At 68.7% G+C, this 57671-nt stretch carries 51 protein-coding genes and 4 pseudogenes (1 of these 55 cut by a window edge); 29 read left to right on the top strand and 26 right to left on the bottom strand.

The genetic code is table 11. From position 1 onward, the window contains the following. The first annotated feature begins 103 nt into the window (after positions 1-103). Positions 104-1216 carry an IS30 family transposase gene (locus tag OO70_RS03305; protein WP_199827233.1) on the top strand — a complete coding sequence of 371 codons (1113 nt, stop codon included), beginning with the start codon at positions 104-106 and terminating at the stop codon, positions 1214-1216. A 170-nt stretch (positions 1217-1386) separates the two neighbouring features. On the opposite strand, the gene OO70_RS03300 is transcribed toward OO70_RS03305, so the two are convergent. Then, positions 1387-2400 carry a LacI family DNA-binding transcriptional regulator gene (locus OO70_RS03300; RefSeq protein WP_043663301.1) on the bottom strand — a complete coding sequence of 338 codons (1014 nt, stop codon included), beginning with the start codon at positions 2398-2400 and terminating at the stop codon, positions 1387-1389. A 149-nt stretch (positions 2401-2549) separates the two neighbouring features. Here OO70_RS03300 and OO70_RS03295 point away from each other — a divergent pair, with 149 nt between their 5' ends. From OO70_RS03295 to OO70_RS03255, 9 genes are all read left to right on the top strand, one after another. Next, the gene (locus OO70_RS03295) at positions 2550-3794 is read left to right on the top strand and encodes an amino acid ABC transporter substrate-binding protein (protein ID WP_051740543.1); all 1245 of its coding nucleotides are present in this window, start codon (positions 2550-2552) and stop codon (positions 3792-3794) included. Between the two features lie 3 nt (positions 3795-3797). Further along, on the top strand, positions 3798-4676 hold the full coding sequence (locus OO70_RS03290) for a branched-chain amino acid ABC transporter permease (protein WP_043663299.1): 879 nt from the start codon (positions 3798-3800) through the stop codon (positions 4674-4676). Next, complete coding sequence (locus tag OO70_RS03285) at positions 4673-5656, top strand: branched-chain amino acid ABC transporter permease (protein ID WP_063749670.1); 984 nt, start codon at positions 4673-4675, stop codon at positions 5654-5656. The genes OO70_RS03290 and OO70_RS03285 overlap by 4 nt, the downstream gene beginning before the upstream one ends. Then, positions 5653-6390 (top strand): ABC transporter ATP-binding protein, encoded by a 738-nt coding sequence (locus OO70_RS03280; RefSeq protein WP_043663297.1) that lies wholly within the window; start codon positions 5653-5655, stop codon positions 6388-6390. The genes OO70_RS03285 and OO70_RS03280 overlap by 4 nt, the downstream gene beginning before the upstream one ends. Positions 6391-6395: 5 nt before the next feature. After that, positions 6396-7133, top strand: a complete 738-nt coding sequence (locus OO70_RS03275; RefSeq protein ID WP_199827232.1) for an ABC transporter ATP-binding protein — start codon at positions 6396-6398, stop codon at positions 7131-7133. A gap of 139 nt (positions 7134-7272) precedes the next feature. After that, positions 7273-8223, top strand: coding sequence for an NAD(P)-dependent oxidoreductase (locus OO70_RS03270; RefSeq protein WP_043663291.1), 951 nt, complete (start codon positions 7273-7275; stop codon positions 8221-8223). After that, positions 8220-9467, top strand: a complete 1248-nt coding sequence (locus OO70_RS03265; RefSeq protein ID WP_043663288.1) for a M24 family metallopeptidase — start codon at positions 8220-8222, stop codon at positions 9465-9467. Before OO70_RS03270 ends, OO70_RS03265 begins: the two co-directional genes overlap by 4 nt. A 10-nt stretch (positions 9468-9477) precedes the next feature. Continuing rightward, positions 9478-10458 carry a thiamine pyrophosphate-dependent dehydrogenase E1 component subunit alpha gene (locus OO70_RS03260; RefSeq protein ID WP_043663285.1) on the top strand — a complete coding sequence of 327 codons (981 nt, stop codon included), beginning with the start codon at positions 9478-9480 and terminating at the stop codon, positions 10456-10458. After that, a complete protein-coding gene (locus tag OO70_RS03255) occupies positions 10446-11420 on the top strand; it encodes an alpha-ketoacid dehydrogenase subunit beta (RefSeq protein WP_043663283.1) in 975 nt (324 codons plus the stop codon). The genes OO70_RS03260 and OO70_RS03255 overlap by 13 nt, the downstream gene beginning before the upstream one ends. 191 nt (positions 11421-11611) lie before the next feature. Here OO70_RS03255 and OO70_RS51740 read toward each other — a convergent pair whose 3' ends face one another. Continuing rightward, positions 11612-11773, bottom strand: coding sequence for a hypothetical protein (locus OO70_RS51740; RefSeq protein WP_234336681.1), 162 nt, complete (start codon positions 11771-11773; stop codon positions 11612-11614). A gap of 157 nt (positions 11774-11930) precedes the next feature. Between OO70_RS51740 and OO70_RS03245 the strand changes: the two genes are divergently transcribed. The 6 genes and pseudogenes from OO70_RS03245 to OO70_RS03225 all read left to right on the top strand — a co-directional run bounded on the left by OO70_RS03245 (position 11931) and on the right by OO70_RS03225 (position 18717). Next, positions 11931-12680: an IS5/IS1182 family transposase gene (locus OO70_RS03245; protein WP_043663281.1), complete on the top strand. Its 750-nt coding sequence runs from the start codon at positions 11931-11933 to the stop codon at positions 12678-12680. Positions 12681-12876: 196 nt separating this feature from the next. After that, a complete protein-coding gene (locus tag OO70_RS52040) occupies positions 12877-13425 on the top strand; it encodes a GNAT family N-acetyltransferase (protein ID WP_078651210.1) in 549 nt (182 codons plus the stop codon). 157 nt (positions 13426-13582) lie between these two features. Continuing rightward, on the top strand, positions 13583-15268 hold the full coding sequence (locus OO70_RS03240; protein ID WP_043663279.1) for an ISAzo13 family transposase: 1686 nt from the start codon (positions 13583-13585) through the stop codon (positions 15266-15268). A 229-nt stretch (positions 15269-15497) separates the two neighbouring features. Beyond that, positions 15498-15941: pseudogene (locus OO70_RS03235) on the top strand (transposase); the annotation flags it as partial. Positions 15942-16737: 796 nt separating this feature from the next. After that, the gene (locus OO70_RS03230) at positions 16738-18276 is read left to right on the top strand and encodes a hypothetical protein (RefSeq protein WP_043663715.1); all 1539 of its coding nucleotides are present in this window, start codon (positions 16738-16740) and stop codon (positions 18274-18276) included. A 147-nt stretch (positions 18277-18423) separates the two neighbouring features. After that, the gene (locus OO70_RS03225) at positions 18424-18717 is read left to right on the top strand and encodes a DUF6207 family protein (protein ID WP_324604830.1); all 294 of its coding nucleotides are present in this window, start codon (positions 18424-18426) and stop codon (positions 18715-18717) included. Between the two features lie 61 nt (positions 18718-18778). Here the strand turns inward: OO70_RS03225 and lexA are convergent, their stop codons facing one another. After that, on the bottom strand, positions 18779-19450 hold the full coding sequence (lexA, locus tag OO70_RS03220; RefSeq protein ID WP_063749669.1) for a transcriptional repressor LexA: 672 nt from the start codon (positions 19448-19450) through the stop codon (positions 18779-18781). A gap of 382 nt (positions 19451-19832) precedes the next feature. On the opposite strand from lexA, the gene OO70_RS03215 reads away from it, so the two are divergent. The 3 genes from OO70_RS03215 to OO70_RS03205 are packed head-to-tail and all read left to right on the top strand — an operon-like array spanning position 19833 to position 25374. Continuing rightward, complete coding sequence (locus OO70_RS03215) at positions 19833-23987, top strand: CHAT domain-containing tetratricopeptide repeat protein (RefSeq protein ID WP_043663274.1); 4155 nt, start codon at positions 19833-19835, stop codon at positions 23985-23987. 20 nt (positions 23988-24007) lie between these two features. Further along, a complete protein-coding gene (locus tag OO70_RS03210; protein WP_043663271.1) occupies positions 24008-24433 on the top strand; it encodes a hypothetical protein in 426 nt (141 codons plus the stop codon). Beyond that, on the top strand, positions 24427-25374 hold the full coding sequence (locus OO70_RS03205) for a hypothetical protein (RefSeq protein WP_043663269.1): 948 nt from the start codon (positions 24427-24429) through the stop codon (positions 25372-25374). The genes OO70_RS03210 and OO70_RS03205 overlap by 7 nt, the downstream gene beginning before the upstream one ends. Positions 25375-25718: 344 nt before the next feature. On the opposite strand, the gene OO70_RS03200 is transcribed toward OO70_RS03205, so the two are convergent. The 11 genes from OO70_RS03200 to OO70_RS03155 all read right to left on the bottom strand — a co-directional run bounded on the left by OO70_RS03200 (position 25719) and on the right by OO70_RS03155 (position 36575). Next, a complete protein-coding gene (locus tag OO70_RS03200; RefSeq protein WP_043663267.1) occupies positions 25719-26369 on the bottom strand; it encodes a PIG-L deacetylase family protein in 651 nt (216 codons plus the stop codon). Continuing rightward, positions 26366-27676, bottom strand: a complete 1311-nt coding sequence (locus tag OO70_RS03195; RefSeq protein WP_051740540.1) for a phosphodiester glycosidase family protein — start codon at positions 27674-27676, stop codon at positions 26366-26368. The genes OO70_RS03200 and OO70_RS03195 overlap by 4 nt, the downstream gene beginning before the upstream one ends. Next, a complete protein-coding gene (locus tag OO70_RS03190) occupies positions 27673-28695 on the bottom strand; it encodes a phosphotransferase (RefSeq protein WP_043663264.1) in 1023 nt (340 codons plus the stop codon). Before OO70_RS03190 ends, OO70_RS03195 begins: the two co-directional genes overlap by 4 nt. After that, positions 28692-30206 carry a Gfo/Idh/MocA family oxidoreductase gene (locus OO70_RS03185; protein ID WP_051740539.1) on the bottom strand — a complete coding sequence of 505 codons (1515 nt, stop codon included), beginning with the start codon at positions 30204-30206 and terminating at the stop codon, positions 28692-28694. The genes OO70_RS03190 and OO70_RS03185 overlap by 4 nt, the downstream gene beginning before the upstream one ends. Before the next feature lie 51 nt (positions 30207-30257). Continuing rightward, entirely contained in the window at positions 30258-31400 is a 1143-nt protein-coding gene (locus OO70_RS03180) for an LLM class flavin-dependent oxidoreductase (RefSeq protein ID WP_043663261.1), read from the bottom strand. Positions 31401-31433: 33 nt separating this feature from the next. Continuing rightward, on the bottom strand, positions 31434-32420 hold the full coding sequence (locus OO70_RS03175) for an Ldh family oxidoreductase (protein ID WP_234336679.1): 987 nt from the start codon (positions 32418-32420) through the stop codon (positions 31434-31436). 2 nt (positions 32421-32422) lie between these two features. Beyond that, positions 32423-32557, bottom strand: coding sequence for a hypothetical protein (locus OO70_RS56590; RefSeq protein WP_267881203.1), 135 nt, complete (start codon positions 32555-32557; stop codon positions 32423-32425). Between the two features lie 170 nt (positions 32558-32727). Continuing rightward, positions 32728-33615, bottom strand: coding sequence for a phosphotransferase family protein (locus OO70_RS03170; protein WP_043663259.1), 888 nt, complete (start codon positions 33613-33615; stop codon positions 32728-32730). Between the two features lie 315 nt (positions 33616-33930). Beyond that, on the bottom strand, positions 33931-35109 hold the full coding sequence (locus OO70_RS03165; RefSeq protein ID WP_043663257.1) for a GNAT family N-acetyltransferase: 1179 nt from the start codon (positions 35107-35109) through the stop codon (positions 33931-33933). A gap of 16 nt (positions 35110-35125) precedes the next feature. Then, positions 35126-35659, bottom strand: a complete 534-nt coding sequence (locus tag OO70_RS03160) for a MaoC family dehydratase (RefSeq protein WP_043663255.1) — start codon at positions 35657-35659, stop codon at positions 35126-35128. Then, the gene (locus OO70_RS03155) at positions 35652-36575 is read right to left on the bottom strand and encodes an HpcH/HpaI aldolase/citrate lyase family protein (RefSeq protein WP_051740538.1); all 924 of its coding nucleotides are present in this window, start codon (positions 36573-36575) and stop codon (positions 35652-35654) included. The genes OO70_RS03160 and OO70_RS03155 overlap by 8 nt, the downstream gene beginning before the upstream one ends. A 140-nt stretch (positions 36576-36715) precedes the next feature. Here OO70_RS03155 and OO70_RS03150 point away from each other — a divergent pair, with 140 nt between their 5' ends. Further along, positions 36716-38032 carry a hypothetical protein gene (locus OO70_RS03150; RefSeq protein WP_043663252.1) on the top strand — a complete coding sequence of 439 codons (1317 nt, stop codon included), beginning with the start codon at positions 36716-36718 and terminating at the stop codon, positions 38030-38032. An 85-nt stretch (positions 38033-38117) separates the two neighbouring features. Here the strand turns inward: OO70_RS03150 and OO70_RS03145 are convergent, their stop codons facing one another. Beyond that, entirely contained in the window at positions 38118-38357 is a 240-nt protein-coding gene (locus OO70_RS03145) for a hypothetical protein (protein WP_043663249.1), read from the bottom strand. Between the two features lie 462 nt (positions 38358-38819). Here OO70_RS03145 and OO70_RS55745 point away from each other — a divergent pair, with 462 nt between their 5' ends. Both OO70_RS55745 and OO70_RS55740 read left to right on the top strand, forming a co-directional pair. Beyond that, positions 38820-39635 carry a transposase gene (locus OO70_RS55745; RefSeq protein ID WP_234336678.1) on the top strand — a complete coding sequence of 272 codons (816 nt, stop codon included), beginning with the start codon at positions 38820-38822 and terminating at the stop codon, positions 39633-39635. A gap of 46 nt (positions 39636-39681) precedes the next feature. After that, the gene (locus OO70_RS55740) at positions 39682-40434 is read left to right on the top strand and encodes a transposase (protein ID WP_234336692.1); all 753 of its coding nucleotides are present in this window, start codon (positions 39682-39684) and stop codon (positions 40432-40434) included. 293 nt (positions 40435-40727) lie between these two features. Here OO70_RS55740 and OO70_RS03135 read toward each other — a convergent pair whose 3' ends face one another. Next, on the bottom strand, positions 40728-41084 hold the full coding sequence (locus OO70_RS03135) for a DoxX family protein (protein WP_043663247.1): 357 nt from the start codon (positions 41082-41084) through the stop codon (positions 40728-40730). A 185-nt stretch (positions 41085-41269) separates the two neighbouring features. Here OO70_RS03135 and OO70_RS52025 point away from each other — a divergent pair. Continuing rightward, positions 41270-42145, top strand: a pseudogene (locus tag OO70_RS52025) (IS5 family transposase). Between the two features lie 4 nt (positions 42146-42149). On the opposite strand, the gene OO70_RS03125 reads toward OO70_RS52025, so the two are convergent. Together OO70_RS03125 and OO70_RS03120 are read right to left on the bottom strand one after the other, a co-directional pair. After that, positions 42150-42650: a GNAT family N-acetyltransferase gene (locus tag OO70_RS03125; protein ID WP_043663245.1), complete on the bottom strand. Its 501-nt coding sequence runs from the start codon at positions 42648-42650 to the stop codon at positions 42150-42152. Positions 42651-42717: 67 nt separating this feature from the next. After that, positions 42718-43896 (bottom strand): preprotein translocase subunit SecD, encoded by a 1179-nt coding sequence (locus tag OO70_RS03120; RefSeq protein ID WP_158711405.1) that lies wholly within the window; start codon positions 43894-43896, stop codon positions 42718-42720. Positions 43897-44335: 439 nt separating this feature from the next. On the opposite strand from OO70_RS03120, the pseudogene OO70_RS53590 reads away from it, so the two are divergent. After that, positions 44336-44466: pseudogene (locus OO70_RS53590) on the top strand (helix-turn-helix domain-containing protein); the annotation flags it as partial. Positions 44467-44964: 498 nt separating this feature from the next. On the opposite strand, the gene OO70_RS03115 reads toward OO70_RS53590, so the two are convergent. Together OO70_RS03115 and OO70_RS03110 are read right to left on the bottom strand one after the other, a co-directional pair. Next, positions 44965-45504 carry a hypothetical protein gene (locus OO70_RS03115; RefSeq protein ID WP_043663243.1) on the bottom strand — a complete coding sequence of 180 codons (540 nt, stop codon included), beginning with the start codon at positions 45502-45504 and terminating at the stop codon, positions 44965-44967. Positions 45505-45561: 57 nt separating this feature from the next. After that, entirely contained in the window at positions 45562-46392 is an 831-nt protein-coding gene (locus OO70_RS03110) for an alpha/beta fold hydrolase (protein WP_043663240.1), read from the bottom strand. A 165-nt stretch (positions 46393-46557) separates the two neighbouring features. On the opposite strand from OO70_RS03110, the gene OO70_RS03105 reads away from it, so the two are divergent. Then, positions 46558-49335: a helix-turn-helix transcriptional regulator gene (locus OO70_RS03105; protein ID WP_043663237.1), complete on the top strand. Its 2778-nt coding sequence runs from the start codon at positions 46558-46560 to the stop codon at positions 49333-49335. Positions 49336-49354: 19 nt separating this feature from the next. On the opposite strand, the gene OO70_RS03100 is transcribed toward OO70_RS03105, so the two are convergent. The 5 genes from OO70_RS03100 to OO70_RS03080 all read right to left on the bottom strand — a co-directional run bounded on the left by OO70_RS03100 (position 49355) and on the right by OO70_RS03080 (position 53703). Further along, positions 49355-50500, bottom strand: a complete 1146-nt coding sequence (locus tag OO70_RS03100; RefSeq protein ID WP_199827231.1) for an FAD-dependent oxidoreductase — start codon at positions 50498-50500, stop codon at positions 49355-49357. A gap of 76 nt (positions 50501-50576) precedes the next feature. Continuing rightward, on the bottom strand, positions 50577-52103 hold the full coding sequence (locus tag OO70_RS03095) for an MDR family MFS transporter (protein WP_043663233.1): 1527 nt from the start codon (positions 52101-52103) through the stop codon (positions 50577-50579). Between the two features lie 110 nt (positions 52104-52213). Continuing rightward, on the bottom strand, positions 52214-52630 hold the full coding sequence (locus OO70_RS03090) for a TetR/AcrR family transcriptional regulator C-terminal domain-containing protein (protein ID WP_043663230.1): 417 nt from the start codon (positions 52628-52630) through the stop codon (positions 52214-52216). A gap of 86 nt (positions 52631-52716) precedes the next feature. Beyond that, positions 52717-52977, bottom strand: a complete 261-nt coding sequence (locus OO70_RS03085) for a hypothetical protein (RefSeq protein WP_158711404.1) — start codon at positions 52975-52977, stop codon at positions 52717-52719. A 42-nt stretch (positions 52978-53019) separates the two neighbouring features. Beyond that, positions 53020-53703, bottom strand: coding sequence for a TetR/AcrR family transcriptional regulator (locus OO70_RS03080; protein ID WP_043663225.1), 684 nt, complete (start codon positions 53701-53703; stop codon positions 53020-53022). Between the two features lie 139 nt (positions 53704-53842). Between OO70_RS03080 and OO70_RS57205 the strand changes: the two are divergent. After that, positions 53843-54153: pseudogene (locus OO70_RS57205) on the top strand (transposase); the annotation flags it as partial. Between the two features lie 106 nt (positions 54154-54259). Here the strand turns inward: OO70_RS57205 and OO70_RS03075 are convergent. Further along, entirely contained in the window at positions 54260-55204 is a 945-nt protein-coding gene (locus tag OO70_RS03075; protein ID WP_051740534.1) for an AraC family transcriptional regulator, read from the bottom strand. A 112-nt stretch (positions 55205-55316) separates the two neighbouring features. Between OO70_RS03075 and OO70_RS03070 the strand changes: the two genes are divergently transcribed. The 3 genes from OO70_RS03070 to OO70_RS03060 all read left to right on the top strand — a co-directional run. Continuing rightward, positions 55317-56171, top strand: a complete 855-nt coding sequence (locus OO70_RS03070) for an NmrA family NAD(P)-binding protein (protein ID WP_043663222.1) — start codon at positions 55317-55319, stop codon at positions 56169-56171. Beyond that, complete coding sequence (locus OO70_RS03065; protein WP_234336676.1) at positions 56168-56644, top strand: nuclear transport factor 2 family protein; 477 nt, start codon at positions 56168-56170, stop codon at positions 56642-56644. The genes OO70_RS03070 and OO70_RS03065 overlap by 4 nt, the downstream gene beginning before the upstream one ends. 435 nt (positions 56645-57079) lie before the next feature. Next, on the top strand, positions 57080-57671 hold the 5' portion of the coding sequence (locus OO70_RS03060) for an alcohol dehydrogenase catalytic domain-containing protein (protein WP_043663219.1). 425 nt of this gene lie beyond the right edge of the window; the window shows 592 of its 1017 coding nt (coding positions 1-592); it begins with the start codon at positions 57080-57082; its stop codon lies beyond the right edge, outside the window.

Raw genomic sequence — 57671 nt, 5'->3', positions numbered from 1 at the left:
AACGGTAGAAACCCGGAACCTTAGATTCAACCGGTCAGAGCAACAGTGCAGGTTGAGGGCAGTAGAAGTGGCGAGACTGGGACGGCCGGGGGTGTCGGACGAGATGAAGGCCGACCTGTGGCGGCGGTGGAGGTCCGGGGAGTCGATCAGCGTCATCTCGAGGGGAATCGGCAAGCCGCCCGGCTCGGTGTTCACCGTCCTCAAGCACCACGGAGGAATCGCTCCGCTGCCTCGCACGACGCGCGTCGGAAGTTTGACCCTGGTGGAGCGGGAGGAGATCTCCCGAAGGCTGTGTGCCGGCGATTCCTACCGGGCGATCGCCGGTCTGCTGGGGCGTGCCGTGTCAACGGTCAGCCGTGAAGTCAACAACAACGGCGGACGCGACGTCTACCGGGCAATCGCCGCGCAGGAGCGTGCACTTGACCGCGGTCGGCGTCCGAAAGAGTGCCTGCTCGCTCGCCGGCCCGCGTTGAGGCAGACGGTGCTGGACCTGCTGAGGGAGGAATGGTCACCGGAGCAGATCGTCGGGCATCTGCGTCTGCGTCACGGTGACGACCCGGGAATGCGGATCAGCCACGAGACGATCTACCGGTCGGTCTACATCACCCGATGGAAAGTGGTGCCTCGTGAGCTCTGCAAACGTCTGCGGACCGGCCGTCCGATCCGGAAGAACAAGCGTCACACGGTGAAGGGACAGTGGCGTTCCCAGATCCGGGATGCCCGGCCGATCGAGGAGCGGCCCCAGGCCGCGGAGGACCGCAGCGAGTCCGGGCACCTGGAAGGCGATCTGGTGATCGGCTCGAACAACAGCCAGGTCGCGACACTCGTCGACCGGAAGACGCGGTTTCTCCAGGTCGTGAAGCTCGCCAGCCGCCACACCGCCGTGGTCGTTCCCGCTCTGGCCGAGACCTACACACGCATGGATTCCCGCCTACGCGGCATGCTGACCTGGGATCGCGGCATGGAACTGGCAGCTCATAAGCGCCTCAGCGCCGACACCGGTATCAACGTGTTCTTCGCGGCGCCACGCAGCCCCTGGCAACGTGGCACCAACGAGAACACCAACAAGTTGCTCCGCCAGTACCTGCCCAAGGAGACAAACCTGTCGACCTTCAGCCAGGACGACCTCAACGCCATCGCGACGAAGCTCAACAACCGTCCGCGCAAGTGCCTGGGTTTCCGGACACCAGCAGAGAGCGTTGCCTTGACCGGTTGAATCTAAGGTCCCGCCCCTCACGAAGTCCTGAAACTGCGCGAGCGTGGCCCTGCCCCGCCAGGCACAGCCGCCGATCCCGACGCACTCGGCATCCAACAGACAGTGGACTCCGGGAACGTCCGCCCGGTCTCAGAGATCAAGCTCCAGGTATTTTGGGCCCGACGCGCGCATCACGTGGGACCGGGCCGGCGGCGGGCGGTCGAACCGCGGACGACCAGCCGGGCGGGCAGCAGGATGCTCCAGGGTGGCGCGGCGGCGCGCAGGTGGTCCAGGAGGAGCTGGGCGGCCTGCACGCCCATAAGGTGGTGCGGGACGTGGACCGTGGTCAGCGGCGGCCGGAAGCGGTCCGCGAACGGCATGTCGTTGAAGCCGACGACGGACACGTCCGCCGGGCAGCAGCGGCCCAGGCCCTCGATCGCGCGCAGGGTACCGAGGGCGATGAGGTCGTTGCCCGCGAGGACCGCGGTGGTGTGCGGGTGCCGTTCGAAAAGCAGCCGGGCGGCGTCGTACCCGGCGGCCTCCGTGTAACTCGCGCACTCCACGACGGCGGCACCAGGGGCGGCGGCGCGGAAAGCCCGCATCCGGACATGGCCGGTGGACAGGGTCTGGGGCCCGGCCAGGTGGGCGAGCCGGGTGTGGCCGAGGCCGCGCAGGTGGGCCACCGCCTGCGCGATGCCGTCCGCGTCGTCGCCCAGTACGGCGGGCACGTCGGGCAGTTCGGTGAAGCGGTTGACGGTGACGAAGGTGATCCGCTCCCGTACGGCCAGTTCGAGCAGGGGGTGGTGGCGGCGGGCGGTCGCGACGATGAATCCCTCGACCCGGCGGCTGCGCAGGGCGTCGAACTCGGCGCGCTCGCGGGCCTCGTCGGCGTCGGTGTTGACCAACAGGGCCGTGTAGCCCTGTTGTTCAAGGCGGTCCTGGATGCCGCGCACGATCGGCGGGAACAGCGGGTTGGTCAGGTCGGGGATGAGCACGCCGACGGCGGCGGTCCGGCTGGTACGCAGGCCCCGGGCCAGGGTGTTGGGCACATAGCCGAGCCGGGTGGCCTCCAGCGAGACGCGGTGCGCGGTCCGGGCGCTGACCTGGTGCCGGGTGGCCGGGTTGAGCGCCCGGGACGCGGTCGCCTTGTGCACGCCGGCCGCACGGGCCACGTCGTCGAGCGTGGGCGGTCGGCCGCTGGTCATGCGGCGAGGCTAGGGCGTGCCGGGCGGAGCCGCAATCCATTGCGGTCGCTTTGCTCCTGCGGCCGTTGACACCTCGGCCCGGCGGCAGCAGACTCCCCCGCAATCGATCGCATGGGTGAGAAAGTCCCTTCCACGAAGGGTGTCCGATCATGCGTCATCCGTACCGTCACGCCTCTTCGTCCCGCGCGCTGTTCGCGGCCGTCGCCGCCACCGCCGTGCTGGTCGCCTGCAGTTCCTCGGCGAAGCCCAGCTCCTCGGCGTCGTCGCACGCGCCTCTGAAGATCGGTATATCCCTGTCGCTGACCGGCGACTTCTCCGACCCGGGCAAGAGCGCCGAGCGGGGATACCGGCTGTGGGCCGACACTGTGAACGCCAAGGGCGGGATCCTCGGCCGCAAGGTGCAGCTCAGCATCGTCGACGACACCTCCAGCCCCACCCAGGTGGTCGGCAACTACCAGAACCTGATCACCAAGGACCATGTCGACCTGACCTTCGGCCCGTTCTCCAGCCTGCTCACGATCCCCGCCTCCCAGGTGGCCAAGCGCTACGGCTACGCGTTCCTCGAGCCGGCGGGCGGTGGACCGAAGGTCTTCGCCCAGCATCTGCACAACCTCTTCTTCGTGCAGCCGGCGCCCGTCGTCAAACAGGGTGACGTGTTCGCCGACTACATCCTCTCTCTCCCGGCGGCCCGGCGTCCGAAGACCGCCGCGTATCCGGCGCTCGACGACCCCTTCGCCTCGCCGATCGCCGACGAGGTACGCACCCGGCTCGAAGCCGCCGGGATCAAGACGGTCTACCAGCAGATCTACCCCGCCGAGATCACCGACCTGACCCCCGTCGTGTCCGCGATGGCCGCGAAGAAGCCCGACCTGGTCGTCGGCGGCACCCAGGCGGACGACGCCTACCGCATGGTCAAGGCCATGGTGCAGCTCAAGTGGGCGCCGAAGCTGCTCTATCTGTCCAACGGGGCGAACGACCCGCACAACTTCCCGGGCAACGTCGGCGCTTCGAACGTCGACGGGATCTTCTCCTCCGGCGACTGGTTCCCGAGCTCCAACACCTATGGCAACGCCGGCTTCCTCAGCGCGTACACCAGGAAGTACGGCGGCACCGCCGGCACGATCGACAGCACGTCCGCCGAGGCGTACTCCTGCGGGCAACTGCTTGAGGAAGTCGCTGCCAAGACCGGCAAGGTGGACAACGCGACCCTCATCTCCGCGCTGCACACGGGCAGTTGGCAGACCCTGGAGGGAAATCTGAGCTGGAATGCGGACGGGGCCGCCAACTCCTCGTACGTGTTGGTGCAGTGGATCAGCGGGAAGATGCTGCCGGTCTACCCGGCCGGCCGGGCGCAGCACGCGCCGGTGATCGCCGCTCTGCCGTGGGGTGGCTGAGCCATGCACGAGGCGGTTCAGGCGGTCATCCTCGGGGTCCTCACCGGGGGCGTGTACGCGTTGATGGCCAGCGGGCAGACGCTGATCTTCGGGGTGATGAAGGTGGTCAACCTCGCGCAGGGCGCGCTGGTGATCCTGGCAGCCTTCCTCAGCCACAGCCTGTTCACCGCGTGGGGCGTGGACCCCTTCCTGTCGGTGCTGATCATCGCGCCGCTGATGTTCGCGCTCGGCGCGGCGGTGCAGTGGCTGCTGCTGCGCCCGCTGCACCAGGACGACGCGGCGCTGCTGTCGCTGCTGGTCACCTTCGCCGTCGCGCTGGGCATCGAAGGGGCGCTGACGGTGGTCTACCACACCGACTACCGCACCACCCGGCCCGCATACGTCGACCGGTCGTGGCGGATCGCCGGATACCAGGTCGGCGAGGTGCGGCTGGCGGCCTTCGCCCTGTCGCTGATCACGCTGGGCGGGCTGTGGATGCTGCTGTCCCGGACCCGTTTCGGGCGGTCGGTGCGGGCGACCGTGCAGAACCCGGTCGCGGCCCGGCTGCTGGGCGTGGAGACGGCCCGGGTGGCAGCGCTGGGCTTCGGGCTGGGGGCTGCCACCGCGGCGGCGGCCGGGGCGGTGTACGGGATGGTGTACTCGTTCAACCCCAACAGCCACTACGACCTGATCTCACGGCTGTTGTCGGTGGTGATCCTAGGCGGGCTCGGCAGCCTGGGCGGCACGGTGGTCGCCGCGCTGGTCATGGGCGTCGCTTCGTCGCTGGTCGGGGCGCTGGCGTCGCCAGTGTGGTCGGACTTCAGCTTCTTCGTGGTGCTGCTGGCGGTGCTCCTGCTGCGTCCCCAGGGGCTGTTCGGTGCCAGGCTGCGGGGTGCGCTGTGAGGCGGCGGCTCGGACGTTATCGGCGTTACGGGCCCGGGCTGGCGGGGCTGGCGGGGCTCGCGGCTCTGGTCGTGTTCCCGCTGGCCGTGTCGGCGCCCTGGCTGGTCACCGTCGGGCTGTTCACCCTGATGTACGCGGCGCTGGCCAGCGCCTGGAACCTGGTCGGCGGCTACGCCGGGTATCCCTCGCTCGGGCACGCCGCCTTCTTCGGCATGGGCGCCTACGCGGAGGCGATCTGGTGGACGCACCGCACGGCGGGCTCGGGCTACGGACCGTTTTGGACACTGCCGCCGATCGGGCTGGCGGTGGCTGCCGTCGCGGTGCCGGTGGCGTGGATCGCGATGCGTACCCGCACGGATGTCTTCGCGATCGTCACCATCACCTTCCTCTTCGTCGTGCAGACCCTCGCCTTCAATCTGCGCGGGCTGACCGGCGGCGCCCAGGGCGTGGCCATGCCGGTCGCACCCTTCACCCCGGCGACCTTCGAACGCCCCTTCTACTACGCCATGCTGGCGCTGCTCCTGCTCGCTCTGGCCATGTCCTACGGCGTGCTACACAGCAGGCTCGGGCTGGCGCTGACCGCGGTGCGCGGCGACGAGGACAAGGCGCGGAGCGTCGGGGTGCCGGTCGGGGCGGCGAAGCTGACGGCGTTCGCGCTGTCGGTGGTGGTGACTGCGATGGCCGGGGGCGTGTGGGCGTACTACCTGTCCTTCATCTACCCGCAGTTCGCGATCGACCCGCTGCTGTCCATCGGCATGGTGCTGATGGTCTTCCTCGGCGGGCGGGGCACCCTGTGGGGCCCGGTGCTCGGCGCGTTCGTGGTGGCACCCGCGCAGCAGTACCTCGCCTACCGGTTCGGGGCCAGCCAGCTGTACCTGCTGGCGTACGCGGCGCTCTTCGTGGTCGTCATGCTCGTCATGCCGCGCGGCGCACTGCCCACCCTGCGGGACCGGATACGACGGGCCGAGGCGCGGGCATGAGCGGGCCGCCGCTGCTCGAAGTCCGCGCCCTGACCAAGCGGTTCGGCGGGGTGACCGCGGTGGACGGCTGCTCTTTCGCCGTCCGGCGCTCCACGATCACCGGGCTGATCGGCCCCAACGGGTCGGGGAAGACCACCGTGTTCAACCTCGTCACCGGCCATCTGCCCGCCGACTCCGGCCAGTTGGTCTTCGACGGCCGGCCGGTGACCCGGCCCGACCCCGGGCGGCTGTACCGGCGCGGACTGTCCCGCACCTTCCAGCAGCCCCGGGTCTTCGGGGAGTTGACCGTACTGGAGAACATGTCCGCCGCAGCCGGGCACGACTGGCGGGCGCTGGCCGGGCGGCGGCTGAGCGCCCGGGACGCGGCACGCGGCGACGCGCTGCTCGCGGAGTTCGGACTGAGCGGGCACCGGGACACGCCCGCCGCCGAACTGTCGTACGGACAGCGGAAGTTGCTGGAGTTCGCGGCCCTGCTGATGAGCGAGCCCGCGCTGGTACTGCTCGACGAGCCGACGGCCGGGGTCAGTCCGGCGATGGTCGCCACGATCGAACGGCATGTGCGCGCCCGGAACACGTCCGGCACCACGTTCCTTCTCGTCGAGCACGACATGGGCCTCGTCATGCGGCTGTGCGACCCCGTCATCGTGCTGGACGGCGGCACGGTGATCGCCGAGGGCCCGCCGGACGACGTACGGTCCCGGCCGCGCGTCCTCGACGCCTACCTCGGGGGGTGAACGGCGTGCCGGACCTGCTCGTCCTCGACCATGTCACCGCGGGATACGGGCTGGGCGACGTGCTGCACGGCGTCGACCTCACCGTGGCCGAGGGCGAGGTCGTCTGTCTCATCGGGCCCAACGGCGCCGGGAAGTCGACGGTCCTGCGCACGGTCAGCGGGCTGCTGCGGCCGGGCGGCGGTCAGGTCCGGCTGCGCGGCGAGCCGGTCGACCACCTGTCGCCGCGCGAACGACTGCTGCGCGGCATCGCCCACGTACCGCAGGAGCGCAGCCTCTTCCCGGCGATGAGCGTCTGGGACAACCTGCTGATGGGCGGCCACATCCTCGACCGCGGTCGGGCCGGGCGGGCGGCCGTGCGTGAGCGGGCGGACACCGTCGCCGAGCAGTTCCCGATCGTCGCCGCCCGCCGCCACGAGGCCGCCGGATCGCTGTCCGGCGGCGAGCAGAAACAGGTCGAACTCGCCCGCGCCCTGATGCTCGACCCGGCGCTCATGCTGCTCGACGAGCCGTCCATCGGCCTCGAACCCCGTGCCCGCCAGGCCGTCTTCGCCACCGTACGCGCCCTGGCCGACGCCGGCCGCTCGATCCTCCTCGTCGAACAGAACGCCCGCTCCGGCCTGGCCGTCGCCGACCGCGCCGCCGTCCTCGAATCCGGCCGCGTCCAGCTGAACGGCACCGGCCGGGCGCTGCTCGCCGACCCGCGGGTGGCCCGGCTCTACTTGGGCGCGAAGGAGGGGGTCTGATGGCCGGCCGCCTCCTGCCCACCCGAGCGACGGCCCGCGCACACGCACGGCGACCGCAGGTCCGGAACAGTCCCGCCCCGGCCACGCACACCGACCTGCGGGCGGCCCGCCCGCACCCCGGCGCGAGGGAGGAAGCCCGATGCCCGACGACTTTCCGCTGATCGGCTGGACCGGCACCGGCCGGATGGGTTTCGCGCTCGCCGGGCGGCTGCTCGACGCGGGAATACCACTGGCGCTGTACAACCGGACCCGGGCCAAGGCCGAGCCGCTGGCCGCGCGGGGCGCCGGGGCGCACGTCGTGCACGACGTGCGACAACTCGGCCCGTGTGACGTCGTGTTCACGATGGTGGCCGGGTCCGACGACTTCGCCGAGGTCACGACGGGCGAACGGGGCCTGCTGACCGCCGACGCGGCACCGGGCGTGATCGTGGACTGCTCGACAGTGGACGCGGAGGTGTCCGCTGCCGTACGGACCGCCGCGGCCAAGACCGGCACCGCGCTGCTGGCCGCACCGATCAGCGGCAACCCCAAGGTGGTCGCCGCGGGCCGGGCGAGCCTGGTGGTGTCCGGTCCCGAGGACACCTTCCGCCGGGTCCTGCCGCTGCTGACGGCGCTGGGCGGCTCGGTCACCTATGTCGGGACCGGCGAGGCGGCCCGGCTGGTCAAGCTGGCCCACAACATGGTGCTGGCCGTCGTGGCGCAGGCGCTCGCCGAGTCGGTCATCCTCGCGGAACGGCACGGCGTGTCCCGGGCGGCATATCTGGAGTTCCTCAACTCCTCGGTGCTGGGCTCGGCATTCAGCCGCTACAAATCGCCCGCGCTGGTGGGCCTCGACTTCACCCCGACCTTCACCACGACGATGCTGCGCAAGGACCTCGACCTGGGGTTGGCCGCCGCCCGCACCGCCGAGGTGCCGATGCCGCTCACAGCCGCAGTCCACCAGCTGGTCCAGGCGGCGGTCGGGGCCGGGCACGGCGGGTCGGACTTCGCCGCGCTGCTGCTGGAGCAGGCCCGCGCGGCTGGGCTGACGCTCACCTCGGAGGACGCCGAGGTGGACGACGGGCTGTCCGGCACGGGGGGCCCGCGATGACCACGGCACCACGGCTCACCCCCGCGCCAGGCCACACCGCGGTCGACTTCGAGCAGCGCGTCGACTTCGACCGCCTGCGCGGCTACCGGCTGGGCCGGGCCCGCGCGGCGCTGGAGGCCAGCGAGCTGGGCGCGCTGCTCGTCTTCGACACCAACAACATCCGCTACCTGACCTCGACGGTGATCGGCGAGTGGGCCCGCGACAAGTTCACCCGCTACGCCCTGCTGACCCGCACCGGCAACCCGTACGTCTGGGACTTCGGCTCCGCCGCCCGCCACCACGAGCTCCACGCCCCCTGGCTGGCCCCCGGCCACAGCCGGGCCGGGCTGCTCGGGCTGCGCGGCGCAATCGCGCCCGAGGCGGGGCTGTTCACCGCCGCCGTACGGGAGATCAAGGCGATCCTCGCCGAGGAGGGAGTCGCGGACCTGCTGGTCGGGGTGGACGCGGCCGAACCGCCGATGCTCTTCGAACTCGCCCGGCAGGGTGTGCGCGCAGCGGACGGCCAGCAGGTCATGCTGGACGCCCGGCAGCTCAAGTCCCCCGACGAGATCACCCTGTTGTCCATGGCCGCCGCGATGGTCGACGGCGTCTACCAGGACATCGCGGAGGCGTTGAAGCCCGGCGTTCGCGAGAACGAGATCGTGGCGCTCGCCAACAAGCGGCTGTACGAGATGGGTTCGGACGATGTCGAGGCGATCAACGCGGTGTCCGGGGAGCGTTGCAACCCGCATCCGCACAACTTCTCCGACCGGCTGATCCGCCCCGGTGACCAGGCGTTCTTCGACGTCATCCAGTCCTTCAACGGCTACCGCACCTGCTACTACCGCACCTTCGCCGTCGGTAGCGCCACCCCGGCCCAGTGCGACGCGTACACCAGGGCGCGCGAGTGGATCGACGCCGCGATCGACCTGGTGAAGCCCGGCGTGAGCACCGACCGGATCGCGCGGGTGTGGCCCGCCGCCACCGAGTTCGGGTTCCGCGACGAAATGGCCGCCTTCGGCCTGCAGTTCGGCCACGGGCTCGGCCTGGGGCTGCACGAGCGGCCCATCATCAGTCGCCTCAACTCCCTTGAGAACCCTAGGGAGATCACCGAGGGCATGATCTTCGCACTGGAGACCTACTGCCCGGCCGCCGACGGCTACTCGGCGGCCCGTATCGAGGAGGAGGTGCTGGTCACCACCGACGGACCGCGCATCCTCACCCGTTTCCCTGCCCAGGAACTGTTCATAGCCAACGCGTACTAAGGATGCACAGATGCCCACGGATGACGAACGGCTCGCGCTGTACGGCGCCCAGACCCGCATCCGGCTCTTCGAGAAGCGCGCCTACGACCTCTTCCTGCGGAACCTGGTCAAGGGCACCAGCCATCTCTCGCTCGGACAGGAGGCCATCGCCGCCGGGTTCGCCGTCGCCATGCGGCCCGATGACTACACCTTCGCCACCTACCGGGGGCACGCCCACGTCCTCGCCCGCGGCGCGCCGATGGCCGCCGTGATGGCCGAACTCCTGGGCCGGGACACCGGGTTGATGGCCGGCAAGGGCGGTTCCATGCACCTGACCAGCGTCCGGCACGGCGCGATGGGCTCGTACGCAATCGTGGGCGCCCATCTGCCGATCGCCGTGGGTGCGGCGTGGAGCGCCCAGTACCGGGGAAGCGGCCAGGTGGCGGTGTGCTTCTTCGGCGACGGGGCGACGAACATCGGTGCCTTCCACGAGGCGCTCAACCTGGCGGTGGTGTGGGAGCTGCCGGTGGTCTTCGTCTGCGAGAACAACCTCTACATGGAGTACACGCCGATCGCTGCCGTCACGGCCGTGCCCCGCCCCGCCGCCGACCGGGCGGCCGCGTACGGGCTGGACGCCGTCGTGGTGGACGGCAACGACGCGGACGCCGTGCACACGGTGGCAGCGGAGTCGCTCACCCGGGCCCGTGACGGCGGCGGCCCGAGCCTGATCGAGGCGCTGACCTACCGGCACGGCGGCCACTCCCGCGCCGACCCGGCGAAGTACCGGCCCCCGCAGGAGGTCGATGCTTGGCTGGCCCGGGACCCAGTGACGGCCTACCGGGAGCGGCTGCTGAAGCACGGCGTGCCGCCCGAGGTGCTCGACGGCCTCGAAGCCGAGGCGCGGCAGGCGGTCGACAAGGCGACCCAGTCCGCCGTGGCAGCACCCCCGCCGTCACCGGGGCGACTGCTCAGCCAGGTATGGGCGAACGGAGGTGCGTCATGGCGCGGTTGACCTACCGCGAGGCCGTACGGCGGGCGATCGCCCAGGAGATGCGGCGGGACGAGCGCGTGGTCTTCCTCGGCGAGGATGTGGCGGCGGCCGGCGGGGTGTTCAAGGCGACGCCGGGCCTGCTGGAGGAGTTCGGGCCGCGCAGGGTGCGGGACACTCCGATCAGCGAACAGGCCATCCTGGGCGCGGCGATGGGCGCGGCGATGACCGGACTGCGGCCGGTCGCCGAGATCATGTTCAGCGACTTCCTCGCCGTGTGCTGGGACATCGTCGCCAACGAGATCGCCAAGACCCGCTATATGACCGACGGTCAGATCTCGCTGCCGCTGGTGATCCGCACCGCGAACGGTGGCGGCCTGCGCTTCGGCGCCCAGCACTCGCAGAGCGTCGAGAACTGGGCGATGGCGGTGCCCGGCCTCAAGGTCGTGGCCCCCGCCGACCCCGCCGACCTGATCGGCCTCTTCGCCGCCGCCGTACGGGATCCGGACCCGGTGCTCTTCTTCGAGCAGAAATCCCTCTACCCGGTCCGGGGCGAGGTGCCGGACGGGGAACTGCTGGACACCCTCGGCACCGCCCGGGTTCTGCGCAACGGAGCCGACGCCACACTCGTCGCCCTCGCCGCGATGGTCCCGCGCGCCCTGGCGGCGGCCGAACTGCTCGCGGCGGACGGCATCGGCTGCACGGTGGTCGACCTGCGGTGCCTGGTGCCACTCGACGTGACAACGGTCCTGGACGCGGTGGCCATCACGGGCCGGCTCTTCACCGTCGAGGAGAACCCCCGGCTGTGCGGCTGGGGCGCCGAAGTCGCGTCGCTGGCCGCCGAGGAGGCCTACGGCGCGCTGACCGGGCCGATCGTCCGCATCACCACCCCGCACATCCCGCTGCCCGCCGCCAACATCTTGGAGGACCTCGCGATGCCGTCCGCCGCGCGGATCGCGGACACCGTGCGCAAATCGCTGGGCTGATGGCAGAAGCCATCCGCTTTCCGTTTCCGAACCTGATCCGTTGGTTCGGCTGTGGTGGGCATTGACTCCGGTCGGCGGCGGGAGAGATGAGCGTGTTCGTCCGCTCCTTCCACTCGTGGAGGTGGCTGGTGCCATCGGTGCTCGGTCGGCTGAAGGCCCGGGAGAAGAAGGTCCGGGAAGAGATCGCGCTGTCACGCGCCGACCCCATCGCGATCAGCCTTGAGCGAGACCTTGAACAACGCCGAGACGTCCTCGCGGTCCCGGCCCTCCACCAGCGCGGCCACCGCCCGGAGCCGCAACGCTTCCTGCGCCGACGGCGACAACTGCCGTGTGTCCCCCACCAGTTCACTCACGTAACATTCAACGACCCGGAACGCTTACCGTTTCGGATCAATGAGCTTCTTCGAGCGGGCCACCGATCGGGTGACGGTCCGTGAAGCGCAACGAGCGAGGCCCCCGGGCAGTTGATCGAGATGTCTGACGCCTCAACCACGCTGCTCAGGGGCCTCGTTGGTCATTTATCCTGCCGCACTCGACCTGCCACATGCGCTCGTGGAGTGGGTCACCATGCTCATCGTCACCCGTGAGGGTGACCGCCGCTGCAAGCTCCGTCCGTCCCAGCGCGCGATAGTGGCACTGGTGTACCTGCGCGAGCACACCACCCTGGCGCAGGTCGCTGCCGGGTTCGGGATCAGCGAGTCCACCGCCCACGCCTACACCAGCGCGGTCATCGACCTCCTCGCCGACCGTGCACCGGGCCTGCTGAAGGTCCTACGCGAGCAGGATCCGGACTTCGTCCTCCTGGACGGCACGCTCGCCGAGTGCGACCGGGTCGGCGACGGACGGGCCGACTACTCCCACAAGCACCGCCGGCACGGGGGGAACGTGCAGGTAGTCACCGATCCGGACGGCCGGCTGCTGTGGCTCTCGCCCGCGCTGCCGGGCCGCTCCCACGACCTGACCGCCGCCCGCACCCACCGGATCATCCGCATCTGCGAGCGCCAGGGCGTCCCCATCCTGGCCGATCTCGCCTACCAGGGCGGTGGCCCCTGGCTGACCACGGGCATCAAACGCAGGCCCCTGCGGGAACTCACCCCTACCGAGAAGACCGTCAACCGGGCTCTGGCCGCGGCACGGGCACCGGTTGAGCGCGGCGTGGCCTGCCTGAAGTCCTGGCGGATCTTCCGCAGGTTCCGCTGCAGCCCCAATCGCATGACGTCAATCGCCAAAGCCATTCTCACCCTGGAGCGGCAACGCTGAAGAGGCTCAATAATATGGATCAAGAAAGCCCGACGCAACGTCCGCGACTACGAACACTTCCGGGAGCACTCAGAAGCCCACCTGACCTGGACACTCATTACCCTCATGACCCGAAGGCTCACCCGCAAAGAGCCCCGGAGGAACTGGTCGAAGAAATCTTGATGTTGCCCCAACTGAATGCTGATACCGTCGCCCTATGGACCTGACTGACAGTACAGTAATGAAAATAGAAATAAAACCGGAACATGAGATTAATTCAAGCACTAACCAAAATCTTCGAGAGCTACTTAAATCCTGCTTTCCGGAATACCCTTCACGCGCCTACTATAAGCAGCTACCTCATCTTAGATGCCTCGCTTGGGAGCGAGACACCCTAATTGCTCAAGTGGGCATTGATCACCGAATTATCAGGAACGGCGATGCGCCGTTGCGGATTTTCGGGATAATAGACCTTTGCGTGACTTCATCGACACGCTCAAAGGGAATCGCTAGTATTATTTTGACCCAAGTCGAATCCGTGGCACGCTCCTCCAAGGTCGACGTGCTCCTCCTCTTCGCAGACGACCCGCGAGTCTACCTTGCCAATGGATACCGAAAAGTATCAAATCATGTGAAATGGCTCATGATTAACGATCACAAAACTCTCGGGATAACGGAAAAGCCTCTTGGTGAAATGATGGTGAAGATGCTTTCGGATGAGCCATGGAATGAAGGAGTTGTCGACCTCCTCGGCTATCTTTTCTGAGAGGGGCTTTATCTCGACCTTGTCGTCGTATCCGCAGACGCCTGCGGGTCCGACGACATTTTTGGGAAGGCGCGGCGGTCATGAGAAATTGCTAATCCTCTAAGGGCTCGCAGAGAATCAACGTGTTGCTTCGCGTGATCAGGCTCGTTGGTCTGCTATGGATGTTTCCGATGAGGTTCGTGGTCAACTCGCCGTGAAGTTCGGGGTGTTGTTCCCACATCTGGACGAGCGGCAGCGGCGCCTGATGATGGGGGCCGAGGCTCGGATCCTGGGTCACGGCGGTATCCGGGCGGTCGCGCAGGCGGCCCAGGTCAGCGCGACGACGGTCCGCAAAGGCGTGGACGAGTCAGAGGCCGGCGAGGAGCCTCTGGGCCGGGTACGCAGGCCCGGTGGTGGTCGGAAAAAGGCCGTGGACCTTGATCCGGGTCTGCGGCCTGCGCTGCTGGCACTGGTGGAGCCTGACGAACGGGGCGATCCGATGTCGCCGCTGCGCTGGACGGTGAAGTCGACCAGGAACCTCGCGGCCGAGCTCACTCGTCAGGGACACCGGGTGAGCGCCGACACGGTCGGGGACCTGCTGCACAAGGAAGGCTTCAGCCTGCAGGCCAGCGCCAAGACCATCGAGGGCAAGCAGCACCCGGACTGTGACGCCCAGTTCCGCTACATCAACGAGCGAGCCAGGGAGTACATGGGTGCTGGCCAGCCGGTGATCAGTGTGGACGCGAAGAAGAAGGAACTCGTCGGCGACTACAAGAACGCGGGCCGCCAGTGGCGGCCGGCCGGTGAGCCGATCCTGGTCAAGACGCACGATTTCCTGGACCGGCAGGGGCCGGGCAAGGCGATCCCGTACGGGATCTATGACATCGCGGCGAACACCGGCTGGGTCAGCGTCGGCACCGACCACGACACCGCCGCATTCGCTGTCGCCTCCATCCGCCGCTGGTGGCAGGCCCGAGGCCGGCACGACTACCCGGATGCCAACCGTCTGCTGATCACCGCGGACGCGGGCGGGTCCAACGGCTACCGCACCCGTACCTGGAAGACCGAACTCGCAGCCCTGGCCGCCGAGACGGGCCTGAGCATCACGGTCTGCCACATGCCGCCGGGCACCTCGAAATGGAACAAGATCGAGCACCGGCTGTTCTCCCATATCTCCATGAACTGGCGTGGCCGCCCACTGACCAGCCATGACGTCATCGTGAACAGCATCGCGGCGACCACCACCCGCACCGGGCTGAAAGTCCACGCCGAACTCGACCCAGGCACCTACGCCACGGGCATCAAGGTCACCGACAGCGATATCGACGCTCTGCCCATGCACCGACACCGCTTCCACGGCGACTGGAACTACACCCTCCACCCTCAACCCCGCGACACCCCAGCCGATGTGGCCAAGAACCCGCAGTCAACTGCCCCCTCCCCGCAGCCCGGCACTGGGTATCTGCGCAACCCGGAGCTGACCGGGATGCCCGAACCGGCACTGGACCAACTCGCCAACAAACTCACCGCGAAACTCGATGAGTTACGTGAGCAAGGACGGTTCCAGCAGCGAGGGGGTGAGCGCATGCGTGCTCGCGGCGCTGGGGCCAAGGACAAGCTGACCACCGCCGAAAGAATCCTGGCCACCGTGCTATACCTGCGCAAACTCGGCACCAGAGACCTGCTCGCCCAAGTCTTCGGAGTCAACGGCAGCACCCTTACCAGGGCCGTTCGCCAAGTCCAGCCCCTCCCGGCCGAGCACGGCTACACCATCCCACCCTCGACAGCCAGGATCCGCACGCCCGCCGACGTCACCGCGTTCCTCGCGAACAGCAGCCCCACGCAGATCAAATCGACACGTTGATTCTCTGCGAGCCCTTAGCCTCGCCAACTCACTCCAGTCCGTGCTTGACCAGCGCAAAGCCCTCGCCGCGAGGATCGAGGAACTCCTGGAGGCCCACCCCAATGGGCAGCGAAGCGAAGCACCGCCAGGCCCACCCGGGCCCTATTGAGGCCTTGAAAGAGACTGCGGGCCTCGCTTCACCTCGGGAGTGGGCTGATAGCCCTGGCTCCACCCAGCGCCTCGAGCGCTAGCAATAGAGCGGGAGTCGGACGCGCCGATCATCCGCAGCTTTCCCGGCCTCGGCTCCCTGACCGGAGCACGGGTCCTCGCGGAGATCGGCGACGACCGAACCCGGTTCGCAAACGCCGGCTCGCTCAAGGCCTACGCCGGAAGCGCACCCGTCACCCGGGCCAGCGGCAAGAGCTGCGTGGTCATGAGCCGCAGGGTCAAGAATCAGCGGCTGGCCGCAGTCGGCTACGTGTGGGCCTTCGTCTCCCTCACCAGGTCACCGGGGGCACGAGCCCACTACGACCGCCGCAAAGAAGCCGGAGACCGCCACGTCGCCGCCCAGCGGAACCTCTTCAATCGCTTCATGGGAATGCTGTTCCACTGCCTCCAGGCTGGAGTGACCTACGACGAGACGAAGGCCTTCCCCAACCAGCGCTCCGCAGAGCTCTCCAACGAGGCAGCTTGACTCCTTGTCCGCGTGGGATGTCTCAGTAGCCGTTCGTGGCACCAGCTCGTCTCACGGGCCTCGGTCTTCGCGGGAGCTCGGGCGGCTCGGGCGTATCAGGAGGTCACCGTGCGACGGGCTCGCACCACCAACACCAACGAGTGATCAAGTGGCGGGTGTTGACGCGCGACGGTGCTGGACGGCACCTGTCTCGCGGGAGGCATCGGAGCCCGGTTTTCCCAAGGCGTCCGTCCAGCGCCGACGGGCGCCAACACCGTGCCCGTGGTGGTGACTAGCGAGACACCGAGACGCACCGGGCTCACAGGAGACCTCTGCGGGCACGGTCTGTGACGAGGTGTCTTCATCGGTGCCCGCCAGTCACCACCTCACAGCAGAACCGCCCGCCGATCTACGGTGAGGCCACGCGGGCCCGGATGGACGTAGGCATGACGGCCCTGCTGTTCGAACGGCCCGGGTTGTTCTTGACTGGCCCGGAACGTCCTTACACGGGGATTAGACGGTCAGGTCGCCTACCCCACCACGTTTCAGCACCTGCCATACATGCCTGATACCCGCATACGCGCGCTGACCTGTACTCGGAGCCCGGAAGCACTAGATAGCGTTGGCTCAAGTACCGGCGCCGCAGGGTTGGCGCGGTGTGCTCAACTACCGCAACGTCCCAGGTCGGAATGCTCAAGTACCTCGGATTCCTACAACGGCGAGTGCGTGTATCGGCCCACCCTGCCCAACCAGGGCCAGTTGAGGGAAGGTTGGGGGCAGCGACTCGGGGGAGGGATGGGGCGTGGTTGGCGATGAGATGCCGGACGGTCTGACTGCAGCCGAGCTTGGCATGTGGCAGGCGTTCCGCAACGGTTCCATGTACGACCTGCGGACCGGGGATGCAGCGGCGGACGACGTCAACAGTTCATTGGCCTGGGGGCCCGAGCGCACCGTGCGGGCCCGGATCCTCGCTCTCCTGCTCTTGAACGGTCCGTCTCCGCTCCCCGGCAGAGCTGCGGCGTTGAAGATCACAGGGGCACGCATCGCCGGCCCGCTCGACTTGTCGAACTCTCAGATCGACGTGCCCGTCGAGTTGTCCGACTGCCGTTTCGAGGAGACTGTCCGGCTTGTCGACTGCCACATGCGCACGGTCATCTTCGCCGGCTGCGCGATCCCTTCCTTGGAAGCGGCCCGGCTCGTCACGACAGGTGACCTGCAGTTGAGCGGCTCCACGGTATCCGCCGGCATTTCCATACCCCAGGCGCAGATCGGCACCGACCTCACAGTCAACCGGCTGTGCCTGCACCCCGATCGCGAGGCCAGAGCGTGGAACGGCGACGGAATGAACGTCGCGCAGGACTTCAACGCCGAAAGACTCAGCGCCTTCGGCTTGGTGTCGTTGAGAGGTGCGCGTATCGGCGGACAACTCAACTTTCGGGGCGCTGTGTTGGGGCGCGGGGGCGGCCGATGGGCCCTCAATGCCCTGCGTCTCGTCGTTGAGGAGAGCCTGGTGATCTCTGCCTGGGTCGAGCTGGACCCAAACGACGTCCCCGCTCGCGTGGCCCAATGGCGGCGGGCCGTAGTGCACGGCGGGATCCTGTTGGACGGAGCCACATTCGGCAACAGCATCGTCCTGGAGCACGTCAGCCTGCATCTCACCGATGGACAGGAAGTGTCGCTGCGAGGCATTCAGGCGCCCGAGCTGCGGTTCATGCCAGAACGACCGGAACGCGGAAAGATCATCTTGACCAACGCCACAGTGGGCCGTCTGGTCAACAGGGCGGACAGCTGGCCCGGGCCGGGGCGGTTTGATGTGCAGGGCTTCACATACGCGACCCTCGTTCCGGGAGGCCCGTTCCCGCTGGCCGCTCGCCTCGCGTGGGTGACTTCTGCCACCCCCGAATACTCTCCCGAACCATACGACCGGCTGGCAGCGTCGCTTCGGGCATCGGGAGACGATCTCGACGCAAACGACGTCGACCTGGCCAAACTCCGCCGGCGAAGAGAAACGCTGCCCCTGCTGCTTCGAGCGTGGGACGGCTTTCAGGACGCCGTCCTCGGCTACGGCTACCGTCCTGCACGGGGGCTGTTCTGGCTCCTGTCGCTCTGGCTGACCGGGACGCTGTGGTTCGCCTCAAACCCGCCACCTCCGCTGAGCGCGGAAGAGGCACCGCACTGGCAACCCGCCATCTACACCCTCGATCTGCTCCTGCCAGTTCTCGACCTCGGCCAAGAATCAGCGTGGCGCACTGCCGGTGCCTCCCAGTGGATAGCCCTTGCCCTCGTCATCCTTGGCTGGCTCCTGGCCACCATCCTCACAGCCGGTGCCGCAGCAGTAATTTTTCGTCGCAACTAAGCACCGTCGTCCAGGACGAGTCCTCGGTCTCCAGTACGGCAACCACCGAGTCCTGACCGGCTCCGCCATCGAGGAGGTCGCCGCCGCTCAATAGAAGGTCGCCGGAAGTATGGGCTACGGCTGATCCCGTCCACCCGACTCGTTGAGGTGAATCCGGGTCTCGCGGAGAACCCCGTCGTGCACGAAGACGTATGTACAGACGTGGACCCGATCCGAGAAGCGCATGTGTCCGAAGCCGGCCTGCTGGTCGTCGACGTGGCCGGTCTTGACGACGACACCGTCCTCGCGTTCCAGGCCGCGATCGCCCGAACCTGGGGGACCGCGACCGCGGACCGCACTACGCGGGATGTCGGCCAGCCCGGAGTACGGCTGCGCCTGTACGTCGACCTGCGGCAGAACATGGCACCCGGAACGCCTGCGAGCCCAATCCGGGGCTCATAAGCATTCGGGGGTGGCGTCGGCAACAGGCTCCGCCGCCCCGTCGCCTCGAGCCCGCCTCGGCTCAGAGCAGGCGCAGGACGCCGACGACCTTGCCGAGGATCTGCGCCTCGTCACCGGGGATCGGCTGGTAGGCGGGGTTGCGGGGCATCAGCATCACCTGCCCGTCCTGTCGGCGCAGAACCTTGACGGTGGCCTCGTCGTCCAGGAGCGCGGCGACGATGTCTCCGTGGTCGGCGCTGTCCTGGCGCCGTACGGTCACGATGTCGCCGTCACAGATCGCGGCGCCGATCATGCTGTCTCCGGTGACCGTCAGGGCGAACAAGTCACCGTCGCCCACGACTTGACGGGGCATGGCGTAGACGTCCCCGACCATCTCCTCGGCGAGCAGGGGTGCGCCGGCGGCGATGCGTCCGACCAGCGGCACGTCGACCCGCGCCGCGCTCCTGCTGTCCAGCTCGGGTGCCCACGTGGGCCGGATCCGGTAGGCGCGGGGACGGTGCGGGTCGCGGTAGAGGACGCCCTTGCTCTCCAGGGCCATCAACTGGTGTGCGACCGAGGAGGTACTGGCGAGGTGGACGGCCTGGCCGATCTCCCGCATCGACGGCGGGTAGCCCTGCCGGTCGACCGCTTCCCTGATGTAGCGGACGATGTCCGACTGGCGGTCCGTCAGCTCACCCTCAGCGGTCCGGGGCCCCGGTGGACGGCCCCTACGGGCCGGCACGCTGCTGTCCATCCGGGCACCTCCGTACAAGATCTCCTAGATCGCGACCCTAACCCGCCCCCTCCTGGAAATGGAACACTGTTTCGACTCCATTCGGGGACTGCGGACCGGTACAACGGACTCGCTGTGACTGGTCGAGGTAGTTGTCACCTGGTCACAACGTCTGTCACGCTCCCCAGACCTCAGTCTCGCGAGCCGAGTTGAGCCGAGAAGGCCACGCGCGACCAAGATGCCGACGTGCTCGGACCTCACTGCTCTCTTGCAGAATTCCGCAGATACCGGAGATGCCGGCCGTTACCGTGGACCAATGGCCTTATTCCGCCGTCGCAGGGCCCAGGAATCCGGCAGGTCGGCGAAAGCAGAGTCGAACGGGCTGGCCGATACTGTACGGGAGTTGGCGTTCGCTCCGAGCTGGGGCGACGTGCGGGACACGCTCCATGCCCACCCCGAGCTGTTGAGCGACGCCGGCATCGAGCTGTTCGAGCAGCTCATCACTCGGCTCCAAGCGGTGGACGACGTCGACGGGGTGCGCCAGTACGAGCGGTACCGTGCTCTGCTCGTGCTGGCTCGCAGGATCGGTGTCGACGACGCGGTCGCCGAGCTGATCGAGGACGACTTGTCCCCCGAACTGCGGTCAGTCCTGGCCCCGTTGTCCGAGTATTCGGCTCGCGGGATTGTCGAGCCGGGGCAGCTCTCGTCCCTCCGCAGGGCTTTGGGGCTGACCGCCCCGGACCGGGCTCCGAAGATGTGGGCCTCACTGCACGGCATGCTCGGCGAAGCCCTTCTCGACGACTCCACGGGCGATCACGGCCAGAATGTCGAGGAGGCGATCGCGGCCTTTCGGACGGCCCTCGCCCGGCAGTCGACAGCTGTGCAGCCGGTCCTGTGGGCCATCACCCAGAACAATCTGGCGCGGGCGTTCACCGAACGTGTCCAGGGTGACGCCGAACAGAACAACGCTCAGGCCGTCGCCGCCTTCCGCCAGGCCCTCGAGCCGTTCACGGACGAGGCGGGGCCGCGGATCATCGCCGTGGACATGGAGCGGACCCTCCAGCTGCTGGCCGTCGGGACGGCCGCTGAACTGCGCCACGCGATCGACATCCTCCGGCAGACTCTCGAGGTCGTCCACGAGATGGCCGCATCCGACATCGTGGCCGACCTCCCCCGGGTGGCAGCGCTTCTCGGGGACCAGGTGCGCTTGTCGATGGACGACCAGGACGCCTTTACGGAAGCGCCCGACGCTCCCAGGTCGGACGGACAGGCGTGGGAGCATGCGCTGGTCGGCGCGAGGCTGTTGAACGAGTACCGCGAGGCTGAGGATGGCGACAGCCTCGGGCGTGCGTTGACACACCTGGAAGAGGCGGCGCGAACCATAGACGTGTCGTCCCCGCGCCGGGGCTACGTCCTGGACTTGCTCGGAGAAGCGCTCTGGCGCTACCACGAACGAGTTCAAGACCCGAGGGCGCGTGAGCAGGCGATCAGCGCGCACCGGGAGGCCAGCGCTCTGCTCCCCCATGGTTCCCCCGCTCACCTCGCCACTCTGGCAAATTTGGCAGAGGGTCTGAATAGGCGTTACAAGGAGACCGGAGAGCGACAAGACCTGGACGAAGCCGTCGAACTGGCCGGTGAGATCCTCTCCTTGCTGCCCCCCGATTCTCCGGAGCGCGCCCCCCTTCTCCAGCGGCTCGGCGCCTACCGTCTCCTGCGGTACTACGACACCAACGATCTGGCGGACCTGGACGCCGCCCTGGAGGCGCTCGTTGTGGCGGAGGAGCTGGGCCGGTCCGACGGCGCGGACCGGCTCGCGACCCTGACCAACCTGTCCAGCGCCTTATGCGCCCGGTTCGAGCATGCCGGCGACATCGTCGATCTGGACCGGGCCATCGCCCTCGACCGCGAAGCACTCGACCACGCCGACCGGTACCCGACCCGTTCGGTGCTGCTCAACCGTCTGGGCGGCAGTCTCCAGGACCGATTCCGGGGCACGGCCCGGTCGACCGACCTCGACCAGGCGATCGAATCCCTCCGGCAGGCCCTGGAACTCACCCCGGAGACCGCGCCCGACCGGGCCGATCTGCTAGTAGGGCTGGGGATGGCCCTGAGTACCCGCTATGACCTGGCCCAGGACGTCGCCGATCTCGGCGAGAGCATCGCCCTCGTCGAGCAAGCCGTCGAGCGCTGCCCACCTGGGACGCCCTACCGGGACGTCGCGTTGAACGCGCTCAGCTTCGTACTCAGGGACCGCTACTTCCGCACCGGGGACCTTGCGGACCTCGCGCAGTCGATTGAGCTCGCCCGAGCCGCGCTGGAGCTGACGCCTGCGGGATCCCCGAGCCGGTGGGCGCATCTGATGGGCCTCGGCATCGCAGTGCGTCATCGATATGAGCGCAGCGGCGATCCGTCCGATCTGGACGAGGCGATCACGCTGTGGCAGGAGGCGCTCGATGGTGCCCTTGACACGCCCTCGGTGCAGGCATCGATTCTCACCGGCCTTGCGCTTGCGTACTACGGCAAGCATCGGCATACCCGTGACGCCAGAGACCTCCAGGAGGGGATCGACAGGGCACGGAAGGTAGTCGAACTGACCGCCCCGTCGGCAGCATTGTCCGGCAGCGCGGTCAACTCTCTGGCCACTGGCCTGCTGGAACGCTTCTGGCGCGACCGCGACCCCAGTGATCTCGATGAGGCCGAGGCGATGCTGCGGCAGGCTGCTGCCGCGCACCAGGGCGGGGTGCACGGCCTCCTGTATCTGCACGGCACCCTGGCGCGGGTGCTGAGCAACCGCTACCAGCACGCGGTGGTGGGCGACCCGGCGGAGCTGGAGGAGGCGCGCTCGCTCTTCCGCCAGGCGGTGACTGCGGGCCTGGTGCTCAGCCCGGAGGATGCCCGCGCCGACAGCATGGCGTGGGGTTCGTGGGCTGCCGGGCGCAACTCCTGGGACGAGGCGGCGGAAGCCTACGGCTACGGCTTGCAGGCGATGGAGCAGCTCTTCCGTGTGCAGCTGACCCGAGCTGCCAAGGAACAGGAGCTGCACGACGCGCAAGGGCTGGCGGCAGCTGCCGCATACGCGCTGGCCAGGTCAGGCGCCCCCGCCGATGCGGCAGTGGCGCTGGAACGGGGCAGGGCCCTGATCCTTTCGGAGACGCTCGAACGTACCCGCGCCGGACTGGAAGAGCTCACCGCAAGGGGACGTGAAGATCTCGTCGAGCACTACCGACAGAGCAGTGGAGTCCTCGCCAAGCTCGAGTACCGGGCGCTGGTCGGCGTGGATGGTCCCGCAGCTGCGATTCGAGCGCCCGGATCCGGTCACGGAGGCGACCTCACCAGCGAACTGCGCACCGCCCGTGCCGCGCTGGACGCTGCCATCACCGCCATCCGCCGGGTCGAGGGATACGAGCGGTTCCTCGACCCGCCCCGCTTCGACGACCTGCGGGCCGCGGCGACGACCCCTCTCGTGTACCTGGCGTCGGTGGAGCAGGGCGGGATCGCCCTGGTCGTCTCCGGCGACGAGGTCGAGGTGTGCTGGCTGCCGGCACTGACCGACGCGATCGTGCGCACGCTGGTGGAGACGTATCTGCAGGCGTATCGGGCGCGCCGCACCGAAGCCGCCGCCTGGGAGCGGGAACTGGACGACACGACGGCTCGGCTGTGGGACATGGTCATGGAACCCGTGGTCGCGGCCCTCGCGCCCGCACCCCGGGCGGCGCTGGTGCCCGCGGGGCTGCTGGGCCTGCTTCCGCTGCACGCCGCTTGGCGCCCGGATGCCACAGCACCGAGCGGACGCCGCTACGCGCTCGACGACCTGCTGCTCACCTACAGTCCCAATGCCCGCACCCGCGTGGCCGCGGCTGAGCAGGCCCGCGTGGCCGCTTGTGACGGAGTGCTGGCCGTCGAGGACCCGCGCCCGGTGAGCGCGGGTCCGTTGCCGGCGGCCGGGTACGAGGTGCGGGCCGCCCTCGGCCACTTCGCCCGCGCCCGCCGCCTCGACGGTGCCCGGGCCGCCCTGCCGGCGGTGAAGGCGGCGCTGGGCGAGCACCCGGTGCTCCACTTCGCCTGCCATGGGTTCGCGGACGTCGCCGAGCCGCTCGCCAGCGGGCTCCTGCTCGCCGACGACGAGTCGCTGACCCTGCGCGACATTTTGGGGCATGGCTCCCTGGGTGCACGGCTGGTGGTCCTCTCCGCCTGCGAGACGGCCGTGCCCGGCGCAAACCTGCCTGACGAAGTGGTGAGCCTGCCTGCGGGCCTGCTCCAGGCAGGCGTGGCGGGTGTGGTCGGATCACTGTGGTCGGTCTCCGACGCGAGCACGATGGCACTGATGGCTCGCTTCTACAAACTGTGGCGCGCGGACGGACTGGATCCTCCCGAGGCGTTGCGCCGGGCACAGCAGTGGGTCCGTGACACCCCCAACGGTGCGAAGCGCGTCACCTTTGCGGACATCGGGGAACTGAGCGGGAGCCGAGTGCCGGCCAAGGCACAGGAACTGTGGGAGCGGGCGCGGGCGCATCGTTCTCCTTACTACTGGGCTGCATTCGTGTATGTGGGGGAATGAACTGCGGAAGACTGCACCCCGTGGACGACGACGCGATTCTCGAGGCCATGCGGACGCTCCGCGGGTACCTTCCCGGCCTCGTCGGCGACGCCGAGGCCGGAGGGATCGACCGTGAACTGGCGGACCTGCTCGTCAGCACGGCTGACGTCGCAGAGGTCATAGACCTGGGCCTGCAGGTGTTGCAGCGGGACGAGGCGGTCGCCGAATGGGCGGCCGCGTTCCTGGCCGACGGCTTCCCGCCTGATGTCCGCGCGCTGATCGAGGAGCGCGAGCGCTACTCCGGGCTGCCCGGGCTCGGCGAACCGCCACCGGCCGCCCGGCGCTATGCGTGCCCGAACGGTGACTTCGTCCGCTGGCGGCGAGGTGCCGAACCACTGCCCCCGTGCCCCACCCACAGTCTCCCGCTGGCCGAGGCCCCGGCCGGCGTCGGCGACCCTCCATGCTGACCGCCTTCTGGCAGGGGTTGGGGCAGTCCCTCGCCGGGCGCTGGTTCGCCGCCATGTTCACCCCGGCCTTTCTCTTCTGGGCGGCCGGAGTCACCGCCGGCGTGTGGGGGCCAGGCGGAGCTGCCGGATGGCGGGCGGTCCGGGACCGGCTCACCAACGGCTCGGACACCACGACCGTCGTGCTCCTGGCCGTGTCCCTCGCGGGGATCGCCCTCTCCGGAGCAGTGGTGAACAGGCTGACGCCCACCGCCCTGCGGTTCCTCGAAGGTTACTGGCCGGCCCCGCTCGGCTGGGCGGAGCGCTGCTTCCGCGCCCGCCAGCAGCATCGCCGCACCCGGCACGACGACCGGTTCCAGCAGCACGCGCCGAGTATCGAGAACGGCTCCGCCTCGGCCCAGGTGCGTCGCGAGTACGCGGCGGCCGACCGGGGGCTGCGCCTGTTCCCCAGCGAGCCGACTCCGACCGATCCCGAGCGCCTCATGCCGACCCGGCTCGGGAACATCCTCCGAGCGGCGGAGACTCGGCCACTGGACAAGTACGGCCTCGACCCGGTCAAGTGCTGGCCGCGACTGTGGCTCGTCCTCCCGGACGAGACGAAGAAGACGCTCAACGAGGCCCGTGCGGTACTCGACGCCACGGCCACCGTCTGGATCTGGGGCGTGCTGTCGCTGGTCTGGTCCCCATGGGCGTGGTGGATCGCCCCGGCCGGGATCTGCGCAAGCACGGGGGCATACCTCTGGCTGCTCGGACAGGCGGTGACCTTCGGGGAACTCGTCGAATCCGCCTTCGACATCCATCGGCGGCAGCTGTACGAAGCCCTTCGCTGGCCGCTCCCTGCGAACCCGGCGGCGGAGCGGGCTGCCGGGATGGCGGTGACCGCCTACCTCTGGTGGGGATCCGACGAGCCGTCACCGACGTTCCAGCCCGGCAGCCCGCCGTGACCCGATCGCCCACGCCACTGACCGACGCGGCCGCGGTCTCGGACGGTGCCGGACTGGCCAGTCGACTGCAGCGGTAGACGCGCGAACGCGTCGCCTCCTACGTGCGGGCCGGCTTCAAGCCCACTCCGGCGAAGCGGCGGCCGGCCGCTCCCCCGCGCTCCGCATCGCGCTGGGCAACGGCTCCCCGGCCGTCGTCACCGCGACGACCAAGTCGTGGGCGCCGTGGCGTTCGAAGTCAGCAACGGCAAGGTCGCGTCCCTGCTCGGCGCAGGACGGCTCGCGCGCCTCAGCTCAACGAGACCTGGCGGCCGCCACCGTCTACTTGATCGCGCCCGTCGTGTCCTTCAGTAACGAGTTGCGAACTCGATTTGTCTCGCGGTGCGGAAGAGCTCGGCGTAGACCACGTCGGGTGGGAAGCGCTCGACGACCCGGTGATGTACGTGTTGGCGGTAGCCGACCTCGGCCAGTTTCCGGAAGACTTCCATGTCGAGTTGCTGCTGGGAGGCGAAGCACTTCAGTGCGGCTTCCTTCGTGTCCAGGAGTTCTTGGGTCCCCATGAAGACGTTGGTGGGTTCGAAGTTGACGCTGTAGGGAGAGCGGAAGTAGGTGAGGTCGTTGGCTTCGCGTAGGGCGACCGTTGTCACCTCTTGCGCGGCGATGCTGTGGTCGAGGTGCTGGTCGTCGGGAAAATGGGTGTAGACGACGTCGGGGCGTGTCTCACGGAAGACCCTGAAAAGCTCGGCGTTGATCTCCCCTCGGTGCTCGACGAACCGGGTGTCGGGGATGTCGGAGAAGGTGTACTCGTCCACGCCCAGGATGGTGCCGGCGGCCCGTGACTCCTCCTGCCGCGGTGCCGTGCCGTCCGGGTCCACGGCTCCGGTGGTCAGGCAGTGCACCCGGACCCGGGCGCCGTTGAGGGCATACCAGCGCATGCGCATGGCCATGGCGATTTCGGGGTCGTCGGGGTGGGCTCCGACGACGAGGACGGTCGTCATCTAGTTCCTTTTCGGCGACCGGTGCTGATGGCGAAGGCGCTGCGCAGGACCCGGCCGTCCAGGCCCTGCCAGCGGAAGTGCTCCCTTGAGCTGCGGGGCCATTGGAGGTAGTGCATGCTGCCGGCCACTTCGGCCGTACCTCCGGTGGTGAAGGCGACCTTCGACGATGCCCCGCCGTCCAGGTGGTAGACGTGCTGGGGATCGAGCCCTTCGCGCGCACACAACTCGACGGTCTCCGCGGGGGTGACGCCGCGGAAGGTCTTCGACTTCGGGGCGCCGTCGAGGACCTGGAACCACAACTCCCGTGCGTGCAGGGCGATCAGGGTGCGGGCGTAGCGCGTGTCGCGGAACGGGTCGGTGCCCAGGCACTGGTCGTATCCGTGGCAGCGTCCTGCTGCTGCGTCGGCGACGCTGGGCCCGATCGAGAGGCCGTGGTCGAGGTCGCGTACGTCCAGCCCGTCGATCTGCGTGATCTCGACCGTCGCGCCCACCCGGAGGTGTGCGGCTTGCGCGCGGCCGGCGCGCAGTACGAAGTTGCCGGCGAACAGGTCGGCGCCTCCGCCCTGGTGTATCGCCGTCACGCGATGGCCGTCTCCCGGCGTCCAGGAGACGACGAGGTCGACAGCGGTGGGATCGATGGGGGTGGTGTTGGTGGACGGGTCCACATCGCGCAGGAATCCGGTGCGCGGTTCGTCGGTGTAGCGGACGCGGCAGTTCGCGGCGCCGAAGACGGTGAGCGCGCCGGGCTCGCGCCGAGCGTCGCTCCCTGGTTCCTTGGAGCCGGCCCACCGGTAGGGCCGTCCCTGGATGGTCAGACTTCCGGAGGCCTTCAGCCTGCCGATCGCGGCGTGGCCGTGATGGGTGAGGAACGCGGGCTTGGAGGCTGTGGGCAGGCTCGTCACCTGGCCGGTCCGGCAGCAGAAGTCGAGATAGGGCTCGGCCGGCTGGTAGGAGGGGTCGTCGCTGATGAAGGAGAACGAGCCGCTGACGGCCGCGACCGTAGTGTCCGTGAGCAGGTCACGGAGGTGGAATCCGCCCGCAGCCGTAACGGCCTGGGCCTGGGCCTGTTCCAGGTCGAGGCGGAGCGTGAAGGCGTTGGTGAAGCAGCCCTCCCCCAGTTCCACGGCCGTGGCGTGGAAGCGGATGCCGGGGGCGATCGCGAGTCGGCGTTCGGGGACGCGTACGGCGAAAGCGCACTGGTCCCCGGCAAGGGACTGGATATCCGGGACGCGGTAGCCGAGAGCGCGCAGGGCGGCCATCGCCTGCCGGTCCTCCTCGCTGGGGAGTTCGGACACCAGCGTGTTCATGACGCTGCCCTCTGGGTGGCTTCGGCGGCCTGCACCAGGTCGTGCACGGTGAACGTTCCGCTGTCCAGGAATCCCAGGACCCGCTCGCGGAACGGGCTCGTGGACACGGTCGGCCCCGGGAGGGGGTAGGGCACGGTCTCGTCCAGTCGGTACAGGACCACCCCGGCCACGATCTTGGCCATGAGCAGTGCCTCCGCGGGTGGCAGGCGCTGCGCCGGCGGGGCATCGAAGTAGGCGGTGAGGAGGGCGGGCACGAGTGTCCGCAGGCGCTCGGTCTGGCCGAGGTGGTGGATCAGCAGGTGGGCCAGGAAGTAGGCGATGTCGTACGGCGGCCAGCCCCGGTGAGCGTTGTCAAGGTCGCACAGGGCCATGTCACCGGCGGCGAGGCTGAGGTTCTTGGGGGCGAGGTCACCGAGGACCAACTGGTGGGAACGGGCGGCGAGTTCCTCACACGCCTGCGCGAGCAGGGCGTGGCCGGGGGCGCGCAGGCAGTAGAGGAACGAGCGTTCCTGGAAGAAGCGGTTGCTGTGGGTGCGGAACTCGGTGTCGGTGTCCTGGGTGGCATGGTGGATGCGGCGCACTGTCCTGCCCAGCCGGGTCATCTCTTCGACGGTGGCCGGGCGTTCGGCGAGGTGCTCGTCGTAGCTGCGGCCGTCGGGGAAGACGTCGGCCAGGATCATGGTGTGGGTCTCGGCATGGAAGCCGAGGACCTGGGGGAAGACCGCCGGCTCGACCCGCCCGTAGACCTGAAGGGCCTGGCGTTCGTCGTCGATGAGCGTCGGGTCGGTCCGCAGCGCGGGCATGCGGGCGTAGTGGTCACCACGGATCTTGACGATCACGGCTGTACGGCTGCCGCGGACCCGGAAGACGTGGCTGACGTTGCCGCCATGGACGCGTTCGGTCCCGGTGATCGGCCCGACGTGCCTGCGGCAGGAGGCGAGGAGGCCGGGCAGGGCAGGACCCAGCAGATCGGACAGAGTCGGCAGCGGCTGCGCTGGTGTCGGCGGGCGAAGATTCACCGTGCCGCCTCCATCCGGGTCGGGACTGCCGGTGCGGGCTTCGGTGCGGTTCGGAAGTCCAGTTGGCTTACGGGGGACGCGCCGATCCACTGCTGCGCCATCGAGAGATAGGCACCCGCCATCAGCGTGGCTCCCCGGCGATGGCTGGTGAGCTCGGAGGACATCGCGTCGCGAGTGCGTCGGCCGGCCAGGTATTCGAGGAACTCCCATGTCGCGCGGCGACGGGAGGATTCCTGGGTCGGCAGCGCCACCTGGGAGTCGGAGGCCGCCGTGAGTGTCCCGAAGTTGAGGCTGTCGTACTTGATCCAGCCGGGGTGGAACGCGCTGTTGCGGAAAACCTGCACCTGGACGTGGCGTTCGCGGCCCGGTGCGTAAGGGTCCGTGCTGGGTGTCCCGTCGTGGAGGGTCTGCAGGGAGTGGAAGTGGAGGGCCTGGAACGGGCCTTGCATGATGATGTGGCTCTCGTGGCGGACCCGGCCGTTGCCCTTGTAGAGGCTGGCGTGGTCGGGGGCCAGGCTGCCGCGCTGGGAGAAGCCGTTGTGCACGAGGTTGATGGTGCCCAGCGTCATCGTCCGGCCGCTGCTCTTGTAGGCCATGGATATGAAGGCGTCGACTTCCCCGAACAGCCGTGTCGCCGCGCGCAGTTCGCCGTCGGTGTACGGGTTGCGCGCCGCCAAGCCGGGGAAGAGCCGTTCGTGGTCCTGGACCCCCAGCTGGGCGAGGAAGTCGGCGGGACGGCTGACGTGGGCGTGGATGTCGACGGCGTCGAGGTGCTTGCCGTTCGTCTCGCCGGCCTGCAAGAGCCACGGCGCGATGTCGAAGAAGTGGTATCCGCTGTGGGCGGCCTTGCCGTGCCCCTGGTTGAAGCCGTGGTAGGAGATGTCGAGCAGTTCGTCCGGCAGTCGCCACTGCCCGTCGCTGTGAAAGGACTGGATGCTGGTGACCGGGCAGTTGGTCTGTGCCGCGACTTCGGCGATGTACTGCCGCATCCGCCAGAAGGCCGGGTGGTAGCGGCGCTGGCTCTGGACGCTGACCATGATCTGCGGGAATCTGCGCCGGGCCTTGTCGTAGCACTCCAGCAGGACGTCGAAGTCGGTGAGGATGGCTTCGGCTTTCTCCGGGTTCACCGAGCAGCCGGCGTGGACACTGAGCGGCTTGTCCAGGAGCACGCTCAGGCCTCGCTCCAGCGCCCACCGCACGTAGACCATGTGATAGGCGGGCTCGGTGGACACCACGACGGCGTCGATGCCGCGGCGCTCCACGACCGTGTCCAGGGCGCGGCGGACCGCCTCGGGCAGGGCCGGGACGCGGGAGTCGAAGGGTTCGATCAGCGTCACCGGCACCGACCGGGGCCCGTCGTCGGCGTTGTAGGGCACCAGCACGTCCGTTGCCCCCAGGAGGTCCACGCCGCAGACCGTGCCGACGAGGCCGGCACTCTGCCCGGCGGCCAGTACCGGCAGGTGACTCCTGCGGGCGTGGGGGCCGACGCCGAGCACCAGGAAGTTGTTCATTGAGTCGTCCTCTCGTGCACAGCGGGACCGAGCGCGTGGCGGTTGACGGGGTCAGCGGTGTGCGGTGGCTGCCAGGCCTCGTCGGCGTAGTTCGGGCAGCACGCCTTCGCCGACCATGTACGCCTCCTCCAGGTGCGGGAATCCGGACAGGATGAACTCGTCGATGCCCAGGCCCGCGTACTCGGCGATGCGGTCGGCGACCTCGGTGTGGCTGCCGACGAGCGCGGTGCCGGCGCCGCCGCGCAGCAGGCCCACCCCGGCCCAGACGTTGGGGTAGACCTCCAGATCAGCGGGCTTCCAGCCGTCACGGAAGCGTTGGTTCAGCGCGCTCATCCGGGCCTGGCCCGTCGATTCGCTGGCCGCCAGGACGCTCTGGACCTTGCTGACGTGGGCCGGATCGATGCCCTTGATGAGGCGCTCGGCCGCCGCCCAGGCTTCTGCGGCCGTGTCCCGGGCCACGACGTGGAAGCGGATCCCGAACCGCATCTCCCTGCCGTGCTCATGGGCGAGTCCGCGTATCCAGGCGAGTTTCTGCGCGACCTGGTCGGGCGGCTCACCCCAGGTGAGGTACGTGTCCACGTGGCGGGCCGCGACCGGGCCCGCCTCCGGGGAGGATCCGCCGAAGTACAGCCGGGGCAGCGGATCGGGCGGGGCCAGTACGGTCGCGCCGAGGACGTCGTAGTGCTCGCCCTTGAAGGTGAGCGGCTCGCCGCTCCAGGCGCCGCGCAGCACGGTGAGGAACTCGTCGGTGCGGGCGTAGCGGTCCGCCTTGGCCAGGTGGTCGCCGAAGCGGGCCTGCTCGTCGCGTTCGCCACCGGTCACCACGTTGAGGAGCAGTCGGCCGCCGGACAGCCGCTGGAAGGTGCTGGCCTGCTGCGCGGCGAGGGTCGGAGAGATGAAGCCCGGCCGGAAGGCGACCAGGAACTTCAGCCGCTCGGTCTCCTGCGCGAGCGCGGCGCAGGTCAGCCAGGCGTCCTCGCACCAGGTGCCGGTCGGGGTCAGCACGGCGTCGAAACCGGCCTCTTCGGCGGCCCTCGCGACCTGCGTCATATAGCGGATGGTCGGCGCCCTGAACCGGTCCGCGGTGGGGGCGAGCGATGCAACGGCTTCACCCTCCGGGCCGTGCGTGCCGCGGGTTCCCACGGTCAGGGACCGGCCGTCGGCCGCGGTGGGAAGGAACCAGTGAATCTGCATGCCGTACTCCGTCCAGGAGATGGTGCCGGGCAGTCAGTCGGAAGCGAAGTCGCCAGCAGCGCGCGCTTGCAGCCGGCGGTACACGGCGGCGTCCAGCTCGACGCTGCCGGTGGCCAGGGCGTGGTCCGCGCGCTCCTTGCTCATCTGGCCGGGCAGGCGCACGGGGGCGCCGTCCCGTGTCACCGCGCTCCTCATCGCGTCGACGAGCTGGGTGTTCCGCTCGGGGAACCCCGTGACCTGCCCGCCGAAGGACGGGTCCAGGGCCACGAACGTGTAGCCGGTGCTCCAGGTGGAGTCCACGTCCGCGCCCATGGGGAAGGCGAAGAGCGATCCGGTGAGGATCTGCACGAGCAGGGAGAGGGCGAAGCCGCGGTGCTCGCCGAACACCACCGCCGAGGTTGCGGCGTCGGCATCGTCGGTCGGGTTCCCGCGGTCGTCCACGAAGCAGCCGTACGGGAGCGGGCCGCCGGTACGCCGGGCCTCCCAGAGGACTCCCATGGGCGCCAGGGTGGTGGACATGTCCGCGACGAGGGGCTCGTTGAGCGTGGGGATGGCGAAGGAGAGCGGGTTCACCCCGAGAACGGGGCTCCGGCCGCCGTGGACCGTCGCCTCGGCCCGAGAGGTGTTCATCACGACGCCGAGATAGCCGTGTTCGGCGATCCGCTCGCTCCACTGCGCGAGGATGCCGTACCGCTGCGTGTTGATCATGCCGACGATCCCGGCGCCGAACTCCGCGGCCTTGCCCACCGCGACCTCGGCGGCGTAGGCCGCGCTGATCGGTCCGATCTCCCGGTGGGCGTCGATGACCGCCAGCGCCCCGTGCTCCCGCACGATCTGCGGGGAGCCTTCGCGCTGAGAGAAGAACTGGGCTTCGAAGCAGAACTTCGCGATGCCGTGCGCTCCCCTGCCCCGCAGCTCACCGGCCAGGTAGCGCTCGACGACGAACTCGGCCTTGTCCTTGGGAACGGATGCTGCCCGGCAGGCCTCGCCCATGAGGTCACGCAGAGATCCGATGGTCACCCTCACTGGTGGTCTCCCTCCGGGCGCTGTGGAACGAAGGGGGACGGAATGTCCGTGAGGGCTGCGCGCGGCGGGTTCAGTCGCCCGGCGCGCGGGTTCGTGGTGAGGGCGTGGGCGATGCCGTGTTGCAGGGGCATGCTGCTCTCCTGTCGTGGAGAAGAGTGATGCGTTCGGGTGTGCGCCGGAGGCCGGCGGGTACGCCGACGGAACGCGTCACACGGATGACGTCGACGCGTAGATCACGGGGGTCGGGCCGGGCCGTTGCCCTACGGCTGTAGCCCGGTTACGACATGACCGGCTGGGACGGCTACTGGTACTCGTGCGTCATGCGCGTGAGGATGAGGTGGCCGCGCTCGACGAGCTCCGGCTGCTGCTTGGTGAGTCCGGAGTCCAGGTAGGAGACGCCGAGCCTCGTGGTCAGCAGGCGCAGGACGCGCTCCTCGCTGTCGGACAGCGGGCGGCCGTAGCCGGAGAAGTAGGCGGCCTTGAGGTCGGGGCGCACGACCCAGACCGCGCCGCACAGCCACACGAACTCCTCGACCGCGATGCCCGGGGCGAACATCTCGAAGTCGATCACTCCGTGGCCGTGTTCCGGGTGCCACATCCAGTTGCGGGTGGCGTAGTCACCGTGCCGGTCCACGGCCGGGACTTCCTCGGCCAGTTCCGGCAGCTCCCGGGACACGCACCGCACCAGGTCACGCTGCGAGGTGTCGAGGTGTCCGCCGGTGCTCTCCAGGCAGGCGGCGGCTTCCTCGGCCTGGGTTGCCATGGACGCGCGGATGTCCTCGCGGACCTGGTCCGAGGCGGCGTCGGAGTGATCGTGCCAGCGCCGGAGCAGGTGCCCGGCGAGTTCATACACGCGCCGCTCCTCCTCCACGTCCAGGGGCAGATCCCGTACGACGTCGCCCGGCTGCCGCGACGTCATGAGTACTTGGAGGTCGGGGTCCGAGGCCAGGAGGCGGGGGGCCTCGTGGGCGGCGAGTGCGCGCGCCGCGTACGCGAGGCCGCGGATCTCCCGCTCGTAGTCCCTCGGGCTCGGGCTGATCTTCACGAAGACGGCGTCCGCGCCCGCCGCCAACCGCCAGACCCTGGAGCTGCCCCGGGGCCAGGACACGTCCGTGACCTGCTCCGCGCCGGGCAGGTGACTGGATACCCATCGCCGCAGGTCAGCAGGGATAGGAGTGTTCTGGGTCATGAAGGGTTGTTCTCCGGATCGCGTGGGAGCAGCGGCAGCCCGCAAGGGCTGGGTGAGCTGTGTGGTGGCCGCGGCGACGCCTTGACTGTACCCACCCGCGAGAGGCGGGGGTGTCCGGCGAGGCGTCGCCCGAAGGGCGGGGACTTCGGGAATCCGGCTTGGTGCCGGCTGGGTCGCCAGTGCCGACGGCTGCGTACTGGACAACGCTGTTCTCCTCTCGGTTGGCGTGTTCACTCGTCTTGGCGATCAGGCGGGCGTGGAGTCCGCGTCCGCCGATCCACCGGAAGGGCGGCGGGGTGGTGGCGTCGGTGGGGGTCAGAAGTAGTCCGCCAGCCACGGTTCGCGATCTGCGGTTGCGGTCAGCAGTTGGGCGAGCGCTCGTGGGTCTCCGTGCACTCCGGCGATCTCCGCGGCGGCCACGCTGCGGTATCCCCCGGCGTACCAGACCGCGATCTGCCCCCTGGTCAGGGTGAGTTGTCCTATCCGAGCGGTGGGTTCCAGTTCCCCTTCGCCGCCGGTGATCCGCAGGACGAACCGTTGCGTGGCGTTGCCGTCCTCGGTGACGACCTCGATCGGCAGGGTGAGGTCCAGTTCGTCGGGCCAGCCGCGCAGTTGCACCGCCTGCACCGGATCCAGGAGGCGCAGCATCCACGGGTGCCAGGCACGTGCCGCGAGAGAGCTGGAGCGGTGCAGGTGGTGCAGCAGCAGAAGTGTGGGCGGCAGTCCGGTCCGCTGGAAGAAGACGCTGGGGATACGGCTGTTGTGCCGGCCGAGGAAGGCGAACATGGCGGCGGCCGCCGCCTGGTCGCCCGCCCAGAAGTCGTAGACCACCAGGCGTCGCCCCTCGGATGGGTGTCGCTCGCTGCCCACGGACAGCACACCGGTCGGCGGCTGGCCGGGCCGGTTGAACCGGTAGGTGGCGATGTCGTGGTGCTGTTGCTGCTGCCAGGTCTGCCACCAGTCCGGACGCTCCCACGGTCCGTTCCACCGCGCGGCCAGCTCGTTGGACAGCAGGCGGGCCTGTTCGTCTGTTCCGTGGGTGATCTCGAAACCGGATTCGCGGAAGCTGCGCCGCAGTTCGTCGGTGGGGACGGTCCACGAGTACACCTGGGTCGGCGCCTCCCACCCCAGGCGGCGGACGTAGCCGGTGGAGGCGGTCCACAGGGTGGCCACGACCGCGCCCTGCTCCTGTAGGGGCCGCAGCCGCTCGGCGACCAGTTCGCCCGCGAGCTGGCCACCGCGTTCCTCCGGGGCCACGCATCCGCAGGCCATGCTGGCCGCGGGCACCGGCCGGCCGCCGAAGTACTGCGGGATCAGCAGTCCCAGGCCGCCGGCGACGATCTTCTCGTCGCGGACCGCGACACGGCGGTCGGCGTGCGCGCCGAGGCGCAGGATGTCCTCCACCGGGTGGCCGTACGCGCGCCGTGCCAGCGTGTCGTACGTCCGCCACTGCTCGTCGTCGGCTTCCACGATGTCCAGTGCCGGAGTGGTCATGCCGTGCCCTCCCCTTCTAGTAGTTGGTCGTGTCGCGCACGACGTTCGCGTCGGCGGGGACGAGGAAGGTGCGGGTGCAGGTGAAGACCCGCTGGTCGTGCTGGTTGTAGCCCGAGATCCGGCAGGTGACGATTCCGTATTCGGGGCGGGTCTTGGAGCGGCGTGCGGTGAGGACCTCGCTCTGCGCGCGGAGGGTGTCGCCGACGTGCACGGGCTGCTCGAAGCGCACCTCGTCCAGGCCGAGGTTCGCGGTCGTCAGAGCGCTCGTGGTGCGGACGGTGAGGCCCAAGACGATGTTCATGGTGAGGATCCCGCAGACCAGCACCTGGTCACGGCCGGTCCGGTTGCAGAACTCGACGTCGGAGTGGACCGGCGCCTCGTTCCCGGTGAGCGCGAGGATCTGGACGTGTTCCGTCTCCGTCACGGTCCGGGCCGGCCGGTGCTCGATGACCGTGCCCACGATGTTGGCGAAGTCCTCAAGACCGAGACCGACCGATTCACGGTTCCGGTTCTCACTGATGCGGTGAAAGCCCTGCGGAACGCTACTCACTGCGTGCCTCCGTAGACGTGACGGATGCGGGGACGGTGCCCGCCCGGGCGGTCAGGGCGCGGGCTGCGGCGACGAGCGGCGGACCCACCATGTGACCGTCAACGGTGGTGATCTGTCCGTGGGCGGCGTCGGCAGCGGCCACCACGGCTTGCGCTGCGGCGAGTTCCTGGGCGGTCGGCCGGAACGCCTCCTGAATGACGGGGAGTTGGCGGGGGTGTACGGCGACCTTGCCGAGGTACCCGAGTTCCACGGCTTCTTCGGCCTCACGCCTGAGCCCGTCGGCATCACGCAGGTCGAAGTACGGCGAGTCGATCGCGGGGAGTCCCGCGGCAGCGACCTCGGCAGAAAGGACGGATCGGGGGTGCCACAGAGCTCGGCTGTTGAGACGGCAGTGGGCGGCGGCCGCGTAGTCGGCGGCCCCGAACAACACCCCGGCCAGCGCCGGGGTCTGCAGGATGGCGCTCAGGCGCTGGATGCCCAGTGGCGTCTCGATCAGTGCCCAGACGCGACGCTCCCCGTGTTCGGCACCGATGATCTTCGCGACCATGTCCACGTCTCGCGCGGACTCGACCTTGGGCACGAGCAGCACGGCGGGCCGCACACCGGACTCGGCTATCGCCACCAGGTCCTTCAGGCCGTGCACCGTGCCCGGAGCGTTGATCCGCACCCCCAGCACCGTGCTGCCGGAGCCAACGATCTCCGCGCTCTGGGACAGACAGGCGATCACCGCCTTCCGGGCGGCGTTCTTGCCGTCAGGCGGAACGGAGTCCTCCAGGTCGATCAGGGCGACGTCCGCGCCCGAGCCAGCTGCTGCTTCGAACCGGCCGGGAGTGGACGCCGGGGTGACCAGCCAGGTGCTGCGGCCGCTGGTGGGCGCACTCCGGCTGCTGCCGGGGAGAGATGGGGAACACTGCATGCCGCCTCCTGTGGTCTGCTGCGACTCTCCGAGGATGGGCTCAACTGTTCGACCCCGTCGACCGGTTGGAGGGGGTCCCGAGGGGGTCCCGTACCGCGAAGGAGTCACCGGACGGGTGCACTGAGTGATTGGATGGAGGCGTGGAAGAGACCACCCGTCACCCGCTGGTTGTGGCACGTCTCGCGTGCGGCATGACGATGGAGGAGCTCGTCTCCGGCATCCGTGCCGCGGCCACCCGGCGTGGTCTGCGTTCCGGCACGGACGAGGCGCGGGTGCGTAAATGGCAGCGCGGCGTCGAGCCCAACGAGGAATCGCAGAGCTACATCGCCGAAGCGCTCGGCTGGCCCGCGGACATCGTCCGCGCCGACGACTGGCCGACCTGGCTGCCGCTCACCGCCGACGGCGTGGTCCCGCTCGGACCCCACAGTTCCGTGTCCGCCCTGAGAGAGGCTCTGCGAACAGCGATGGACCGCCGCGTGTTTTTTACGATCTCCGGGGCCGCCCTGTCCGGCCTGGCCGCGGACTGGGCCGTCGGCCCCTCCACCGCCCTTGCCCGGGCCCACGGCGGCAAACCGGTCGGCGACGACTTCGTCGCGTTCCTCGAGGACTCCACCCAGCACCTCGCCACGCTCCCTACCGAGCAGCGGCAGCACACGGCCATGCTGCTGGATGCCCACCTGGCCACGGTGACCGAGCTTCTCGAACACGGCCGCTACAGCCCTGCCGTCGGACTTCGCCTTCACACCCTGGCTGCTTCCCTGTCCCAGACCGTGGCCTGGCACCGCTTCGACCTGGGCAGCCACACCCACGCCAGCCAGAACTGGATCGCCGCCCTGCACAACGCCCACGCCGCTGGCGACCACGACATGGGCGCCGGCCTCCTGGGCGACCTCGCCTACCAGGCCGCCTGGCGGGGCGACCACACCACCGCAGCGAGCATCCTCAACCACGCCCTGACCCGCGCCCGCAACTCCGCCGCCCGCGGCCTTCTCCAACTGCGCCTCGCACGGACCCTCGCCGCGCGAGGAGATCTCGGGGAACGGCGCTCCGTGCTGCGCGCCCTCGCAGCGGCCGAGAACCACCTCAACGACGCCGGCGCCGACCGGCCCGCCTGGTGCGCCTGGGTGTCCGAGGCCGACCTCGCCGTCGACTCCGGGCAGGCACTCCTCGACCTCGGCGACACTGCCCGCGCCCACCAGCTCATCATCGAGGGCGAGCGTCTGCTGCCCACGGCCCGGGACAAGACGAAGGGCGTGTTCCTCGCCTACCGCGCGGCCAGCTACCTCGATCAGAAGGAACCCGAGCCCGCCGCAGCCGCAGCCACCCAGTCCCTGCTCCTGGCCCGCCGTATCGGCGCACCCCGCTGCATCAGCCTGGTCAACGACCTGCTCCCCCGCTTCAAGCCCTACTTCCGCGCCGAAGGTGTTCCGGAACTCCTCCACCTCGCCGCCGCCTAGCGCGAAGAACATCTGGTTGGTTCGTACGGGGTGTGACAGCGAGGGCAGTTTGCCTGCGTCTTCGGGTGCTTCCGGCCAACAAGCCCTACCGCCGTGCCGTCTGCCCGAGCCGTCGAACGACCGACAGAGCGTGCTCGGCGACCTCGTACTCGTCCGGCACGTGGTCGTCCAGGACGTCCGCGACGTCGTCGAGCAGCAGGCCGTCGACGTAGAGTGCCCAGTTCTGGGCTTTCGCATGGAGTCGCTTGAGTCCCTCTGGGGTGCCGGGCAGTACCGCTTCCCGTACGGGATGGATCCAGTCCGGGACCGGCATCGTGTCGGTCATCGCGCTTGCCTCTCGTCGAGGGCAGGGGGTGTTGCTGCCGGTGCGGGGAGTCTGCTGGCCTCACCTGCGGCGTGCCGGGGCGTGATGGCGGTGTCGCCGTAGCCGCACAGCACGATCCGGGTCTGCTGCACGATCGGGTGACATCTTGGCCTGCCCCACCATTTGGGCTCCAGGCTCGGTGACTAACCAGCAGCCGGGGTGGTGTCGTTCTCGGAGAGTAGTTCGTACTCGATGGGGGTGCGATAACCCAATGCTGAGTGTCGTCGCCGGCGGTTGTAGAAGATCTCGATGACCCTGTTGCCCAATTGGGTGAATGCCTTTGATCTCGGTCTTGGCGGGTGGTCGAGGGGCGGACCCTGGGGTGGGGCTTGGGCAGCAGGCCTGTGATTCGATCTTGGGGCGGAGAGTCGGGTGTCGATGCGGGCGGGCGCCGGTCGGGAGGTTCCTGAGGGGACGCGGCTGGTGGCATGGGCTGCGTTCCCAAAGGGCTGTCTGGCGATGCGGGTACGGGACGCGCTTGGTCCGCTGTTCGACGACGAGATCTTCAGGTCCGCCTTCGGCGTACGTGGTCGTCCTGGTGTTGCCCCGGGGCAGCTGGCGTTGGTCAGCGTGCTGCAGTTCGCGGAGAACCTGACGGACCGCCAGGCCGCTCACGCAGTACGAGCAAGAATCGACTGGAAGTACTTGCTCGGCCTTGAACTGGCCGATCCCAGCTTCGACTTCACCGTGCTGACGGGCTTCCGCGACCGGCTCCTGGCCCATGGGCTGGAAGGGAAGATCCTGGACCTACTGCTGAAACGCCTCAACGAGCTGGGACTCGTGTCAGGCCGGGGCCGGCAGCGCACGGACTCCACCCACATCCTCGCCGCGGTGAGGGATCTCAACCGCCTGGAGTTCGTCGGCGAGACCCTGCGGGCCGCCCTGGAGGCGGTGGCCGTCGCGGCGCCCCAGTGGCTCATCTCCTGGATGCCCCAAGGCTGGCAGGAAAGATACGGAGCCCGAGTCGACTCCTACCGACTGCCCAGCGACGAAACCGAGCGAACCCAACTGACCTGGCGCATCGCGGCCGACGGCTACCAGTTTCTCGAAGCGGCCTTCGCGGCCAGTGCCCCGGCCTGGCTGCGGCAGGTCCCGGCCGTCGGCATCCTGCGGACGGTATGGCTTCAGCAGTTCCAGCGCACGATCACGGACGGGGTGCAGGAGGTGGCCTGGCGGGGGAAGGACGAGCTCCCGCCCAGCAGAGCACGGATCGCCTCGCCCTACGACCGACTCCCGTAACGCCGTCAAGCGCGGCTCGGCCTGGGACGGCTACAAGGTCCACTTCATCGAGACCTGCGACGCCAAGGAGACCGGCCGACCGCACCTGATCACCCATGTGGTGACCACGGACGCAACGGTCGGCGACCCTCTGGTCGCCGACGAGATCCACGACCAGCTCGACGCCAAGGGGCTGCTGCCGGGCGAGCACCTGATGGACGCCGGCTACATCTCCGCGGAACTCCTGCTCGCAGCGCCCAGCCAGCGAGGCATCCGCGTCATGGGCCCGGTCCGGCCCGTGACCCGCCGCACCGTTCAGGCAACTGGCTACGACAAGGCGTCCTTCAGGATCGACTGGGACGTTCGCCTGGCTATCTGCCCCGCCGGCGCCCGCAGCCGCTACTGGACCGAGGGACTCGACAATAATCAGCGATCCGCGATCCGCATCCGTTTCGCCACCGAGACCTGCGCGCCTTGCCCCTCCCGCGGGCAGTGCACCAACTCGACACGCTACGGTCGGCAGCTGACCGTCCGGCCACAGGATCAAGACGCCGTCGTCGAACGTGTTCGAGCCGAGCAGACCACCGAGGAATGGAAGGCCGTCTACGCGATCCGCTCCGGCGTCGAAGGCACAGTCCACCAGGCGGTCACGGCCACCGGCACCCGAAGAACCCGCTACACGGGACTGGGGAAGACCGCCCTCGCGCGCATCCTCACGGCCACCGCCGTCAACCTGCTCCGACTCGACGCCTGGTGGACCGGACAACCACTCGCCCCCACTCGGACATCACACCTCGCCGCCCTGGACCTCGCCGCATAAGCAATTGGGCAACGGGGTCATCGAGGTCTTCCACAACTGACAGCGGCGCCACTCAGCGCTGGGCTACCGCACCCCGATCGAGTACGAACTACTCTGCGAACAAGACACCATCCCCGCCGCCAGTTAGCCACCGCAGCTGGAACCCAAACCGTGGGGCAGGTCACCGCGATGTGTGTGGACCCTGGCCTCAGGACAACGCGATCTCACGATGCGGGCAGCGTCAGGGTCATGATCCAGCAAGCCGGGACGACTGTGACAGCTCGCGGCGGCAGCGGAATGTCTGGCCTCGCGGGTTACCAGGGGCCGTGGTATTCCAGGCCCAGGACCAAGGAGGCTATCGCGGTGGCAAGGAACACGATCCCGCCCACGATGTTGCGGGAGCCGACTCGCAGGTGGGCAATGATGGCGCCGATGAAATACAGCACGAGGCCGGAGGAGGCGAGGGTTCCGAGTACGGGCACGGCGAGCCCGGCCAGCAGCCCTGCGGTACCTGCCGCGAGCAGCAGGCCCAGTACTGGCACCCACTTCCGGGGCAGGCCTTTCATGTCCGCCTGAGTCTTGGGGTATTCGTGGCCGATCAGGTAGGTGACGGCGGCGGCACCGTTGAAGACCGCGCCGAGGATGATCACCGTGAGGTAGGCGGCGAACAAGTCATCTCCACTTCTGTAGCCATGGGTACTACTGGGCAGCCCGTTGCGACATGCGCTTCTTCTGCAAGACGGACCGGCGCCTCAATTTCGTGACATCGGCGAGCGGTTGGGCGTACCCAACGACCATGAGAGTCCTCCAGGGCGTGTGCCGAAAGTGGATCTTGAACATGGGGTGATCTTGGTTCGTGGCACGTGGAGATCTGACGGACGCGCAATGGGCGGTGCTGGAACCACTGTTACCGAAGGGCAAGAAGCCCGGACGGCCGACGACCTGGGCCAGGCGGCAGCTGATCGACGGCATACGGTTCCGGGTTCGCACCGGCGTCCCCTGGCGGGACCTGACAGCCGAATACGGATCGTGGGGCCGGGCGTACGACCTGTTCCGCCGCTGGCAGCGGGACGGTACCTGGCATCGGATCTTCACCGAACTCCAGGCCCCGGCCGACGCGAAAGAGCTGATCGCCTGGGACATCAACATCGACTCCAACGTCGTCCGGGCCCACCAGCACGCCGCCGGAGCGAGGAAAAAAGGGGGAGCTGCAGAAGGAGCCGCCCGGCGGCGTCACCGTCAAGCCGGATGACCACGGAATCGGGCGCTCGCGCGGCGGCCCGACCACGAAGTTGCACCTGGCCGTCGAACAGGGTCAGAAGACCATGTGCAACGTGATCACGGCCGGACAGCGGGGCGATTCCCCGCAGTTCGAGCCTGTCCTGGGCAAGGTCCGTGTCCCGCGTCTTGGGCCGGGCAGGCCGCGCACCCGACCCGATCGTGTACGGGCCGACAAGGCATACGCCTCCCGAAGGAACCGCGCTCATCTGCGGCAACGCGGGATCCGCTGCACCATTCCGGACAAGGCCGATCAGGCCCGCAACCCAAGAAGCGCGGCTCGCGCGGCGGCCGGCCGCCGAAGTTCGACCCACAGGACTACAAGGCTCGGCATGCGGTCAAGTGCGGCATCAAACACCGCAAAAGGCACCGAGTGGTGGCCACGAGGTACGGCAAGCCGGCGGTCGGTCATGAGGCGACCGCCTTCGTAGCAGCTATCAACGAGTGGCTGTGACCACTCACACGGGACACTCCATGCACACCAGTTGATCCCGATCGTCCCATGACTCGGTGACGGTGAAGCCGAACCGTTCGTACAGAGCGATGGCCCCAGCCCGCCAGTTCCACACCGACATCCGCACAGTGCCCACGCCGCTTTCCGCAGCATGCGCGAGCGCAGCACCGAGCAGGCCCGACGCAATGCCCCGACCCCGGAATACCGGGTCCGTCCAGAGCCTCTTGATCTCCGACCGCCCGTCGGCGGGGGCGGTCACCACCAGACAGCCCACCGCGGCGCGCCCGCTCAGAGCCACCAGCACGACATCGTCGACGAACGCGATCCGCGGGTCCGAGACCTCCGCCCGGTAGCGGTCTGGCAGCCCGTCCACATCAGCAACGGCCTCACCCTTCTCGGCCTCCGTCCGCAGATGGTAGGCCGCCAGCAACGCGGCCAGCCCGTCCTCGACGGAAGGAGTCCGGCCTGGCCAGCGGACAATGGAAACCTCGCGTTGATCAGTCATGACGTCAGCATCACACGACACAAGGCGGGCCCAACCTGAGCCCCTCGGACCGCTTCCGACACGCGCCCTAGGGCTTGGTGATGTGAGTGGAGCTGGCGAACTTCAAAGTGACGGGGAGTGCACCGGAGTTCAGCTTGGCAGCCAGGTTCCGGGCCTCCTTCTCGTTGAAGCTTCCGGAGATCTGCGCCGTACCATCCGTCAGTTCCTGGGTGACCGAAGGTGCAGACACCACAGCGCCATCGACGACGATGGCGAACTCGTTCTGCGGACTTTGGTTCTGGGCGAGTTGTCCGGTGGCGTCGGCGAACTTCTTGGCCCCGGCCGAGGTGAAGTCCAGCAGTACTGTCCAGCCCGCACCGTTGGCGGTGTCGTATGTGGCCTTGGCCGAGACGACCTCGCTGCCGCTCAGGATGGCCGGCCCCAAGAGATACTTCTCTGCCGGCTGTCCCGGCGTGCGGCTGGCGGCGCAAGCGACGACGGGTGTGTCGGGTCCTGGATCCTGGTTGGTCTCGATGCGCGTGCGGTCATCAGAGCAGTCCAGCGCGACGTACTGCGCCTGGAGGGCGGACAGTGCCGCATCGGACCCGCCGGCAGGACTTGCCTGCGCGGAGCTGGAAGCGGCGGCCCGGAGGTCTCTGGTGACAGCACGCCCCTGTGGGGAACTGGCGCTGGGACTCGGCGTGGGTGCTCCAGGAACAGTGCTCTCCTGCGCCAGTACCGGCCGGAAGCGCAGTTGTCCGGGTGATCCCAGTTGTTGCAACTGCCCGACGGGGTAGGGGCCGGTGACGGTGATGGATGCGCTCTGTGCCTCGACCTGGGCGCTCGTCATGCCGAGGGTTTTGGCGCGTTCCTGCATCCGGCTGGCCGTCTGGCGCAGTCCGTCGGCAGAGGCGGGTGAGGAAGCGCTGAATGTCACCGTCGACCAGTCGGCGCCGCTGGTGCTGATGCTGGTGCGCGCGCCGGACGGGGAGCCGGACGGCAGCGCGCCCGGCCGGGCATGGGGCGAATGCGAGCACCCGGCCAGCAAAGCCAGGCCTGCGCACAGAAGAGCGACCATATGTCTTGTCTGAAGGAGAGGCACGGGGTGCAGCTTCTCAACCCGAATGCGATGCATACCGGGTGAATAGTCGAATATCCATCGGCGCTTCTGATGAGGCGTTAAGGTGCCACAGTCGTCGAGCTCGAGCACGCGGGTCACGCCGGCTGGGCCGGTCGCGTGCCGTACCGCGCGGACACTGGTCAGCACCCCACCGGCCCTCCCTCGCGGGATCGGTGCCTCGGGGGGACCGATGGAATGCTCCCGGATGTCGTTGTAGGAGGCGGTGCCGCCCAGTTCAACGGGGCGGCACGGTACGGCCCGTGCGCCGGGCATCACGGAGGAGTCGGCGGTTACTGCCTGCTTGTGAAACCGGACGTCAGTCCCGCGGCACCAGCCACGGAGACGGCGACCAGGGTCAGAGCGATGGGGTTCTGCACGGCGGTGTGACCGCTGAGCCGGTCCATGAAGGCGGGCGGGTCCTGGTTCCGCGATGCTCCGACGCCTTGGTCGTTGTCGACGATTTCGGCGAACCGCGTGATCCGCGGAGGCAGGTGCTTGATCCGCGTGACGGAAGATTCTTAGCGCGCCAGTCCGTAATCCGGTGCGGGCGAATCCGGCATGAAGAGGTCGCGCTATCTGCACACACGAGTACAGAGTGCACCTCTCCCGCGAGCAGGTGTTCAGGCTGGTTAACAGCCGCCGCAGCGCCTGTCGATGGACACCCTCGCCGCGCGGTGCGGGATCCTCGACTGCTCCCCGGCGGACCTGATCACCGTGTGGGCGTATGGGCGAGCACGACAGGTAGTTCTTTCGCCTGGCCGCAGCGTCTCCACCACCGGTGTGCCTGAAGGAGTGGGTTCTGCGAGCACCGTGACAGGGCGTCAGGCCAGGGTCGAGACCGTGGGCGTTCTCGAAGCAGGAGTCGTCGTGGGTCGGGTACGAATCGCCGCCAGACATCTTTCAGTGCGACCACCGTCCGTCATGTCCAACGGATACCACCGCACCTTCTCGGGCCGGTCGGCCGCGTTCCCGAACCGGTGAGCGATGCAATCGCAGACCGGCACGCAGGAGTTGGACGGGACGAGGGTCATCACGCATGACTGGAGCAACAGGGCCCCCTGACAACGCGTTGCGTCGCAACCCGAGTCACCAAGGGGCCCTGTCTCATACATCCACTCGGCCAAGATCACCCGACCGGACGCCCTGTTCAACCAGGACCGTCCTCATGTCATGATCGACAGGACTGCCGCTTCTGAGCACCGCCTGCGCTCGGCATCAGTTGTTGCTTCGTGCGAGTGCTCGCCGTTCGATGCTCTTCGCGTACAGGGGCGTCTCTTTCTTGTTGTGGGCCGAAGATGCCTCCTGGTCCGCGGCCGCGGCTTGCTCGAGGGAGATGCCGTGTTCGTTGATCGCGGCGAGGAACTCGTCGGTGGCCGTTGCCGTGACGTGGTTGACGTATTCGCAGCTGTGCTCGTCGAGCGGCTGGACGCTGAGGTCCCACACCACGTGCAGTGAGGTGCGGCCGAGGAGAGGGCTGAACAAGTCGGAGACGGACACCATGCGGCAGTGATGGGGGTCGGTGACCTCGCCCACGTAGTGCTGGACCATGAGGTTGCCGCCGATCATCTCGACGTTGATCGACATCGGCTGCCCGTCGTCGGTCGTGGTCACCCCGACGGCGATGTGGTCCGGTGGGGCGCAACGCTGATATTCCGCGTCGGAGAGGTGGAACAGCCAGTCGGCGATGTCCACTCGGTCGATCGGCGCATTGATCACGTGGCTGAAGCTTGACTCCGCGATGTGGCGGTCTGACATGAGCAGGTCCTTCGATGGGGGGCTAAGGAGATTCCTCGACGCGGTGGTCTGGCCGGGTCAGCCGACGTCGCGGTACTGACCAGCGATCCACGCCGAGACAAGGGCGGCGAACTCGTCGCCTTTGTCCTCCCAGAAGAAGTGGCCCGCTTCGAACTCGTGCAGCCTGCTGTGGGGCAGGCGCCCGTGCAGGTATTCGGCGTTGGCCGGGGGCACGTAAGGGTCGTGGTCGCCCTGCAGGACGAGGACGGGGGTGCGGACCTCGGGCAGCAGGTCGGCGAGTACGGGCAGCTCGGAGTCGTAGCTGCGGACGTAGCGACAGGATTCGGTGAACCGATCGCCGAGGTAGGAGGTCAGATAGTCCGCACGCGCCTTGGGCGACAATGCGTACTTCTCCACCAGTTCGAGGGAGCCGCTGACGAGATCCTGCGGATCCAGTGTCGCGATCGGCGCCAGGTCGGGGGCCTCGACGAGATCCTTCAGCGCACCGCCGATCTGCAGAGGGAACGCGACCGCGCCGCTGCCGACGATGACGCTGCGGACCCGTCCCGGGTGCCTGGCAGCCACGAACAACGCGGCCGCGGTCCCGACGTCGGGTCCGAACAGGTGTGGGGCATCGATACCCCACTGGTCCATCAGACGTACCAGGAACGCACCCATCGTCCGGGGGGTGAGGAGCTCGTCACGGCGCTGGGATCCGCCGAAGCCCGGCAGGTCGACCGCGACGAGGTTCGCGTGCTCGGACAGCAGCGACCACGTGCTCTCGAAGGCGTACAGGCTCTCGGGCCACGGACAGGTGAGGATCAGCGTCTGGTCATGGCCCCCGTCGCTCCTGGCGACACGGACGTCGACGCCGTCGACGGATTGGTAGCTGGGGGCGATGGTGTTCACATGCGGCTCCTGACAGCAGTGGGTTTGTGCGACGGCCACGCGTCGCGCCGTTCGGATGTGGATCAGTCTTCGGACCGCTGACGGGTGCTCGCATCCCCCACCGGCCAGCCACCCGGCACGCCGCGCGCCGGTTGTACCGTCGCTGTTGTGGATATGACCAGGTGCTTGCCCGGCGGTGGGCCGGTGGTGCAGCTCGTGGGCCGGCGCGATGAATGCGCGGCGCTCACGAGCCTGATCGAGGCTGTCCGGGCCGGTCGGAGCAGGGCGCTGGTCGTACGCGGTGAACCGGGCGTTGGCAAGACGGCGCTGGTGGACTACCTGGTCGAACACGCGTCGGGTGTGCGTGTGGTGCGTACCGCCGGTGTCCAATCGGAGATGGAGCTCGCCTTCGCGGGGTTGCATCTGCTGCTGACGCCGATGCTCGACCGACTTGACCGTCTTCCGGTTCCGCAGCGTGACGCGTTGAGTACGGCGTTCGGCATCAGGACAGGGCCGGCGCCGGATCGGCTTTTCGTCGGCTTGGCAGTGCTGACCCTGCTCTCCGATGCGGCCGAGGAGCAGCCGCTGCTGTGCCTCGTGGACGACGAACAGTGGCTCGATCGCGCATCGGCTCAAGTTCTCGCGTTCGTCGCACGCCGCCTGCAGGCGGAGTCGGTCGGTCTGGTGTTCGCGGCTCGGGAGACAAGCGAGGAACTGGCGGGTGTGCCGGAGCTCGTCGTGGAAGGTCTGCGGGAGGCGGATGCGCGCACGTTGCTCGGCTCGGTACTGACAGGGCCCCTGGACGCGCGGGTCTGCGAGCAGATCGTCAGCGAGACTCGGGGCAACCCGTTGGCGCTGCTGGAATTGCCGCGGGGAGTCACGCCGGCCGAGTTGGCGGGTGGTTTCGCGCTCCCGGGTGCGGTGCCGCTGTCGGGGAGTATCGAGGAGAGCTTCCGGCGGCGGCTGGACGTTCTGCCGTCCGAGAGCCGACGCCTGCTGCGGCTCGCGGCGGCCGATCCGGTCGGTGATCCCGCGTTGGTGTGGCGAGCGGCCGCGCTGCTGGGTATCGGGACCGACGCTGCGACGGCCGCGGTCGAGGCCGGGCTCATCGAGTTCGGCACGCTTGTGCGTTTTCGTCATCCCCTGGTGCGCTCGGCGGCCTACCGCTCGGCGTCGTTGACGGACAGACAGGACGTGCACCGGGCCCTGGCCGAGGTCACTGATGCGGAGAGCGACCCCGACCGACGGGCCTGGCACCGCGCCCACGCCGCGCCGGGGCCGGACGAGGAGGTCGCCGGGGAACTCGAACGCTCGGCCGGCCGTGCGCAGGCCAGAGGGGGCTTGGCGGCAGTTGCCGCATTCCTCGAACGTGCGGCGATCGCGACACCCGAACCACGTCTTCGTGTACGGCGCCTGCTCAGCGCGGCCAGAGCCAAGAGCGACGTCGGAGCGCTCGATGCCGCACTCACACTGCTTGTGGCAGCCGAGGCCGGCCCGGTCGAGCGCGTGCAGGCGGCCGAGATCGAGCACCTACGCGGACAGGTCGCGCTGGTACAGCGGCGTGGCGATGCGGTCCGGCTGCTTGTGGGCGCGGCTCGGCGTTTCGAGCCGTTCAGCGCCGAGCTGGCCCGCGAGACCCACCTCGAGGCGCTCGGGGCCGCTCTGTGGGTCGGCGACTTCGGGGGCCCGGGCGGAATGAAGGAGGCTGCCGAGGCAGCTCAGGCCGCGCCCCCCGCGCCCGACCCTCCGCGCGCGGTTGACGTCCTGCTCGACGCGCTGGCGATTCGCGTGACGCAGGGCTATGCCGCGGCGGCCCCCGCGATGACCCGAGCACAGGAACTGCTGTCTGCGCTGGACCTCGCCGACGACGGCATCGGCCGCTGGTTGCGGCTCGTCGGGGCGAGCTCCAGCGCCATCGTGGCCATGGAGTTGTGGGACGCCGAGTCCTCCCACGCCCTTGCTGCTCGCCTGACCCGGTTCGCTCGCGAGACGGGCGCAGTCGTGCACCTGCAGTTCGCGCTCGATTTCCTGGCCAGAACACACCTTCGCGCCGGCGAGGTGACTACGGCGGCCATGCTGATCGAGGAAGACCAGCTGATCGCCGAGATGACCGGGAATCCGCCCGCTGTCTACGGCGGGATGATGCTCGCCGCGTGGCGCGGCCAGGAGTCACGGGCAACGGAACTCATCGACGCCGTCCTGCAACGGGCGACGGCAGCCCGTCTTGGCCGGATGGTCGACTTCGCGAATACCGCACGGTCGGTGCTCTGCAACGGTCTCGGTCGCCACGACGCCGCCCGGGATGCCGCGTGGCAAGCGTTCGAGAGTGACCAACCAGGGCTGGGATCCCATGTCGTACCCGAACTCGCCGAGGCGGCGTCCAGGACCGGTGACGTCGGGTTGGTGAAGACCGCACTCGAGTGGCTGGCCGAACGCACCAGGACGACGCCCACCGAGTGGTCACTGGGCATTGAGGCCCGCATCCGTGCCCTGCTCAGCGAGGGCGACGCCGCAGACAGTCTCTATCGCGAGTCGATCACGCGTCTCGGCCGGACCTGCCTGCGCCCGGAGCTGGCGCGCAGCCATCTCCTTTACGGTGAATGGCTGCGACGTGAGCGCCGTCGGGTCGACGCTCGCGAGCAGCTGCGCGCCGCCCATGGCATCTTCGCTTCGATGGGAGCCGCGGCGTTCGCCGAGAGGGCCCGTCGCGAACTGCTGGCCACCGGCGAGACCGTCCGTAGGCGCACGGTCGAGGTCCGCGACGAGCTCACCGCGCAGGAGGCCGTGATCGCGCGGCTCGCACGTGACGGACTCTCGAACCCCGAAATCGGCACCCGGCTCTTCCTCAGCCTGCAAACGGTCAAATATCACCTGCGCAAAGTCTTCATCAAGCTGGGCATCAGCTCGCGCAGTGAGCTCAAGCGTGTCCTGCCCAACGATCAGAACACGGTCCCGCCGCTCTGAGCCCGTGCGGTAGCCGCGGTCAGGTGTTGTCCGGCGGTGTGGCACTGAACATCTCGACGAGCCGATTGACCGCGTTCTCGCCGAAGCAGAGTTCGATGCCGTCGACGGACTCCTGTGCCTTGGCGGCGCTGCGCGGGAAGAGCTCCTCTTCGTAAGCGGCAAGGGCCGACTCGGTCTCGCCCGGGTGCTCGGCGATCGACTGGCCGAGGAGCGCGCCGTCGAGCATGGCGAGGTTGGCTCCTTCTCCCGCGAACGGCGACATCACATGGGCGGCGTCGCCCAGGAGCGTCACGCCCGGGACGCGGTCCCAGCGGTGGCCGACCGGCAGTGCGTTGATCCTGCGGGGCACCAGAGGACCGTCCGCGTTGGCCACCAGCGCCGTCAGGCTCTGGTCCCAGTCTTCGAACTCGGCAAGCACCTTGGCCTTCGAGGCGTCGATGTCACTGAAGTCGATCGCGTCGAGCCAGTCCTCGGGGGCTCGGAGGGCGCTGTAGATGTGGAGTTTGCCGCTGGTCGTGCGGTGGCCGAGGAGGCCCTTGCCGTCTGCGAGCGCGAAAAGGATGCCGCTGCCGACGATGGCGGCCTCTTTCGGGTGGCGGACATCGGCGTCGAGCAGGTCGGCCTCGACGAACGAGAGGCCGCTGTAGGCAGGCCGGGCGGCGGAGACCAGTGGGCGAATCCGGGACCAGGCTCCGTCCGCGCCGATCAGCAGGTCGGTGGTGAGGGTGGCGCCGTCGGCGAAGGTCACTTCGTGTCGGCCACCGCCCAGCGGTGCGGCCGCAGTGACCTGTCGGCCCCAGTGCACGGTCCCTTCGGGCAGCGAGTCGAGCAGCAGGTCGCGCAACTGTCCGCGGTCGACCTCGGGGCGGTCGCCGGTGCCGTCGTCGACCTCGTCCCAGTGCACGGTGGCGTGCTTGTCCAGGACCCGGCTGCTTTCCCCGCCGGAATGCACCAGGGCACGGAAGGCGTCGATCAGTCCGGCGTGGTGCAGCGCCACCTGGCCGTTCTCGGTGTGGATGTCGAGCATGCCGCCCTGTGTGCGGGCGTAGCGGTCGGTCTCGAGGTCGAAGACGGCGGCCTGGATGCCGTGAACGTGCAGGACGCGCGCGAGGGTGAGGCCGCCGAGCCCGGCGCCGACGATGAGGATGGGGTGGTGGGTGTTCATGGTGATCTCCTTTACGCACTGGCACGTTCTGGCCCGGCGGCCGGCCGCGTGCCGCGTGCCTGTGGTCCGACTGGTCTCACGAGGTGGCCGGGGCCGGTTCTTTCGACGTGTTCTGGCTGCCTGTGGGCGGCTTGCGCAGGGGCACTTCCTGGATGAAGACGGCGGCGAGGAAGGCCGCTGCGGCGCACAGGGCACCGACCAGGAAGATCTGCTGGATGCCATGGGTGACTGCGTGCAGATAGGCGTCCTGGGCGGCCTGCGACGCGCCGTGTGCGGCCGAGCTCTCTCCCGCGGTGGCCGCGTGGCCCTCGGTGGCTCGGGTGAACAGGGAGCCGAAGACCGCGACACCGAGGGAGCCGCCGAGGGTGCGGAAGAGGCTGGTGGCCGCGGAGGCCGCGCCCATGTCGCGCAGTTCCACGCTGTTCTGGGCGATGGTGTTGGCCATCTGGATACTGAAGCCGGTGCCGATGCCGACCAGGAACATGAAGACGCTGGTCGTGGCGCGGGATGTGGTGGTGTCCATGGTGGAGAGCAGCCCCATGCCGATGGCGAGTGACGCCGACCCCACGATCGGGAAGATCTTGTACCTGCCGGTCTTCGACATCACTTTGCCCGCGGTCATCGATGCCGCGACGGTGCCGGCCATCATCGGCAACAGCAGCAGGCCGGAGTTCTGTGCCGAGGCGCCCTGCACGGTCTGCTGGTAGAGCGGCAGGTAGAGCGTGCCTCCGAACATGGCCACGCCGGCGACGGTGAGGAGGACGGCGGCGATCGGGAAGTTGCGGTGTCCTGTGAAGATCCGCAGCGGGAGCAGCGGTTCGGCGGCGCGCTGCTCGGCGGCGACGAAGGCGATCAGCAGGACGACGACCACGCCCGCGAGGCCGAGGATCTGCCAGGAGCCCCAGGCGTAGGTGCTGCCCGCCCAGGTCGCGGCCATCACCAGGGCGCTGATCATCGCGGTCATGAGCGCGATGCCCGGCCAGTCGATGACGACCTTGCCGCGGCGAGCGGGCGGCACGCGCAGCAGCAGCCAGCACCAGGCGATGGCTAGCAGGCCGATGGGGATGTTGACGTAGAAGGCCCAGCGCCAGCCGAGGTGGGTGGTGATGAAGCCGCCCATGAGCGGACCGGCGATGGTGCCGAAGGCTTGGACGATGGCCACCATGCCCTGGTACTTGCCGCGCTCACGCGGAGGGAGCAGCACGCCGATGAAGGCGAAGGCCCCGGCCATCATTCCGCCCGCGCCGATGCCCTGCAGGGCGCGGAAGCCGATCAGTTCGCCCATCGACGAGGCCTGCCCGGACAGGGCCGAGCCGACGATGAACACCACGATCGAGCCGAGGAACATGAACTTGCGGTTGAACAGGTCGCCGAGCTTGCCCCAGACCGGGGTGGAGCACGCGGTAGTGAGGGTGTAGGCGGTCACTACCCAGGCGATGTGGTTCAGCCCGCCGATGTCGGCGACAACCGTGGGCATCGCGGTCCCGACGATCAGGCCGTCGAGCATCGAGAGCAGCATGGCCAGCAGGATTCCGAGCAGAACCCAGCGGATGTTCTTCGGCACGACGGGCTCGGACGCGGGTGCAGGTGTGGTGGATGCCATGGCGGACTCCTTTCGAGTGGCTGGAACATCCCGAGCGTAGCGAACATGTTCGTTACAAACAAGTTCGCCAGGAACTAGTTCGTTGCACTCCGGGTCCAACCTCCCGGGGTCTACGGGGACATGTCCGGGGAAGGCTGCCGCGCTTCACGGTCGGCCGAGGCGGGCTGAGCCGGCAGCCGAGTGTGGGCGATGCCGTTGAGCAGGACCTCCAGGAACCAGGCGAGTCGGCGAGGTCCCGGGCCGTCGAAGATCAGATCGTGGTGTTCGGTCAGGCGCGGGTAGGCCTCTTCGGGGGCCGCCGCATAGGCGCGCTCGGGCGGCACGCCCGCCTCGATCAGTCCGTCGAGGAGAGTTTCGTTCAGCCGCATCCAGCTCTCGCCCTCGGGCATCGTTGCCGCGGCGATCTGAGCCAGTCCTCTGCGTGCGAGCAGGACGCGCAGAATGGACTCCAGAACCGACTTGACCCGCTCGAACGGGGCTTGGTCCGTGACCGGTGCGGCAATCTCGGCGAGGGCCCTGTCCAGCATGAGGGCGTGGAGATGATGCAGGTTCTGTACATAGACGTAGAGCGAGGCCGAGCCGGTGTCCAGGGCTGTGGCGATCTTGCGCAGGCTCAGGTTCGCCGGGCCCCCGCCTCGAGCAGGTCGAGTCCGGTCTGGACGATGACCTCTCGGCTGAGGGGGGCTTTGGCCGGCCTGTCACGCTGGCTTTTGGGTACATGTGCGGATGCTTCAGGCATATCGGCACGCTCGGCGGCCAACGTGCACACCGTGAGGTTCAGGAACGAGATGGTGTCCCAGTTCACCGACTCGGCCGGCCGATCGCTCGCCGGCACCACCTCCGGATCGTGTCGGCCACCGGTCAGCCCGGCCACCAGGCCGGTGGGGCGCGTGGGCGCGGGAGGACTCTGGCGCGCCTACCGCGGGGTGTCCTTCGCGCCGTTGATGACCGCGCGGAAGATCCAGGCCAGACGCTGGTCCGGGGTCCCGGAGATCAGGTCCGTGCCGAGTGCTGCGATACGCGGATACGTCTGCGCAGTGGCTTCCCTCAGCGCGGCTACCAGCGCATTGTCCTGTTCGCGGGCGGCGGCATCCTGGCCCCGGGCGGAGTGCTCGGCCGCAGTGGAGGTGGCCACCTGCAAGAGCACGTCCACGCCCCAGGCCGCCTGCGCGTCGGGAACCTGCCCCTCGTGCAGGAGTTCCAGGACCGCCTCGACCAGCGCGAGGTAGTTCGGGCCCGAGGGACGCGTCACCAGAGCGGAATGGGCGAGGCTGGGATGTTCGAACAGAACCCTGGTGTAGGAGCCGAGGACCGCTGCGAGCCGCTCACGCCAGTCGCCGCCCGTCCGTACCGCGCCGAGGTCGACCGAGCCCAGCAACTCCTCCAGGATCGCCGCGTGCAACTCCGCGGTGTTGGCCACGTACACGTACAGCGAGGCAGGACCAGTGTCGAGTTCCTGAGCCAGTCGGCGCATGGTGACGCGCTGGAGCCCCTCGGCCCGCATCAGAGCGACGGCGGTGGCGACGATGCCCTCGTAGGTCAAGGCGGGCTTGGCCGGCCGCTCGCGGCGACTGCGGGGGGCGGGGCTTCGGTGGATCATGCCTGCAGCATAGCGAACATGTTCGTTGTGATCGGGTTTGGTCATGTGCCGCGCATCCATGGCTTCGGGAGATACGGGCACCCCACCTGGTCACGGGATCACCTTGGTCGACGTCGCCGATGTGTGTTCCCAGGGCGGATCCGAGGTCGGCGGCGGACTGCCGGTGGGGACGATCCGCAGGACCGGCCTGGATCGGTCGATATCGGCTGCGCCGACGCCGTGGCGCAAGCCTCGGGCGGCGCATGATCCCGGCAAGGCCCTGCCGGATGTGGCGCTCGCGGTCGCGCCGGGCGGGACTGCCTGGCGGATCTGGGCCTGCTACGAGCCAAGCCATCGATGTCCGGGCCGGTGGCCTCCAACCCGACCGGCTCTCGCCTCGCGGGCACCCTCGCCACAGCGGGAGACGAAGCCCTGGCGGCACTCAGCACGGCGCGCGCCGATGTCCGTGAAGACCGAGGCCAATGCTGTGACCGCCCAGGTTGGTCGTGCCGGTGGTCGTGGCGGTCGGATGTGTGGTGACGCCCGATACGACCGGTGCGGCTGAGGCGTGCGGGTGTCAGCGGAGGTGGACGCCGTCGCCGGCCACCGGACTGCCGGCACGGGTCGACTCCCGTTGCCGCCATGCTCCCGGCGGGTCTCCGTGATGGCGCCGGAAGGCTGCGGCGAACGCGTAGGGCGAGCCGTAGCCGATGACGTCGGCGATTTTCGCCAGGCCCAGCTCGCCGTTGCGCAAGTAGTCGCGGGCCAGGGCCATTCGCCAGTCGGTCAGGTACTGCATCGGGGTCTGGCCAAGCGCGTCTCGGAAGGTTCGCGCGAAGGCTGCCCGGGACAGTCCGCTGATCTCCGCGAGTTCGGGGACCGACCACGGGTGCCCGGCATTCTCGTGCATGGCTTGCAAGGCTGCGTTCAGCCGGGGATCCGCCGACGCCCGGTACCAGCGAGGTGCGGTGGTGCTCTGGCGGAAACTGGTACGGATGGCAAGAACCAGAAGTATGTCGAGGAGTCGGTCCAGCACAGTGGGTTGACCTGGCTCAGGGGAGGCCAGCTCTCGGGACAGCAGGCTGATCACGTCGCGCAGGGGATCGCCGACGGCTGCCGAGAGCGGCAGCACCTGGGGCAGTGATTCGAGCAGGCCGCTGCCGATGTCCCCCGAGAACCGGTAGGCGCCGCACAGGAACACCGTGGCCCGTGGGTCGTCCGAGCGTTCGTCGTGTTCGTGATGAGCCCGGAACTCCTCCGGTTCGAGCCAGTCGGCGCCGGGTTCATGGCCGATGTAGTGATCGGGTCCCCCGCGGACAAGCGTCACGTCGCCCGGAGCGAGCTCCATCGGACTCTGGGAGTCGTCGTCGAACCACAGCCACCCCCGCCCCCGTACGACGGCGTGCACCGCCAGCTGGATGGAGCCCCCCAGCCGCAGCCCCCAGGGAGGCGTGGCCACCGTTCGAGCGAAAACAGCGCCCGAGGCGCGCGCTCTCGCGAGGTGGTCGTGCAAAAGGTCCATGCGCCAAGTGTTGAGCCAGACAATCGCAGCAGTCAACTTTCCGAGCGTATGAAACAAAGAAGTGAGAGGATCACGCATTGATTCGCTCACTTCCCGGTCTCACCATGAAGTCATGACTGATTCACGGCAGACGACACTTGTGCTCGGTGGTACCGGTCGAACCGGATCGCTGGTGGCGCGGAAACTCATCGGGCGGGGCCTGAAGGCGCGCACGGCCTCGCGACACGGCGCCGACGTAGTGTTCGACTGGGACGACCCGACTACGCATGCCCGCGCCCTGGACGGCGTCGACCGCGTGTACCTCGTTACACCCGTCATGCGGGTCACATACGCCGGCCTGGTGTCCGACTTCCTCGATCTCGCCGCGGGAGCGGGGGTGCGGCACGTTACGTACCTCAGTACCTACGGCAGCGACCAGGCACCGCCGGAGGTCGACATCCGGGCCGTCGAACTCGACCTGGCCCGCCGAGGAGCCCTCACCTACTCCATCCTTCGTCCCGCATGGGTGATGCAGAACTTCGTGGACGAACACGTGCCGGTCGTCGAAGGTGCCATCACGCTACCGACCCGCGGCGGTGCGGAGGCCTTCGTCGATGCCGCGGACATCGCCGCGGTCGCGGTGGAGACGCTGGTCGAACCTGACGCCCATGCCGGCGCGGAGTATGCGCCGACCGGCCCCCAGTCGCTCACAGTCAGTGAGGTCGCCGACGTCATCGCCGAGGTGACCGGAGAATCCGTCACCCGCAACGACATCGACCCTGAGGCATGGGTCGGCGGTGCGGTCGCAGCCGGCTTCGTACCCGCCGACTACGCCGTGATGCTCCGCTGGCTGACAGGGACCATCATCTCGGGCAACGGTTCCCGGCCGAACGGCGACATCGAGAAGGTCACGGGCAGGCAGCCGACCACCTTCCAGGACTTCGCCCGGCGGAACGCACACGCGTGGACGCTCCAGGAGGCCAAGTGACCACGCCTACCGACGACTTGAACGACAGCGAGGGCGTCGAGGACGTCGAGGACCTCCAGGACTACGAGGCGTTGGCCCCCTTCTTCCGCATCATCGAGGAAGGACTGGCAGGCTTCGTCGACGGACGGCACTTCTTCGATCTCCTCGCCGAAGACGTGATCTTCGACTACGTGATCTCCGTTCCCGGATACCCGCGACGGGTTGAGGGGCGCCGGGCCGTGGCCGAGCTCTACCGCGACTACGGCAGCACGATGGTGCTGCGGAGCGCGGACGAACTGGCCGTTCACCGGGATCACGAGACGTCGGTGATCGTGCTTGAGTACGCGGTCCATGGGCAGGCGGTCCGAACCCGGCGGGCCTACGACAACCGCTTCGTCTCTGTGATCACCGTCAAGGACCGCAAAGTGACGCACTGGCGGGACTACCTGGACCCCGTCGCAGTCTTCGACGCGATCGGATGGCCTGCGCAGTAACAGTCGACCCGCGGCGGCTCCGGGCTCAACAACGCCCCCACGGAGGGAACCCTGGTGGCGACAGAGCGCGAGAGCCCCGGCGGGATGCGCCACCACTTCCTCGCAGGGCGCGATCCGCCGCCTACGGCCCAAGGAGAGACGGTGGCCCAGGTCCCCCGGTGGACCTGGCCCCGCAGCCAAGGCAGGCCCGTCGTATCCGCACATGCGATCAGCTCGCGTTTCCGCGGAGCGGTGGGTCGGACGAACTCCGAGAAATCGCCCACAGACGACCAGTTGACGGAGCCCGCGGTGTCCCCCGGTTGACTTGACGCCCTCAGGCGGAGAAGTCATCGTAGAGTTAAGACGACCGGTCATTTTGAATCAGCGCGAGGTCTGCCCGCGAACGGCATACGCGGGAGGTTCCGGCGCACGAGCCACCGACCATGAGGGAGTGCCATGTCCACATACCGAGCGTTCGAGGTCACAGGGACGCGGAAGTTCGAACTGGTGGAGCGCGAGGTGCAGGAACCGCCGCTCGGGCATGTGCGCCTGCGGGTGGAGGCATGCGGCGTCTGCCACTCCGACGTGGTGGCCGTCGAGGGCAGGCGGCCCGACCCGTCCTCGCCGGTGGTCCCCGGACACGAGGCTGTCGGTGTGATCGACGAGGTCGGTCCCGGGGTGACGACATGGCGGGTCGGCGAGCGGGTGGGCGTGGGATACCTGGGCGGCCACTGCGGAGTGTGCGACTTCTGCCGGCGTGGCGACTTCGTCAACTGCGCGGACCAGCCGCAGACGGGCAGCGACGTCGACGGCGGCTATGCCGAGTCGATGATCGCCAGGGCCAGCGGCCTGGTCCGGATCCCTGACGGGATCGGCTCGATCGACGCGGCTCCGCTGCTGTGCGCGGGACTGACGGTGTTCAGCGCGCTCCGGCAGATTGACTACGTCCCGGGCGCGCTGGTGGCCGTACAGGGTATCGGCGGTCTCGGGCACCTGGGCGTACAGTACGCGAACAAGCTGGGGTTCCGCGTCGCCGCGATCGCCCGCG

Source organism: Streptomyces xylophagus (assembly GCF_000716435.1).
Lineage (GTDB): Bacteria > Actinomycetota > Actinomycetes > Streptomycetales > Streptomycetaceae > Streptomyces > Streptomyces xylophagus.
This window is presented reverse-complemented; position numbering and strand designations above follow the sequence as displayed.

Coding starts and splice junctions, on each gene's coding strand:
- OO70_RS03295 (WP_051740543.1), top strand. CDS start 2,550: ATGCGTCATCCGTACCGTCACGCCTCTTCGTCCCGCGCGCTGTTCGCG.
- OO70_RS03290 (WP_043663299.1), top strand. CDS start 3,798: ATGCACGAGGCGGTTCAGGCGGTCATCCTCGGGGTCCTCACCGGGGGC.
- OO70_RS03230 (WP_043663715.1), top strand. CDS start 16,738: ATGCCGGACGGTCTGACTGCAGCCGAGCTTGGCATGTGGCAGGCGTTC.
- OO70_RS52040 (WP_078651210.1), top strand. CDS start 12,877: ATGGACCTGACTGACAGTACAGTAATGAAAATAGAAATAAAACCGGAA.
- OO70_RS03270 (WP_043663291.1), top strand. CDS start 7,273: ATGCCCGACGACTTTCCGCTGATCGGCTGGACCGGCACCGGCCGGATG.
- OO70_RS03145 (WP_043663249.1), bottom strand. CDS start 38,357: ATGACCGACACGATGCCGGTCCCGGACTGGATCCATCCCGTACGGGAA.
- OO70_RS03195 (WP_051740540.1), bottom strand. CDS start 27,676: ATGAACACGCTGGTGTCCGAACTCCCCAGCGAGGAGGACCGGCAGGCG.
- OO70_RS03115 (WP_043663243.1), bottom strand. CDS start 45,504: ATGTCAGACCGCCACATCGCGGAGTCAAGCTTCAGCCACGTGATCAAT.
- OO70_RS03185 (WP_051740539.1), bottom strand. CDS start 30,206: ATGAACAACTTCCTGGTGCTCGGCGTCGGCCCCCACGCCCGCAGGAGT.
- OO70_RS03075 (WP_051740534.1), bottom strand. CDS start 55,204: ATGGACCTTTTGCACGACCACCTCGCGAGAGCGCGCGCCTCGGGCGCT.
- OO70_RS03090 (WP_043663230.1), bottom strand. CDS start 52,630: ATGCTGGACAGGGCCCTCGCCGAGATTGCCGCACCGGTCACGGACCAA.
- OO70_RS03125 (WP_043663245.1), bottom strand. CDS start 42,650: ATGACTGATCAACGCGAGGTTTCCATTGTCCGCTGGCCAGGCCGGACT.
- OO70_RS56590 (WP_267881203.1), bottom strand. CDS start 32,557: ATGCCCCTGCAACACGGCATCGCCCACGCCCTCACCACGAACCCGCGC.
- lexA (WP_063749669.1), bottom strand. CDS start 19,450: ATGGACAGCAGCGTGCCGGCCCGTAGGGGCCGTCCACCGGGGCCCCGG.
- OO70_RS03165 (WP_043663257.1), bottom strand. CDS start 35,109: ATGACCACTCCGGCACTGGACATCGTGGAAGCCGACGACGAGCAGTGG.
- OO70_RS03100 (WP_199827231.1), bottom strand. CDS start 50,500: ATGAACACCCACCACCCCATCCTCATCGTCGGCGCCGGGCTCGGCGGC.
- OO70_RS03205 (WP_043663269.1), top strand. CDS start 24,427: ATGCTGACCGCCTTCTGGCAGGGGTTGGGGCAGTCCCTCGCCGGGCGC.
- OO70_RS03240 (WP_043663279.1), top strand. CDS start 13,583: ATGGATGTTTCCGATGAGGTTCGTGGTCAACTCGCCGTGAAGTTCGGG.
- OO70_RS03180 (WP_043663261.1), bottom strand. CDS start 31,400: ATGCAGATTCACTGGTTCCTTCCCACCGCGGCCGACGGCCGGTCCCTG.
- OO70_RS03170 (WP_043663259.1), bottom strand. CDS start 33,615: ATGACCCAGAACACTCCTATCCCTGCTGACCTGCGGCGATGGGTATCC.
- OO70_RS03095 (WP_043663233.1), bottom strand. CDS start 52,103: ATGGCATCCACCACACCTGCACCCGCGTCCGAGCCCGTCGTGCCGAAG.
- OO70_RS03255 (WP_043663283.1), top strand. CDS start 10,446: ATGGCGCGGTTGACCTACCGCGAGGCCGTACGGCGGGCGATCGCCCAG.
- OO70_RS03070 (WP_043663222.1), top strand. CDS start 55,317: ATGACTGATTCACGGCAGACGACACTTGTGCTCGGTGGTACCGGTCGA.
- OO70_RS03300 (WP_043663301.1), bottom strand. CDS start 2,400: ATGACCAGCGGCCGACCGCCCACGCTCGACGACGTGGCCCGTGCGGCC.
- OO70_RS03260 (WP_043663285.1), top strand. CDS start 9,478: ATGCCCACGGATGACGAACGGCTCGCGCTGTACGGCGCCCAGACCCGC.
- OO70_RS03155 (WP_051740538.1), bottom strand. CDS start 36,575: ATGCAGTGTTCCCCATCTCTCCCCGGCAGCAGCCGGAGTGCGCCCACC.
- OO70_RS03200 (WP_043663267.1), bottom strand. CDS start 26,369: ATGACGACCGTCCTCGTCGTCGGAGCCCACCCCGACGACCCCGAAATC.
- OO70_RS03265 (WP_043663288.1), top strand. CDS start 8,220: ATGACCACGGCACCACGGCTCACCCCCGCGCCAGGCCACACCGCGGTC.
- OO70_RS03305 (WP_199827233.1), top strand. CDS start 104: ATGAAGGCCGACCTGTGGCGGCGGTGGAGGTCCGGGGAGTCGATCAGC.
- OO70_RS03080 (WP_043663225.1), bottom strand. CDS start 53,703: ATGATCCACCGAAGCCCCGCCCCCCGCAGTCGCCGCGAGCGGCCGGCC.
- OO70_RS03280 (WP_043663297.1), top strand. CDS start 5,653: ATGAGCGGGCCGCCGCTGCTCGAAGTCCGCGCCCTGACCAAGCGGTTC.